The sequence below is a fragment of the Flagellimonas algicola genome (genome assembly GCF_005937185.1).
In the GTDB taxonomy this organism is placed as follows: Bacteria; Bacteroidota; Bacteroidia; order Flavobacteriales; family Flavobacteriaceae; genus Flagellimonas; species Flagellimonas algicola.
Genome location: NZ_VCNI01000001.1, coordinates 230,687 through 288,357, shown reverse-complemented (window position 1 = coordinate 288,357; position 57,671 = coordinate 230,687). Strand labels below are relative to the sequence as shown.

The 57,671-nt window shown below is 42.4% G+C and carries 47 protein-coding genes (2 of these 47 running past the window's edge); 16 read left to right on the top strand and 31 right to left on the bottom strand.

The annotated features are described in order from the left end of the window. The 3 genes in view from FGG15_RS01215 to FGG15_RS01205 are tightly spaced (at most 4 nt apart) and all read left to right on the top strand, a layout consistent with a single transcriptional unit that may run on beyond the window. On the top strand, positions 1–2 hold a 2-nt sliver of the coding sequence (locus FGG15_RS01215) for a GNAT family N-acetyltransferase (protein ID WP_138832380.1). Its footprint begins 1,165 nt before the window's first position; just 2 of its 1,167 coding nucleotides fall inside the window; its start codon lies off the left edge, out of view; the stop codon is cut by the window's left edge — 2 of its three bases fall inside, at positions 1–2. A gap of 3 nt (positions 3–5) precedes the next feature. Continuing rightward, positions 6–1,460 carry an MBOAT family O-acyltransferase gene (locus tag FGG15_RS01210; protein WP_138832378.1) on the top strand — a complete coding sequence of 485 codons (1,455 nt, stop codon included), beginning with the start codon at positions 6–8 and terminating at the stop codon, positions 1,458–1,460. 4 nt (positions 1,461–1,464) lie between these two features. Next, positions 1,465–2,445, top strand: coding sequence for a hypothetical protein (locus FGG15_RS01205; RefSeq protein WP_138832375.1), 981 nt, complete (start codon positions 1,465–1,467; stop codon positions 2,443–2,445). Positions 2,446–2,657: 212 nt separating this feature from the next. Here FGG15_RS01205 and FGG15_RS01200 read toward each other — a convergent pair whose 3' ends face one another. From FGG15_RS01200 to FGG15_RS01145, 12 genes are all read right to left on the bottom strand, one after another. Continuing rightward, positions 2,658–3,593, bottom strand: a complete 936-nt coding sequence (locus FGG15_RS01200) for a PorP/SprF family type IX secretion system membrane protein (RefSeq protein WP_138832373.1) — start codon at positions 3,591–3,593, stop codon at positions 2,658–2,660. Positions 3,594–3,614: 21 nt separating this feature from the next. Continuing rightward, the gene (locus FGG15_RS01195) at positions 3,615–6,980 is read right to left on the bottom strand and encodes a gliding motility-associated C-terminal domain-containing protein (protein WP_138832371.1); all 3,366 of its coding nucleotides are present in this window, start codon (positions 6,978–6,980) and stop codon (positions 3,615–3,617) included. 48 nt (positions 6,981–7,028) lie between these two features. Further along, positions 7,029–9,974: a T9SS type A sorting domain-containing protein gene (locus FGG15_RS01190; RefSeq protein WP_138832369.1), complete on the bottom strand. Its 2,946-nt coding sequence runs from the start codon at positions 9,972–9,974 to the stop codon at positions 7,029–7,031. Positions 9,975–10,181: 207 nt separating this feature from the next. Then, entirely contained in the window at positions 10,182–11,366 is a 1,185-nt protein-coding gene (locus FGG15_RS01185) for an OmpA family protein (RefSeq protein ID WP_138832367.1), read from the bottom strand. Between the two features lie 119 nt (positions 11,367–11,485). Beyond that, entirely contained in the window at positions 11,486–11,935 is a 450-nt protein-coding gene (locus FGG15_RS01180) for a hypothetical protein (RefSeq protein WP_138832364.1), read from the bottom strand. Positions 11,936–11,938: 3 nt separating this feature from the next. Further along, positions 11,939–13,081, bottom strand: coding sequence for an N-acetyl-alpha-D-glucosaminyl L-malate synthase BshA (gene bshA, locus FGG15_RS01175; RefSeq protein WP_138832362.1), 1,143 nt, complete (start codon positions 13,079–13,081; stop codon positions 11,939–11,941). Positions 13,082–13,110: 29 nt separating this feature from the next. Further along, positions 13,111–16,026, bottom strand: coding sequence for a glycoside hydrolase family 3 N-terminal domain-containing protein (locus tag FGG15_RS01170; RefSeq protein ID WP_138832360.1), 2,916 nt, complete (start codon positions 16,024–16,026; stop codon positions 13,111–13,113). Positions 16,027–16,118: 92 nt separating this feature from the next. Then, on the bottom strand, positions 16,119–16,601 hold the full coding sequence (locus tag FGG15_RS01165; protein ID WP_138832358.1) for an ABC transporter ATPase: 483 nt from the start codon (positions 16,599–16,601) through the stop codon (positions 16,119–16,121). A 1-nt stretch (position 16,602) separates the two neighbouring features. Beyond that, positions 16,603–17,388 carry a (Fe-S)-binding protein gene (locus FGG15_RS01160; protein ID WP_138832356.1) on the bottom strand — a complete coding sequence of 262 codons (786 nt, stop codon included), beginning with the start codon at positions 17,386–17,388 and terminating at the stop codon, positions 16,603–16,605. A 10-nt stretch (positions 17,389–17,398) separates the two neighbouring features. Continuing rightward, the gene (locus FGG15_RS01155; protein WP_138832354.1) at positions 17,399–18,721 is read right to left on the bottom strand and encodes a 4Fe-4S dicluster domain-containing protein; all 1,323 of its coding nucleotides are present in this window, start codon (positions 18,719–18,721) and stop codon (positions 17,399–17,401) included. Between the two features lie 3 nt (positions 18,722–18,724). After that, entirely contained in the window at positions 18,725–19,690 is a 966-nt protein-coding gene (locus FGG15_RS01150; protein WP_138832352.1) for an MlaD family protein, read from the bottom strand. Between the two features lie 71 nt (positions 19,691–19,761). Then, positions 19,762–20,967: an N-acetylmuramoyl-L-alanine amidase family protein gene (locus tag FGG15_RS01145; protein WP_138832350.1), complete on the bottom strand. Its 1,206-nt coding sequence runs from the start codon at positions 20,965–20,967 to the stop codon at positions 19,762–19,764. 130 nt (positions 20,968–21,097) lie between these two features. On the opposite strand from FGG15_RS01145, the gene FGG15_RS01140 reads away from it, so the two are divergent. Together FGG15_RS01140 and FGG15_RS01135 are read left to right on the top strand one after the other, a co-directional pair. Continuing rightward, positions 21,098–23,794 (top strand): putative LPS assembly protein LptD, encoded by a 2,697-nt coding sequence (locus tag FGG15_RS01140; protein ID WP_138832348.1) that lies wholly within the window; start codon positions 21,098–21,100, stop codon positions 23,792–23,794. 44 nt (positions 23,795–23,838) lie between these two features. Beyond that, entirely contained in the window at positions 23,839–24,219 is a 381-nt protein-coding gene (locus tag FGG15_RS01135) for a RidA family protein (RefSeq protein ID WP_138832346.1), read from the top strand. On the opposite strand, the gene FGG15_RS01130 is transcribed toward FGG15_RS01135, so the two are convergent. From FGG15_RS01130 to FGG15_RS01115, 4 genes are all read right to left on the bottom strand, one after another. Then, positions 24,212–25,063: an N-acetylglucosamine kinase gene (locus FGG15_RS01130; protein WP_138832343.1), complete on the bottom strand. Its 852-nt coding sequence runs from the start codon at positions 25,061–25,063 to the stop codon at positions 24,212–24,214. The genes FGG15_RS01135 and FGG15_RS01130 overlap by 8 nt on opposite strands. 69 nt (positions 25,064–25,132) lie before the next feature. After that, entirely contained in the window at positions 25,133–26,134 is a 1,002-nt protein-coding gene (gene gap / locus FGG15_RS01125) for a type I glyceraldehyde-3-phosphate dehydrogenase (RefSeq protein WP_138832341.1), read from the bottom strand. Between the two features lie 21 nt (positions 26,135–26,155). Then, complete coding sequence (gene pfkA, locus FGG15_RS01120) at positions 26,156–27,142, bottom strand: 6-phosphofructokinase (protein WP_138832339.1); 987 nt, start codon at positions 27,140–27,142, stop codon at positions 26,156–26,158. 129 nt (positions 27,143–27,271) lie between these two features. Next, positions 27,272–31,699, bottom strand: a complete 4,428-nt coding sequence (locus FGG15_RS01115) for a translocation/assembly module TamB domain-containing protein (protein WP_138832337.1) — start codon at positions 31,697–31,699, stop codon at positions 27,272–27,274. A 102-nt stretch (positions 31,700–31,801) separates the two neighbouring features. Between FGG15_RS01115 and tsaD the strand changes: the two genes are divergently transcribed. The 3 genes from tsaD to FGG15_RS01100 all read left to right on the top strand — a co-directional run bounded on the left by tsaD (position 31,802) and on the right by FGG15_RS01100 (position 34,120). Then, a complete protein-coding gene (tsaD, locus tag FGG15_RS01110) occupies positions 31,802–32,830 on the top strand; it encodes a tRNA (adenosine(37)-N6)-threonylcarbamoyltransferase complex transferase subunit TsaD (RefSeq protein ID WP_138832335.1) in 1,029 nt (342 codons plus the stop codon). 255 nt (positions 32,831–33,085) lie between these two features. Continuing rightward, a complete protein-coding gene (locus tag FGG15_RS01105) occupies positions 33,086–33,412 on the top strand; it encodes a TfoX/Sxy family protein (RefSeq protein ID WP_138832333.1) in 327 nt (108 codons plus the stop codon). Positions 33,413–33,415: 3 nt separating this feature from the next. Further along, on the top strand, positions 33,416–34,120 hold the full coding sequence (locus tag FGG15_RS01100) for a 16S rRNA (uracil(1498)-N(3))-methyltransferase (RefSeq protein ID WP_138832331.1): 705 nt from the start codon (positions 33,416–33,418) through the stop codon (positions 34,118–34,120). Here the strand turns inward: FGG15_RS01100 and FGG15_RS01095 are convergent. Further along, positions 34,117–34,899, bottom strand: coding sequence for a DUF1223 domain-containing protein (locus tag FGG15_RS01095; protein WP_138832329.1), 783 nt, complete (start codon positions 34,897–34,899; stop codon positions 34,117–34,119). The genes FGG15_RS01100 and FGG15_RS01095 overlap by 4 nt on opposite strands. A 39-nt stretch (positions 34,900–34,938) precedes the next feature. On the opposite strand from FGG15_RS01095, the gene FGG15_RS01090 reads away from it, so the two are divergent. From FGG15_RS01090 to FGG15_RS01080, 3 genes are all read left to right on the top strand, one after another. Next, positions 34,939–35,589: a DUF4159 domain-containing protein gene (locus tag FGG15_RS01090; RefSeq protein ID WP_138832327.1), complete on the top strand. Its 651-nt coding sequence runs from the start codon at positions 34,939–34,941 to the stop codon at positions 35,587–35,589. Positions 35,590–35,592: 3 nt separating this feature from the next. Beyond that, the gene (locus FGG15_RS01085) at positions 35,593–36,693 is read left to right on the top strand and encodes an AI-2E family transporter (RefSeq protein ID WP_138832325.1); all 1,101 of its coding nucleotides are present in this window, start codon (positions 35,593–35,595) and stop codon (positions 36,691–36,693) included. A gap of 73 nt (positions 36,694–36,766) precedes the next feature. Further along, complete coding sequence (locus FGG15_RS01080; protein ID WP_313790974.1) at positions 36,767–37,882, top strand: class I SAM-dependent methyltransferase; 1,116 nt, start codon at positions 36,767–36,769, stop codon at positions 37,880–37,882. Between the two features lie 34 nt (positions 37,883–37,916). Here FGG15_RS01080 and FGG15_RS01075 read toward each other — a convergent pair whose 3' ends face one another. The 11 genes from FGG15_RS01075 to kduI form a co-directional block, all read right to left on the bottom strand. After that, positions 37,917–38,837, bottom strand: coding sequence for an alpha/beta hydrolase (locus tag FGG15_RS01075; protein ID WP_138832321.1), 921 nt, complete (start codon positions 38,835–38,837; stop codon positions 37,917–37,919). 2 nt (positions 38,838–38,839) lie between these two features. Beyond that, complete coding sequence (locus FGG15_RS01070) at positions 38,840–39,562, bottom strand: M15 family metallopeptidase (RefSeq protein ID WP_138832319.1); 723 nt, start codon at positions 39,560–39,562, stop codon at positions 38,840–38,842. Continuing rightward, on the bottom strand, positions 39,559–40,287 hold the full coding sequence (locus tag FGG15_RS01065) for a carboxylesterase family protein (protein ID WP_138832317.1): 729 nt from the start codon (positions 40,285–40,287) through the stop codon (positions 39,559–39,561). Before FGG15_RS01065 ends, FGG15_RS01070 begins: the two co-directional genes overlap by 4 nt. Before the next feature lie 8 nt (positions 40,288–40,295). Beyond that, positions 40,296–40,817, bottom strand: a complete 522-nt coding sequence (locus FGG15_RS01060; RefSeq protein WP_138832315.1) for a 5' nucleotidase, NT5C type — start codon at positions 40,815–40,817, stop codon at positions 40,296–40,298. Positions 40,818–40,946: 129 nt separating this feature from the next. Further along, a complete protein-coding gene (locus FGG15_RS01055; RefSeq protein WP_138832312.1) occupies positions 40,947–41,990 on the bottom strand; it encodes a LacI family DNA-binding transcriptional regulator in 1,044 nt (347 codons plus the stop codon). A 74-nt stretch (positions 41,991–42,064) separates the two neighbouring features. Further along, the gene (locus tag FGG15_RS01050; protein ID WP_138832310.1) at positions 42,065–43,681 is read right to left on the bottom strand and encodes a sodium:solute symporter; all 1,617 of its coding nucleotides are present in this window, start codon (positions 43,679–43,681) and stop codon (positions 42,065–42,067) included. 10 nt (positions 43,682–43,691) lie between these two features. Next, a complete protein-coding gene (gene xylA, locus FGG15_RS01045) occupies positions 43,692–45,017 on the bottom strand; it encodes a xylose isomerase (protein ID WP_138832308.1) in 1,326 nt (441 codons plus the stop codon). Between the two features lie 6 nt (positions 45,018–45,023). After that, complete coding sequence (locus FGG15_RS01040; RefSeq protein WP_138832306.1) at positions 45,024–46,505, bottom strand: xylulokinase; 1,482 nt, start codon at positions 46,503–46,505, stop codon at positions 45,024–45,026. Between the two features lie 302 nt (positions 46,506–46,807). After that, on the bottom strand, positions 46,808–48,367 hold the full coding sequence (locus FGG15_RS01035; RefSeq protein ID WP_138832304.1) for a sulfatase family protein: 1,560 nt from the start codon (positions 48,365–48,367) through the stop codon (positions 46,808–46,810). A gap of 124 nt (positions 48,368–48,491) precedes the next feature. After that, on the bottom strand, positions 48,492–49,652 hold the full coding sequence (locus FGG15_RS01030) for a DUF4861 family protein (protein ID WP_138832302.1): 1,161 nt from the start codon (positions 49,650–49,652) through the stop codon (positions 48,492–48,494). A gap of 15 nt (positions 49,653–49,667) precedes the next feature. Beyond that, positions 49,668–50,507 carry a 5-dehydro-4-deoxy-D-glucuronate isomerase gene (gene kduI / locus FGG15_RS01025; RefSeq protein WP_138832300.1) on the bottom strand — a complete coding sequence of 280 codons (840 nt, stop codon included), beginning with the start codon at positions 50,505–50,507 and terminating at the stop codon, positions 49,668–49,670. A gap of 111 nt (positions 50,508–50,618) precedes the next feature. Between kduI and FGG15_RS01020 the strand changes: the two genes are divergently transcribed. From FGG15_RS01020 to FGG15_RS01000, 5 genes are read left to right on the top strand one after another with little or no spacing between them, the layout of a single operon-like run. Beyond that, complete coding sequence (locus FGG15_RS01020) at positions 50,619–51,662, top strand: LacI family DNA-binding transcriptional regulator (RefSeq protein ID WP_138832298.1); 1,044 nt, start codon at positions 50,619–50,621, stop codon at positions 51,660–51,662. Further along, entirely contained in the window at positions 51,659–52,840 is a 1,182-nt protein-coding gene (locus FGG15_RS01015; protein WP_138832296.1) for a glycoside hydrolase family 88 protein, read from the top strand. Before FGG15_RS01020 ends, FGG15_RS01015 begins: the two co-directional genes overlap by 4 nt. Positions 52,841–52,850: 10 nt before the next feature. Further along, complete coding sequence (locus tag FGG15_RS01010) at positions 52,851–53,852, top strand: TRAP transporter substrate-binding protein (RefSeq protein WP_417935954.1); 1,002 nt, start codon at positions 52,851–52,853, stop codon at positions 53,850–53,852. A gap of 2 nt (positions 53,853–53,854) precedes the next feature. After that, a complete protein-coding gene (locus tag FGG15_RS01005) occupies positions 53,855–54,313 on the top strand; it encodes a TRAP transporter small permease (RefSeq protein WP_138832294.1) in 459 nt (152 codons plus the stop codon). Positions 54,314–54,315: 2 nt separating this feature from the next. Beyond that, on the top strand, positions 54,316–55,614 hold the full coding sequence (locus FGG15_RS01000; protein ID WP_138832292.1) for a TRAP transporter large permease: 1,299 nt from the start codon (positions 54,316–54,318) through the stop codon (positions 55,612–55,614). 11 nt (positions 55,615–55,625) lie between these two features. Here the strand turns inward: FGG15_RS01000 and FGG15_RS00995 are convergent, their stop codons facing one another. The 3 genes in view from FGG15_RS00995 to FGG15_RS00985 are tightly spaced (at most 36 nt apart) and all read right to left on the bottom strand, a layout consistent with a single transcriptional unit that may run on beyond the window. Beyond that, positions 55,626–55,988 carry a DUF7009 family protein gene (locus FGG15_RS00995; RefSeq protein WP_138832290.1) on the bottom strand — a complete coding sequence of 121 codons (363 nt, stop codon included), beginning with the start codon at positions 55,986–55,988 and terminating at the stop codon, positions 55,626–55,628. Between the two features lie 36 nt (positions 55,989–56,024). Further along, positions 56,025–57,254, bottom strand: a complete 1,230-nt coding sequence (gene dsrP / locus FGG15_RS00990) for a sulfate reduction electron transfer complex DsrMKJOP subunit DsrP (protein ID WP_138832287.1) — start codon at positions 57,252–57,254, stop codon at positions 56,025–56,027. A 19-nt stretch (positions 57,255–57,273) separates the two neighbouring features. After that, on the bottom strand, positions 57,274–57,671 hold the final stretch of the coding sequence (locus FGG15_RS00985) for a 4Fe-4S dicluster domain-containing protein (RefSeq protein WP_138832285.1). Its footprint extends 700 nt past the window's final position; 398 of the gene's 1,098 nt are visible here — the last part of the coding sequence; its start codon lies off the right edge, out of view; its stop codon occupies positions 57,274–57,276.

Below are 57,671 nucleotides of genomic sequence, written 5' to 3'. Positions count from 1 at the left end.
AGTACATGTTGTTTAATTCCATTGAGTATCTGCTATTTCTCCCTGCAGTCTTTTCCCTGTATTGGTTTGTATTCAAAAAAAATGTAGTTGTACAGAATATTTTCCTCATTGGCGCCAGTTACCTCTTTTATGGTTGGTGGGATTGGCGGTTTCTGTTGCTGATTTTTCTGAGTACCGTCGTGGATTTTTTTGTTGGACAAAAGATTTACCAGAATATCGATGTCAAAAAGAAAGCCAGGTATTGGTTATGGGTCAGTATGGCCTTCAACATTGGAATGCTAGGTTTTTTTAAGTACAGTAATTTCTTTGTGGATTCCTTTATTGACCTGTTCCACACCTTGGGTTATGACATTAAAAGCACGTGGACGCTCAAGGTTATTCTACCGGTGGGTATCTCATTCTATACCTTCCAAACCATGTCCTACTCTTTTGACATTTATTATAAAAAACTAAAGCCAACCAGGAACTTTATCGCGTTTACGGCCTTTGTATCTTTCTTTCCACAATTGGTCGCCGGCCCAATTGAAAGGGCTTCCAATCTGTTGTCTCAAATAACGAATAGTCGGGTTTTTAATTATGCGCAAGCCAGTAGCGGTTTAAAACTCATTTTGTGGGGTCTTTTCAAGAAAATGGTCATAGCCGACTCTTTAGCTCCGCTCGTGGATGATATTTTTGCCAATTATGGCACCTACTCTGCCTCTACCTTGATCATGGGGGTGTGTTTTTTTAGTTTCCAGGTTTATGGGGATTTTAGCGGGTATTCGGATATCGCAATCGGAACCGCTAAGCTCTTCGGGATTGAGCTCATGTCCAATTTTAAGTTTCCCAATTTCTCAAGAAATGTGGCGGAATATTGGCAGCGATGGCACGTTTCACTATCCACTTGGTTCAGGCACTATCTATATATACCGATGGGTGGGTCCCGTGTAAGTAAGCTTAAGTCCGTAAGGAATATCATCGTCATCTTTGTAATCAGTGGATTCTGGCACGGTGCCAATTGGACCTTTATCTTTTGGGGAGCGCTACATGCCGTATTCTATATTCCTGTTTTCTTAATGGGAAGAAACCGAATGTATGCACATAATGTGGTTGGTGAAAACAGGCTCTTCCCTACTCCATTTGAAATTTTCCAGGTGCTTTTGACCTTTGCATTGGTCACTTTTTCCCGGATTTTCTTTAGATCGCCCACCTTGACGGATTCCTTTCAATATATCGACCAAATTATCAACAACTTTACCTATGAATCCTACGTCAACCCTATGGGGTATAGGATGATGGACTATTATGTGTTGTTGGCATTTTTTGTAATTTATGAATATCTGATTCGAAAAGACGAACGCAGTCCGTTCAAATTTAAATCCAAAACGGTGCGGTTTTTATTATATACTATAATTGTATTGGCTATGCTCCTTTTCTATGATGATGGGGTGAACCGTTCATTTATCTATTTCCAATTCTAGCGGTATGAAGAAGTTGGTGCTAAAATTATTGTTATACATATTTCTGATTCTTCTGCTATTGGAAATCATGGTAAGAGCCTTTCATTTATATGCCGAAGATCCACCGCGATTTATTGATGATTTGGGTGTGGAAAAGCGTGTACCTGGCTATCGGGGCTATTCGGTTACCGGAAATCGCAATCAAAATTTCTCTGAGTTCAACATCAACAAAGCTGGGTTTAACTCCCACAGGGAATTTACCCCCTCCAAGGAAAAATATGAAATTGCATTGATTGGGGATTCGTTCATTGAAGGGTTCCATCAGGATTTTGACAACTCAATAGCAGTTAAGATAGAAGCACAACTGGATGATACCGAAGTTTATCAATACGGCTATGCAGGTTATGATCTGGCCAACCAAATGCATCTCATCTATGCTTACAAAGAACAATTTGCCCTTACTGATGAAATTATCCTATATCTAAACTATCAAAGTGATCTTTACCGCGGTTCGTATGAACCCAATGTGGGGCGAATCAAAAAGTTGTCGTCAACCATTTTTAAGGTAAGGGATAACATTAAGCTGCTTTCCTATGGTTCCAAAATTGGAGTCATTGAGCCCATCAAAAACTTGTTGACCGGACGATCTCTGGATGACAACCCCGACCAACGATTCCAGGAGCATTTGGAGAAACTGGAGCATCAAGAAACCCCGGAAACCCAAAAGGAGTTTTTGGACAACTTTAAAAGCCTTGTACACCTCTATGGTTATGATAAATGCAAGACTACCCTTTTGCTGGACTCCAGAAAAACCAGCGATTCATTTTTAAAGTTTTGTAGGGAAAACAATTTTAAGTACATCGATTTTGCGCCTACTTTTGAGCATTCGGAAGAACCGGAAACGCTCATTTATGATCGGCATTGGAACAATCACGGGAGGGACTTGATTGCCAAGGTTATTTCAGATTATTTTAAAACATTGGACAAAACCCAGGATTGCGAGTAGAGCTGTAATAGAATCCTTAAACGCTTGGCTTTGAACCGCTCGAAGGTTTATTTTACCCTTAAAAGTTATGGGAACAAAAAATGGACTAATACCAAGGCTTATCCAGCCTTAAATTTAGATTTTCTCCAATACTTGATTAGCAAGTAATATCAAGTAGGAAAAGAAAAAGCCTTGTTGGGAGAGGTTTTCCCAACAAAGCAAGGGGCCGTTTTTTAATAAAAACGGCCGCTTACGTTTCTTCTATTAATCCTGTTGATGAAGTCATATCTCAGAAAAACTTCGAATGACCCATCATTAAATTGTGTACTTCCCAAGGTAGATGTTTCCACATCATATGCTAGTCCCACGAGAAACTTTTCGGCAAACTTAACACCGAAAAGGGCGCTTACTGCGGAGTCCAAGCGATATGCTGCTCCAAACGAGAATTTATCGTTAAAGGTCATATTGGCTGTCAAATCCACTTGAACAGGCCCTCCACTTACAGCTCTAACCAAAAATCCTGGCTGTAACACAAGGTTTTGGTTAATTTCATATCTGTATCCTGAAATCAAGTAATACGTCATTCTATCCTTGGCCAAGAAGGAAGTCCCATCGGAGGAATTATCAAAATGCTCAGTTTCTAACAAACTTGGCACTGACACGCCCGCAAAGAACTTCTCTTGGTAGTAATACACCCCAAGTCCCACATTTGGTGAGAACTTGCTATCAATGTTGGGTAAATTGGGTTCTACACCATAGTTTACGAGTTGGGTGAAATCCACGTTCATCAAGTCTCCGCCAACATTCAAACCAAATGCCAAACTGCCTTCCCGGGAAGCTGGAATGGTATATGAAAATGCGAAATCAAAACTGGTTTGCTGTACGGTTCCTTCTCCTATGTCGTCATTGACTACGGACAGCCCAGCCCCGAGTCGTTCAGTCAGGGGACTCTCTATACTCACTGTTTGTGTTTTTGGAGCTCCATCCAGGCCAATCCATTGTGACCTGTGCAATGCCGAAACACTTAAGACGTTTCCAGCACCAGCAAAGGCTGGATTAACCACAATAGTGTTTAGCATATAGTGCGTATACTGTGGATCTTGCTGGGCATTGGCCATATTGACAATCCCCAAGGCTGCGATTAACGTAATTATTATGGACTTTTTCATTGTAAGTTTTTCTTAAGTTTTTTATTGGTTAATGTACAAGTATCCAGAAGCGTTTCTAGATCGACCTTCATCTATATAATTTATTACATAGAAGTATACTCCTGCCGGTAGTACATTTCCTTTGTTAAGCGAAGCTCCAGTATTCGCAATTCCTGCAAAAGCGTTGGAATTGTTGTCATAGTTATCCGTTCTGAAAACCGTGGCTCCCCATCGGTTAACGATTTCCACACTGTTATTGGCAAACAATTCAATGTTCTCAATTCTGAATACATCGTTGATGCCATCTCCATCTGGAGTCAAAATGGAATTCCCGATTTCAACACCGCAAATAGTTCCTTGTGGAGGTGTTCCACCCTCGGAATCGCATGGATCCAATGGATCAGTACCATCTGCCACTTCCTGGCCATCCTCAATGGTATCCCCATCGGTATCAGGATTGTCTGGGTCTGTTCCCATATCGGCTTCATCTTGGTCACTAAGACCGTCATTATCTCTATCACAGAACGTTTCTGGAAGTGGTGTACCTCCAATAGAATCGCAATCATCAAAAGGATTGGTCCCATCCGTAACTTCCTGACCGTCATTGATCGTATCACCATCCGTATCGGCGTTGTAAATCTCTGTTCCAAGGGTAACCTCTTCACTATTGGTTAGACCATCGCTATCACAATCAGCGGCTGCCCAAATAGGGTTGGCAGCATCATATCCCGTATAACCAGGAGATTGTACTGGGTCACAGGAATCGTTAGGGTCTGATCCATTATTTACTTCTGCATCGTCAAGAATTCCATCACCATCAGTATCGGGGGAAGCCTCATAGGGGTCGGTTCCATTGGTAACCTCATCTCCATTTGTTACTCCATCACTGTCGCAATCCGCGGCTGCCCAAGTCGCGTTGGCAGCATCATATCCGGTATAACCCGGAGCTTGAACTGGATCGCACGGATCCGCAGCATCTGTTCCGTTGTTAACCTCGTTATCGTCATCAATTCCATCACCATCTGTATCAACCATTGAATAAGGATCTGTTCCATTTGTAACCTCCAAGCCATTTGTAAGGCCATCGCTGTCACAGTCTGCAGCTGCCCATATCGCATTGGTGGCATCATAACCTGTGTAGCCTGCGGCTTGCACCGGAAGGCATGGGTCTATTGCTTCTGCTGGAGTGGCCTCCACATCGTCTGTAGTGCCATCACCATCGGTATCGCCATTGTACGGGTCCGTACCGTTGGTATCCTCATCGCCATTCAATACGGTATCGCCGTCACAGTCAGCAGCAGCCCATACGGCATTGGTGGCATCATATCCGGTATAACCGGCAGCCTGGGCCGGTAAACAAGGGTCAATCGCTTCTGCCGGGGTGGTTTCTGCATCATCGGTAACGCCGTCACCATCGGTATCTCCATTATACGGATCTGTTCCATTTGTATCCTCATCGCCATTCAATACGGTATCTCCGTCACAGTCAGCAGCTGCCCAAATAGCATTGGTGCCATCGTAACCGGCATACCCAGCTGCTCGGACAGGTAAACAGGGATCCAGAGCCTCGGCTGGTGTTGCCTCAGCACCATCTCCAGTGCCGTCACCATCTGTATCAGCAACATAAGGGTCGGTTCCGTTGGTGTCCTCTTCACCATTCAACACCGTATCGCTGTCACAATCCCCAGCTGCCCATATGGCATTAGTAGCGTCGTAACCGGTGTAACCCGCTGGTTGAACTGGAAGGCATGGATCTATGGCTTCGGCCGGAGTGGCCTCCACATCATCATTGGTGCCATCACCATCGGTATCTACATTATAAGGATCGGTGCCGTTAGTATCTTCATCCCCATTCAGAATTGTATCAGCGTCACAGTCAGCGGCTGCCCAAATGGCATTTGTTGCATCATATCCCGTATAACCTGCCGCTTGCACCGGAAGGCAGGGGTCTAATGCTTCGGCCGGAGTAGTCTCTGCACCATCAGATGTGCCATCACCATCAGTGTCTGCATTATAGGGATCCGTTCCGTTGGTATCCTCATCACCGTTTAACACGGTGTCACCATCACAGTCTCCAGCAGCCCAAAGTGCATTGGTGGCATCATAACCCGTATAACCAGCTGGTTGAACTGGAAGACATGGGTCTATGGCCTCCGCCGGAGTGGCCTCTGCATCGTCACTGGTACCATCACCATCGGTATCTACATTATAAGGATCGGTACCATTAGTGTCTTCGTCCCCGTTCAATATGGTATCAGCATCACAATCAGCAGCAGCCCATATGGCATTACTGGCATCGTAACCTGTATAACCCGCGACTTGTACAGGTAAGCATGGGTTCAATGAATTTACTCCGTCTGTTACGTTTATTACACCATCTCCATCATCATCGCATTCATCTGAGGTGACAGCAGCATTGGTACTGCTCACATCAGCCTGACCAGCACCAGCAACGGTTGGAATACCATTTAAATCTACAGTATCACCCAAGCTATCATCTGCATCCACATCGGCCAAGGTGAATCCACCATCTCCTTCCAAGGCGTCAACACAAGTATCTCCATCACTATCCGTATCAAAATGATCAGCCAACGTATCAACATCAAAATCCCTATAGGCGCAATCCCACGTCATGTCTGAAATCAGGAATGCCATAGCTTGGGCACTGGTACTCACTTCTGTGGTCAAAAATGAGAAAACCACCCGGTCAACCGCCTTGCCCAATGTGAAATTAACGTCACCAATATCGGTGTTCCCAGCAACAAGTGAGTTACCTTCAAAAACCCCACCGCCAAGATCGTCAACGGCACTACCAAAAGTATAGTCAGTGGGATCCAACGTAAGTGCAGTCCCCTCCTTGAAAATGCTGACCGTCAATCGTTCTGTGTAAGGATTACCAGCTGGGGCCTCTAAAGTTGTACGTTTGTCGATGTCCACAGCACTAAAGGAAAGTCCCGTGACTGGACGATCAAACCTTATCTCATAAACTATCGGACTATCGTCTAACTCTCCAATCAGAGACTGGAGCAACAGGCCGTCGGTACCATTGAAAGTCTGAGTGTTGGCATTGTAGTTTACCACTGTAACAAAATCTGTATTCGAATTGTCGGCTGTGACTACAGTGCCATCAATGGTCGTGCTGGCAACGGAGGAAAAGTCATCTTCAGGGTCGCCACCCGTCCATACAGGAGGAGTGCCCCATACCAAAGCCGAACCCCCAACAGGGCAATCGTACTCATCAACATCCAGAATCCCGTCATTGTCATCATCAAAATCCGCACCGTTCAGGACCCCATCCCCGTCAAAATCCTCATTGTCTGCCGTTTGAGCAAAAGCACTTGAGCTTATCAAAAACATTAGAAAGGTCAATAAAGTAATCCCTTTCCCTTTTAAAATTGAATGAATCATCTGGTTATCTATTTATCATTTTTTCGTTAGTTCTTTAAATTTGTTCTATCACCTTTTAACGACCTTATAGTGGGTCAGTGAATTTATGGTGGTCACCGTCAAAAAGTAAATTCCTTGAGACAGTGATGAGATATTCGTTTTCACAAAACCATTTGCATCTGTTTCCAGATTATGGTTCGCAACCAGCGCTCCATGTATGTCGAAAACGCTTAGTTGTACTTTTTCAAAACTTTCACCCCCCACATACACGTTCAAATCGGTTTCATCTACAGGATTTGGATATACATAGCCCTTTAATCCAAGAATGATCAACTTTTCATAAATACCTTGACAGTCTTCCTCTGTACTGATCCTAACTTCGTTCTCATTCCTGTTAAGATTCAATGTGATATCACTCTCCGTCGTTTTAAAGATTTCTCCATTAAGTTCCACTGTATATAGGTCCGACCCTGATAATTTTAATTCAACCTGATTCTCGGCAGTGACTGCACTTAAATTAACACTTAAGGGTTCATTGCCCGGAACTTGAAGGGTATAACACTGTTCAAAATTGAAGGCACCTACTATGGTAAGGCACAATCCATAAGTTCCTGAAGGTAAATTCCCAAACTCCAAGTTTTGGGTAAATTGCTCGCTTTCAAGCTCGGTTCCCGCATCATTCGTTAGGACAGCATTATAATTCAAAGTAGCTTTCGCGCTTATTTCAATACTACCATTTTCGCTCCCTATGCAGGACTCCCCGGTAATTTTAACCTCGAAATTATCGGCATCCAAGGGAATGGTACATCCGTCTTCATCCACTATAGCACCTAGTGCCGTGTCATTACATTGGTCATCCTGATTGGATACTCCATCGTTATCCATATCATCATCACAGCTATCCCCAATTCCATCCTGATCAAAATCTTCTTGTTCCGGATTAGCCGTTGTAGGACAATTGTCGTCTCCATCCGCAATTCCATCATTGTCCATATCATCATTGGAGGTGAACTCATAAGGGTCGGTCCCGTTGGTGACCTCTTCATCATTGCTCATCCCGTCGCCATCGCAATCTGCTGCTTGCCATATCATATTGGAAGCAACGTATCCGGTATATCCAGCACTCTGTAATGGGTCACAAGGATCGTTCAAATCCGTTCCGTTGTTGGTCTCATTGTCATCGTCAATACCGTCACCATCCGTATCTCCGGAAACTTGATAAGGGTCGGTTCCGTTGGAGTCCTCAACCCCGTTACTCACCCCATCTCCGTCACAGTCAGCGGCACTCCAGATGCCGTTGGCGGCGTTGTATCCGGTATATCCAGCACTCTGTACCGGATCACAGGGATTGTTCAAATCCGTTCCATTGTTGGTCTCGTTGTCATCCTCTATGCCATCGCCATCGGTATCACCAGAAACTTGGTAGGGATCCGTCCCGTTTGTGTCCTCATTACCGTTGCTCACGCCATCTCCGTCACAGTCAGCGGCACTCCAGATGCCATTGGTGACATTGTATCCGGTGTATCCAGCACTCTGTACTGGATCACAAGGGTTGTTCAAATCCGTCCCATTGTTGGTCTCGTTGTCATCGTCTATGCCATCGCCATCGGTATCACCAGAAACTTGGTAGGGGTCTGTTCCGTTTGTGTCCTCATTCCCATTGCTCACCCCATCTCCGTCACAGTCTGCGGCACCCCAGACGCCGTTGGTGGCATCATATCCAGAATATCCAGCACTCTGTATCGGGGCACAAGGGTTGTTCAAATCCGTTCCATCATTGGTCTCGTTATCATTGTCAATGCCATCCCCATCGGTATCGTCTGAAACTTGGTAGGGGTCGGTTCCGTTTGTGTCCTCATCCCCATTGCTAACTCCATCTCCATCGCAATCCGCGGTACTCCAAGTACCATTGGAAACATCATAACCAGTATAACCAGCTGCCTGTACAGGGAGGCAAGGGTCAAGCGCCTCCGCCGGACTTGCTTCTAGATTGTCAGTAACACCATCACCATCGGTATCATCATTAACCGTTATGATAGCCGTATCTGTATAGCCACCGTCATCCGTGGTAACGGTAATTGTTGCCGTACCTGACGAAAGGGTGTTTACTAGCCCATTGGTTACCGTTGCCACCGCTAAATTATCACTGCTCCATGTTACCGTTTGATTGGTAGCATTATTTGGAATCAGGGTTGCGATTAATGTAACAGAATCCCCTGTGGTTAAGCTTTCTGCATTTGAAGACAAGCTTACCCCCGTAACGGCAATGTTTGAGGTCAAAGGGGCAGGAACAGCTCCACCATTCACCCAATATGCAGCTCTTCCACTCATGAAATCAGATAGTAGTGTGCGTCCTGGCACTGAAGGATGAACACCATCGAAACCTGGCCCACCTATATCAAAATAAGTAGTATAATTTTGATGGGTGAAATTGTATAAGTCTACTATGGGATTGCCGTCTATATTAATCTGTGAAGGCGTATTCGCCAGTATTTTCGGAATCAAAATTTCTTGATTGTACGGCAAACTACCCAACTCCTGATTATTGGCGATGTCCTCAGCAATGGAATAGGTTCTAAAAGTAATGGGCATCAGGATGACATCCTCTTTTCGTGTTTGTCCAATCGCGGTAATCAGTGCATCGTAGTCATCACTGATACTTTGAAGCTCCGCAGGGGTGGCCGTACTGTGAGGCCTAGTAGCGCTAACATTGTTACCCCCAATGTGAATCATAAACAAGGTATTGGCAGTATAAGTGCTCATGGCCGTTTGCACCTCAGTAATTATCCCATTTATATCTGAACCACTAAAACCGTAGCCATATACATCGACATTCACACCATTTGCCTGCCATTCAGCAGTTCTGGTGGCATTAGGATTGTTTAAATCCTGCCCAAAAGTCTGTTCAACAATAGAGGCACCAATGATAACGACCTTGTCATATTGGCCAAAGACCGATGATGAGATAATAAAGGTAAGTAGCAGTAAGAATTTACCAATTACTTGCTTTTTCATGTCTTGTTTAGTGTTCTTGTCGGCCAACCATCCGGAGTAAAAATACCAATTGCATTCATTCCATCGGCAACCTTCTAATTTAGCTTCTTTTTTTTAAAGATTTTTCACATATTTTAAGTTGCAATCTTCTTTAACTTTTAGCTTATATATTGCAGGTCTGAACAAAATTCAAAAACCTCCTTGCTTCAAACCATACCAGGGTTTCCATTAATCCAATGCCTGAATAACAAACTCTGACCTTCTATTTTTTGAATGCTTTTCCTCTGAACAAGGTGTGTTGTCATCGCATTCATTTTTCAACTTACTTTCTCCAAACCCTTCATTCAGTACTTTATCTTCAGATATACTCTTACTTATTATATAATCCCATGTGCGTTTGGCCCTTCGTTCCGATAACCATTGATTGTAATGGTCACTTCCCCTGGAATCCGTATGTCCTTCAATTTTTATTATCAAAGATGGGTTATCCTTCAAAATCTGCGCAAGCTGGTCCAGTACTTGCTTATCTTTTCGGGTCAAGTAGGAAGAGTTCAAGCTAAAGAACACATTGCCCAGACTCTCAATATCACTTCTTATCTTAGCTCTACGAGCTTCTTGTGCATCTCTTTTAGCTTTCTCTGCCGCTGCCAATTCAGCTGCTTCTTTTTCTCTTTGTAATCGTTCTGCCAAAAGGCGTGCTTCTTCATCCGCTCTTTGCTGTGCTGCTATGGAATCTTGGATTCGCTGTTGCTCTTTTTCTATTTCGTCTAACAATGCCTTCTTTTCTTCGCCTTTTCTGGAAAGTCCTTTTTCGGTTGCAAAGCGATAAGCTACTCCAACAGCATGCTGAATGTGATTGGACGAGTTTTCTGTATTCATGGTCCATTTACCTGTGGAGCTAAAATCCAGCCCCCAATGCTCCGAAAACCAGGTTCTAAAACCCAAGATAGCATTGTAAGTTCCCCTGCCCTGATTATTGGCATCGGTATAACCTGCTCCAACTCCAACATACGGGTCAAAGAAACCTGTTTCTCCCAAGATCATATTTAAATCATAGCTGAGCTTAAAATCCAGCCCGAGGTAATCTATATCTTCTGTTACAACCTGATTATCCACAACCTTACCTTCCTTGTACTTGTTGTAGGTGGCAATTGCTTCCAAACCAATTCCATTTTTAAGATACCTCCCAATGCTAATTCGAGATGGGTAAGGAACAGAATTCCAGCTGTCCTCAATATCAAAAAGGCTTCCAAATTCGTCACCGGAGTCGTCAACGAAATTGGTTCCCACTGTAAAAATCCAAGAACTTTTTACGATACTGTCCTTTACAGTCAATTCTGGCTGCTCTTGTGCGTTCAAATGAAGAGAAATCAAGCACATAGCTAAAATGAGCAGCGTTCCCAAAGTTTTCATAGCTGTGATTTGAGGTTATCTATGACAAAACTAAATTAAAGGGGGCAATTTACCAGTTTTGTACTTTCAAGTACCTCAATTTTTCGATAATAAGATGAAAGGCAAAAAGTATCGGTAAGCTACCTTGCTACTTTCTGAATATCCACCTTTTTGGTGGTCAGAGGCATCTTAAATACGTAGAAGGGATTTGAGATTACGGTGGTTTGAATTTCTTCTTTGGAAGCGTTGCCCAAGTCCAAAGCCAATGACATGTCCGTATCTGTTTCGGTTACTCTGGCAAGTGACGGTTTTGGCTGACCTTTAGAATCGCCCAAACAAATCACGACAACCATCTCCTGCGAAAAATCTACCACAGGTACGGGAAGGCCAGGTTTTCTAGTTCTGTTGATTCGGGAATAGAACTTGTTTAAGGATTTGGTATCCTTAATGGCCGCAGCCTCATATTCCTGTATGCCACTAAATCCATCCTGGGCTATCAGCACAATGTCTGGGTCGCCTTGGGACTGACCTTCCTTCTGTGCCTTACAGGAAGCCATGCAAACAAGTATAATCAACAGGGTGTACTTCATACATCAATAGGTATTCTTGAATCTGTATTTAAAGGCTTTTTCGTAAACTTCTTCATACAAGGGCAAAATATTCAAAATATCGAACTTGGAGGCCACTTTAAACGCATTTTCCTTAAATCTGTCCAAAACTTCATCATTACAAAGTATCTCCAATGCTTTTACTGCCATGGTATCCACATCCCCAACCTCAGCCAAATAGCCTGATATTCCTTCTTTGTTCACCTCGGGAATACCTCCGGTATTACTGGATACTACCGCTACTCTATTAATCATCGCTTCCAAAGCAGCCAATCCGAAACTCTCTGATTCCGAAGGCAATAAAAACAAATCAGTAAAGCAGAGAATCCTATCAATTTCTGTACTATTCCCCAAGAAAACCACTTTTTCCTTGATTCCCAGGTCTTCACACTGCTGCTCCGCGTATTCTTTTTCCGGTCCTTCACCTACCATGATCAATTTGGCGGGAATTTCCTTTTGGACTTTATAAAAGATATTGATCACATCCGGTATACGTTTTACCTTTCTAAAATTACTGATGTGTGTGATAATCCGCTCATCATCATTGGCCATCAACGACCTTTGGCAATCTGTATAATCCTGACTGTATTTAGAGCTATCTATGAAATTAGGGATAACCTCAATTTCCTTTTCAATTGCAAAGGTCTCCAGAGTGCTCTGCTTCAATGCTTCAGAAACGGAAGTGACAACATCTGATTTATTGATACTAAAAGTAACTGCCGGTTTGTAAAAAGGATGTTTGCCTACCAAGGTAATGTCCGTGCCGTGAAGGGTGGTGATCATAGGTATAAATATGCCTTCTTCCTGTAACATTTTTTTAGCCATAAATCCGGCATAGGCGTGAGGAATTGCATAATGTACATGCAAGAGTTCTATCCCATAGAATTTAATCGTATCAACCAATTTGCTGGATAAAGCCAATTCATACGGTTGATAATGGAACAGAGGGTATTCTGGTACATGCACCTCATGAAAATGGATGTTGTTGCCCAAAAGTTCCAGACGTACTGGTTGTTTGTAGGTTATAAAATGAATCTCGTGTCCACGTTCGGCCAGGGCAATTCCCAATTCGGTAGCTACAACACCACTACCTCCAAAAGTGGGATAACAAACTATTGCAATTTTCATAGGAACAAATCTAAAGCAATATTTACATTCTAATTTATAATGGAATCATAAATAGCTTGCTGAATTCGGGTGCGCAGTCCTGATTTTACCAAAAGCGTGTTTGATGCCGAAGGGTATGTTCTATTGGATAAAAACACATAAACCAACTCCTCATCCGGGTCCGCCCAGGTATAGGTTCCTGTAAACCCGCTATGTCCAAAGCTCTTTCTGGACACACAACCACAGGTTGGCCCCTTTTCCTTCAGTTGCGGTTTATCAAACCCTACTCCCCTTCTAACATCCTTATGACAGAAGTAGCAGGTGTTGAATTTTCTTATAGTACGCTCATTCAAGAACCGAACCCCTCCATACACCCCACCTTGAAGGTACATTTGCATAATCTTGGCCACATCATTGGCATTGCTGAACAAACCTGCATGGCCCCCAACACCTCCCTGCATGGCCGCTCCCATATCATGCACATAACCTTGAATGGTCTGGTGTCGGTAGTAATTGTCCTCTTCTGAGGGGACTATTTCCTCTTTGGAAAACCTATCCAAAGGGTTAAACGTGGTCCTTTTTAGTCCCATGGGGATATACAAAAAGTCATTGACCAACTTATCTATGGATTCTCCGTATGTCTCTTCTATGTACTTTTTAAACACATAATAGGCAACATCGCTATAGCGGTATCTGTTGGATTTTAATTCTTGCCTTCCAATCCGATTATATATGGAATCTTTGTAGGCATCGGTTAAATAAAGGTTGTTTGCTACCTTATACGAATACCCCTCCGTTGGCGTGCTTCTATAAAAATCAGGGGAAGGTCTTCTGTTCTTGGTCAAAGTCTGGATATAAAATGCAATCCAAGCTGGAAGTCGACCGTAGTGGGACAAGGCTTTTAATACGGTTACATCCTTCAATTCAGATTCCTCATACTCTGGAACCAATTCTTTAAATGTGTTGTTCAAGGCTATTTTTCCTTCCTCTTCCATCTTCATGATCATGGGCAAAGTAGACAGAATTTTAGTCAAGGAAGCCAAATCATAGATATGGGATTCGTCAATAATCTCTTCTGAGGTGTAGGTTGGTTTTCCAAAGTTCTTATGATAAACCACCTTTCCTTTTTTTGCAATCAGTACTTGGGCACCAGGGTACATCAAAGAATCCAATCCCTGTCTTACCAAACTGTCCACAGCGGCCAATTTTCCAGAACTCATTCCTACCCTTTCGGGGATGGTATATCCCAATCGTTGCAGCGGTTTGAGTCGAATCCCAGTATGTACCGGAAAATCTGGATGTGCCGATACCGGTAGCTTTCCATTGGCCCCAATAGCCCCAAAGATGGCCTCCGCGACACTTTCCTGCGCAATTTCGCTATTTTGATACCCTACCACCAAGGCATCGATGGTATCAAATTTGGCAACATCCAATAGCGCATAAGGTTTTGCAAAAAGTGCCAGAATGGTGTTGCTTGTTCGCAATCTTGAAATTTCCTGAAGCCAGAACAATTCGTTTTTGGAAAACTTATAGGATTTCCAGGGGCTCGAATTGTTTTTATGAAAACCTATGATCACCAAATTAAATGGAGTCAACTGATTTCGGTAGCCCGCTGCATCCTTGGCCTTTATCTCAGTCACTTCAGCATATTGGTTCAAGGTTTGGAAAAAAGTTTCGCCAGAATCATCACCAAAGTGGACATAGGCAATTTTTTTGTTCTCCAATTTCTTGATTGGCAGCAAGGAAAAATTGTTTTTGGCCACGGTAATCGCATTTTCCATGGCTTCTTCATGAAGGGCATCGTTATCTACCGTATTCAAATCTTCATGAAGCCCATCAAGCTCAACTGGCCTATACTCATGTAGCCCCACCTTGTACTTTGCCATCAAAATCTTTTTGACGGATGTTGATAATCGCAATTCGGTAACAATCCCCCTATTATAAGCTTCTACAAGCTTTTCCTTGGCCTGAAGTACATCCTTGGGCATCAAAAGCATATCATTCCCAGCGAGAAAGGCATTGAGTTCCACTTCTCCCTCTGGCGCAAATTCAGAAACGGCATTCATATTAAGTGCATCCGTTACCACCAAGCCTTTAAATCCCAATTCATTTTGTAAAAGCTCTGTAATCACCTGATCCGAAAGTGAAGAAGGTAGTCCTGCCCTCAAAAATTCCACTTGAGGCACCTCCAAATGAGCCACCATAACGGAACTAAGCCCATTTTCTATCAGAGATTTAAAGGGAAGCAGTTCCACAGTATCCAACCGCTGCTTAGTGGACTCAATTATAGGAAGTGATTTGTGGGAGTCCGTTGCCGTATCTCCATGACCGGGAAAGTGTTTCCCACAGGATAAAACCCCAGCCCTTTCCATACCATCCATAAATGCAATACCTTTCTGGGCAACACTTTTGGGGTCTTCCCCAAAGGAACGATTCCCAATAATTGGATTCTGTGGATTGTTATTTACGTCGATATCCGGCGCAAAATTGATGTGGACTCCAAGTCTTTTGGCGTGTTTTCCAATTTGAAACCCTATTTTTTCAATAATACAACTGTCCTTGATAGCTCCCAAGGTCATATTCCAAGGGAATGCATGGGTGGAGTCCAAACGCATGGCGAGCCCCCATTCGGCATCCAAACCAACCAAAAGAGGTGTTTTGGAAGCTTCCTGAAATTCATTGGTCAATTTGGCTTGTCGCACCGGGCCTCCTCTGGAAAATACCACTCCGCCAATATGATGCTTCTCAACCAATTTCTTTATTTTATCGCTGGCCTCCCTGTTCTGGTTGGAAGTTGCCATGACCATAAACAATTGACCTATCCGCTCTTCCAACGTCATGGCATTGTACTGGGCATCCACCCAGTTCTGTTGTGCCAAAGTATCGTTGGCCACCAACGGATTGTGCTGGGCCTGCATACTAACTAGAACAAATAAAAAGAGGGGAAAGTAAAAGTTTATCCGCATAAGTAACTTTCTAGGGCATATACTTATTGCTGATAAAAATATTGTATTTCATCGAACAATGCACTGAAATTGGGATAATTTACAGATATCCTCTATAAAAAACGGGAATGCCAGCTTTCTCCGGCAGGAACTTCCCAATGTTCCAGATACTCCAATTTATTGGCCACAAGGTTGTTAAAAACAGTGGTGTTTTTGGAAATGGACTTTGCTTTTGCCATTTTTTTGAAGTCTTTCAAAGACTTATAAGCAACGTACTCGCCTTGCTTGAAAGAGACGTTCATCCTATCCATAAGCTCCACACCATATTTTTGCTCCAAACGCTGTATAAAATGGACGGAAGCATCAATGGAACAGCCCGATGCGCTTGACTGGGACTGATCCAAACCAATGATGATAAAACGTTTATATCGTATCTCGAAGCCTGCTTGTAGATCGCTTCCATGAGCAGTCCATTCCTGCAAGAAACTGGATAGTCCAGCTTCAATTTCTTCCAATTCGTCCTCCGTAAAGCTTCGGTTGGACTGATAAATCCATATTCTCGAATTATCCGCAAGGGATTCAAAGTCAATTAGCATCTTAAATAGAATTTGCAATAAGTTCGGCTACATCCAAAACAGAAACACTATCCTCTTTTTCATGTGCCTTAATTCCGTCAGTCATCATGGTATTGCAATACGGGCAGCCGGTGGCAATGATATTGGGCTTGGTTTCCAAGGCGTCCTTGGTTCGCAATACATTTACATCCATATCCCCTTTCTCAGGCTCCTTGAACATCTGTGCCCCGCCAGCACCACAGCACAATGCCGTTTTTTTATGGCGCTTCATTTCCACTATATCCGCATTGGTTTTCCTGAGCACCTCCCTTGGTGCTTCATAAACCGAGTTGGCTCTTCCCAAGTAACAAGGGTCGTGAAAGGTGATGCGTTTTTCTTTATAGACTTGGCCTTCCAAGGACAGACGTCCATCATCCAATAATTCCTTGATGTATTGTGTATGGTGAACAACTTCGTAATTCCCTCCCAGACCAGGGTATTCATTTTTAAGGGTATTGAAAGAATGGGGATCGCAAGTAACAATTCGCTTTATTTCGTAGCCATTTAGAATTTCAATGTTCATCATGGCCTGCATTTGGAACAGAAATTCGTTGCCAGCACGCTTGGCCACATCCCCAGTACAACTTTCCTCGGGACCCAAAACTGCAAAGTCCACATTGGCTTTGTTCAAAATTTTCACGAAAGCCCTAGAAATTTTTTTGGCCCTATCATCATAACTACCGGCTGAACCCACCCAAAACAATATTTCGGGCTGTTTGCCTTCAGCCATAAACTCTTCCATGGTCTTCACTGTAAGTGCTTCACTCATAGGACTTCATTTATTCGTTTACCCAGTTCAATCGGTCCATTTGGTTGTAAGGCCAAGGAGCCCCATTGTTTTCAATATTGGACATCATATTGTTCAATTCGGTTGGCGCAGCGGACTGCTCCATGACCAAATACCTTCTCATCTCTACAATTATCGAAAGTGGATCTATGCTAACAGGACATGCTTGTACACAGGCATTGCATGTGGTACATGCCCAGAGTTCCTCTCTTGTAATGTAGTCATCCAATAGTTGTTTTCCATCCGAAACAAACTCTCCTTTGTTGGCGTCCAAAATCTTGCCCACTTCCTCCAATCGGTCACGAGTGTCCATCATAATCTTTCTGGGGGAAAGTTTTTTTCCTGTTTGGTTGGCCGGACATTCCGAGGTACATCTACCACATTCCGTACAGGTGTATGCATTCATCAACTGTACCCAACTCAAATCCGTAACATCTGAAGCACCAAATTTCTCAGGTTCCGGGGCATCATCGGCAGGAGCAGCATAGGGATCAGCAGATGGGTCCATCATCAACTTAACCTCGTTGGTTACCGCTTCCAAATTATTAAATTCCCCTTGCGGCTTCAACTTTCCGTAGAACGTATTGGGAAAGGCCAAAATTATATGGAGATGCTTGGAGTAATAGAGGTAATTCAAAAAAGCAAGAATGCCCAGAATATGAACCCACCAAGCGCTCCGTTCAATCAAAATCAAATTGGAAATGGAAAAATCCTGAAACAGGGTGGCTATATACTGACTAACAGGAAAGGCTCCAGCCTTTACATAATGTGGAGCATCCAGCTGCTGCAATTGAAAATCAGCCGCATTCATGGTAAGAAACAGACACATGAGCACCATTTCTATATACAGAATCATATTTCCATCCTTTTTGGGCCAACCTTCCATTTCAGGCTTCACAAAGCGCTGTAGTTTAATTGTATTTCTTCTAATCCAAAAAAGGACTACCGCCACAATGACCAAAACAGCCAAAATCTCAAAAGATCCGATCAGGAAGTCATAAACAGCTCCCAATGGCGCAAATATGCGATGGGTTCCCAAGATGCCATCCAAGATAATTTCCAGCACTTCTATATTGATAATCAAGAAGCCAGCGTACACAATTATATGCAAGAGTCCGGCAATTGGTCTTACTACCATTTTGGTCTGTCCCAATGCAATACGAAGCATGTTTTTCCACCGTTGGGGCTTGTGGTCGCTTACATCCACATCCTTGCCCAACTTGATGTTCCTAGTTAGTTTTTTTACATTTTTGATAAAAAATCCGATTCCAAAAATCAGGGCTAGGGTGAATAAAATATTGGGTATGTATTCCATCTATTATTCCTGTTTTTGAGCTGCGGGATCGTTTTCCGGAAGTTCGTAATCCTTCTGTTTTTTACCAAATACCGAAACATTGACATAGCGCTTCGGATTCAATCGGAAATCCTGTAGCAATAAATCGAGTTCCCTGGAAGCTGCAGTAAGGTTGTCATATAATTTTTCGTCTTGGGTCAGTTTTCCTAAGGATCCCTCCCCTTTTTCTATCTTTTCCAAAACAGTGTTCAATTTTTCCACGGTGGTCTTAAAATTGGAAACTGTTCCAGCCAAACCTGCGTTGGCCAAAGAATCTGATAGTTTGGAGAAGTTGGTGGTGATTTTATCCACATTCTTCAGGGAATTGTCCAGTTGCTCCTTGTTGTTCTCCAACAAGGTACTGAACTTGTCCGCGCTTACTTTAAACGATGCTATAAGCTCATTGAGGCCTGCAATGCTCTGTCGTAATTGCTTTCGGGTTTGATCGTCAAGCACCTTGTTCACGTTCATCAACAAGGTGTCTGCGTGAGATACCGCACCCTCCACCTTCATTTGTAAAGGAGTCAATTTTTGCTGAACCAACTCGGTTAAACCAGGTTTCGTATTGGTAATCAAGGTATCTCCGGACCTGGCACTGGGTGCACCATCAAATACTGGATTTATTTGAATACCTTTTCCCCCTATGATTCCAGTATCATATAGCTCAGCTTTGCTGTTTTTGGAAAACTCAAAATCATTGTTAATTGAAAAAGTGACCAATAATTTTCCTGATCCGTCTTTAAATTTGATGCTATTTACATTGCCAACAGCCAGGCCGTTTATGGTTACTTGGGTGCCGGGCTGCAACCCTCCAACATGATCATAAACCGCATATAGGGTTTTACTGTCTTCAAATAAGGAGGAGGATTTAAGGTAACTAAGGCCAAAAATGAATGCCAGGATTCCAGTAAGTACAATAATCCCAGTTTTAATTTCCCTGGATAGTTTCACAAGGTTCGGTTTACGGTTCTAAACAAAATTAGGAATAATTTTGACAAAGCTACCACGGTTTTGGTAACCTCTTACAGCACGGTCTTTAAGGGCACCCTCACCCCATTTTTGTAGGCTACAATGTAAGATGTGGTATAGCCTTTGGCGTCCGCCTGGGTTTTAAGTCTTTTGGCCTGATCAAATGTGGTGGCCTCGCCATACATATAGCGATATAAGTTCTTGAAAGGTTCTTTGGAGAGCATTCCCAATCCTCTAAAGTTCTCTCCTCTCAAGGGAATGTTTTTACCACTCGCCATTAACTGTACTTTAAAAACAACGTCACTTTTGGGCGCTGTCTTTATTTCCTCTTTTTTAATTGTGACCGTTTCTTTTTCCGGTGAAGTATTTGTATTTGAACCAGCAACCTCTTGTTTGGGCTGTCCTTCGTCTTGTGTTGTCATATGCACAGCACCTGACGAATCTTCTATGACCACTGGAGAGGATGAAGTTTCCACTACGGTTGACAAGTCATTTTTATAGGCTAATATGGCATCTGCGATGGCCTTTCCCATTTCTGTTTGACCTTTGGAAGAATTAAGGTAGCCCCCTTCATTTTTATTGGTCAGGAATCCTGCTTCTACCAATACACTTGGCATAAAGGTTTGGTGCAATACAATGAATCCCGCTTGTTTTACCTTGCGATCTTTCCGCCTTAATTTTTTGGTGAAGTTATCCTGCAATTTCTTGCCCAACATAATACTTTGCTCCAAAAACTCCTCTTGCATGATGGTCAATCCAATAACGGATTCAGGAGAATTGATGTCATATTCGGCATAGCGCTGCTCATAGTTGTCCTCCAAGTAAATCACGGAGTTTTCCTTTTTGGCAACTTCAAAATTTTGACGATTGGCGTGGAGACCAAGAACAAAAGTACCAGCTCCATAGGCATCCGAATTATGGGAATCGCAGTGTATGGAAACAAATAGATCAGCATTGGCCTGATTGGCTACTTCCCCCCGGACAAATAAATCCACAAAACTGTCATCCTTACGGGTATACACCACTTTAATATCTGGGTGCTTTTCCAACTCGGCCCCCGCTTTTAGCACAATCCCCAACGCAATGTTTTTTTCGAGGTACCCGTTGCCTAAGTTTCCTGGATCATGCCCGCCGTGACCAGCATCCAATACAACCACAAACTTATCTTTAGGAGGCACTTCGGTATCATTATTGGTGAACGAAGTCAGGGGGGGAACAATTAAAAGGACTATAAGAAAAGATAACCAACTTTTATTCATAAGAACTATACAATAAAGGTGTTCCGCTAAGGTTAAAAATATTGTAATCCCCAATCAACGGAACAAAAAATATATGTAAGTTTGATCCCAAAAACTGAGCCAAACTAGCACAAAAATAGGATTTATAGCGTTGCAATCAAATAAACATTTTCTAGTTCTCCTATTTATTCTTCTCGGTAACTTACTAATCCTAAGAGCTCAGGAAGATCCTATTATCCCTTTGCCCATAAAGCCATTGCAGGATAGTATTACGGCTCCATTAATACCCGCCAACATTCTGAATGACTCCATTGCTGTTGATTCCGTGGCCGCGGATACGGTCCGAGGTAAAAAACCATTATTGCTGGACAAAATCAAATATAAGGCCAAGGACTACGTGAAGTTGAGCCAGAAAGATAATAAAATTTACCTGTATGACGAGGCAGAAATTTATTATCAGGATACAGAATTAAAGGCTGGGGTCATTGTAATGGACTACGTAAAAAACGAAGTGTATGCCGGAAGGTTAAGGGACTCAACCGGGACCTATACCCAGTTGCCCTTTTTTAAACAAGGGTCCAATGAAGTGAGACCAGATTCCATTCGCTTTAATTTTGATACACAAAAGGCCCTAATATGGAATTCCCGATCGGAGCAGCAAGCTGGTTTGGGAAAACTGGGGAGTGATGCCATGAAAGTGTATGCTGAAATGACCAAAAAGGAAAACGATTCCGTTTACTTTTTAAGCGAAGGGAAACTAACAACTTCCAAAGATACCGTTGACCCTGACTACTACATTAGAATTCGAAAAGCCAAGTTCGTACCCAAACAGAAAATCATAGCCGGATATAGCAACCTTTACATTGTTGACGTTCCGACGCCCATAGCACTACCTTTTGCATATTTCCCCTTAAGTCAAGGCCGGGAAGGAGGACTTATTTTTCCAACATTCGGGAATGACCCACAGCGGGGATACTTTATTCAAAACGGAGGGTATTACATCCCCATTGGTGATATTGCGGACATTGCCCTTACCGGGGATTATTACACCAACGGAAGTTACGGATTCCGAGCAGCAACACGGTATCGTAAAAGGTATAAGTTTAACGGAGGTATCAATATAAGTTATGAAAACCTAATCAGAAGCCAGAAAGGATTTGATGATTTTAGCCGTACCAGCAACTACAACATCCGAATACAACATACCCAGGATCCCAAGGCAAGTCCGTACTCGAGGTTCTCGGCATCGGTGAACTTAGGTAGTAGCCAGTTCTTTACCAACTCGCTGAATCAGGTAAATAGATCCAATACGCAGACCAACACTTTTGCATCGTCCATTAGTTATTCCAAGACATTTCCGGCCTATCCCTCCGTAAATACCAGTTTAACCTTGACGCACTCGCAAAACTCAAGAACTCAAGCCATAAGCATGTCCTTACCAACATTCCAGGCTAGTATGGAACGTATTTTTCCGTTAGCCAAACGTGATGGAATCAAAAAAGGAATCCTTCAAAATATCAACTTTCAGTATGACGTTAATGCGCAAAACAGCATAACGACCACGGAGGAGGACTTTTTTACCAGTAAAATGTTTGAGGACGCCCGTGTTGGAGCCAGACATCGAATCCCAATCGGGACCAATTTTAAAGTGGCTAAATACCTCAGTGTAAGCTTGAATGGAAATTATGAGGATGTGTGGACCTTGGAAACCATCAACAGGAGGTTTGATCAAGATGAACAAACTGTAGTAACCGATACCATTGCTGGTTTTGACCGTTTTAATCGCTACAGCATGGGGGCCAGTATTGGAACTGTACTGTACGGAACCTTTAACCGTGGGGAGGACAAGAAAATCCAGGCCATAAGACATACGATAAGGCCATCCATAAGCTATAACTATTCGCCATCATTTGAAAAATTCTATGAGACCTATACGGATGGTGAGGATAACGAAGTGCAATACACTCCCTTTGAAACCAGCATTTATGGTAGACCTTCCTTAAGTCGAGGAAACTCCATTGGCTTTGCCATTCAGAATACGTTAGAGGCTAAGGTAAGAGACAAGGATTCCACGGTTCTGGAACCACGGAAGGTGCAAATATTGAGCAACCTTAGCTTCTCCACCAATTATAATTTTGAAGCGGATTCGCTTAAGTTAAGTCCGGTGAACGTAAGTGGGGCCACCCAAATTATAAAAAATGTACCGATCAACTTCTCGGCAACCTTGGATCCTTATGCCATAGATAATAATGGACGGCGAATCAATACCTTCAATATAAAAAATGGGGGTGGTCTCTTTAGATTAACCTCAGCTAGATTGAACACTGGTTTCAGACTGGACAGTGAAATGTTCAAAAAAGGGGGAAAGAAAGACAAGGAAGATTCTAAGGATAGAGACCCTGATTACAGTGCCAACCCCTTTGAGCTGAAGGGAGCGAGGGATGGTGAATTCCAGTTTGACCGGGAAGAACGGGAAACCGACGATGAAGTAAATAATCCATTGTACGCCAATGAAATTCCCTGGGACATGCGGATTACCTACGTAGCTACCTATAATAACAGCAACCGGCAAAACGAAATTACCAACCATTCCATCATGTTCAATGGAAATGTGAAGCTAACCCCAAAATGGGAGGTTGGTGTGACTTCTGGCTACGATATTAAAAACAAGGGATTTGCCGATACGCGGTTTGCATTTAAAAGGGATTTGGACAGTTTTAGGTTGAGCTTTGATTGGACTCCATTTGGACGTTTTGAGCGTTGGTACTTTTTCATTGGTATAAAGGCCAATATTTTGAGTGACTTGAAATGGGAAAACCGAAGTCAACCCTTTAGAAGCGTTAGGTAAATTCGCTAACTTGTCAACATTAGCTGTAACAAAATCATATCCCCATGAAAAAAATAATCAACACTCCAAATGCCCCGGCCCCTATTGGCCCGTACAATCAGGCTGTATTGATCAAGGACACCCTTTATGTTTCAGGTCAAATCCCTATCGACCCCAAAACGGGTAATTTGGTAGAAGGAGATATTCAGGAAGAGACCCGGCAATCCATGGAGAATTTAAAAGCTATTCTACAAGAGGCGGGAATGACTTTTGAGCACGTTATTAAAACCTCCATCTTTATCAAGGATATGCACCAATTTGCACAAATAAATGAGGTGTATGGTTCTTATTTTGATGCAGATACGGCACCGGCAAGAGAGACCGTGGAAGTAGCTAACCTTCCAAAGTTTGTGAATGTGGAAATTTCTATGATTGCGGTTAAATAGTTTCCTTGTGGAACTCCATTAGCCCTTCTATGGGTCTACGCCTAATTACCCCTAAAATCAAATCGTTGCGCTCCAAAACAGTGGCCAATTCATCCCTTAGGAAATGGGCAATGCTACCCACAAAGTTGATGGGTACCTTGGTGGCCAGTTCGAACTGCATGATGTAGTTGTTCACAAACTGTTGCAATCCTTTATCGATAACGCCACGACAGTAGGGGTGTTCTTTATTTTCTATAATAAAACGGGCAAACGTTGCCAAATAGGTATTTGGATTGGGTTGCTTGTATAGGTTTTCCTTAATGGCATCGGCTTCCAAATTATACTCCTTGCTAAATTTCATGCCCAAATCTTGTGGCATTTTATGGAAATAGTAATCCCGAAGTAATTTTCTGCCGAAAAAATTCCCACTACCATCATCCATAAGAATATATCCCAAGGAAGTCACTTTTTGAAAGAGTTGGTGGCCGTCGTAGTAACTACAATTAGACCCTGTACCCAAAATACAAACTATGCCTTGATGCCCAATCTTGGTTGTGGAATAAATGGCTGCATAGGTGTCTTCCCGAACTTCTGCCTTGGCATTGGGGAAAAAATCTTTAAAGATTTCCTTAAGGAAATTCTTCATTCTATCGGTTCCGCAACCTGCACCGTAGAAATATAGCTGACTTACGATATCCTTGTTTTTGGACAATTCAAAATTGTTGGCCAATCGATCCTCGATTACCTCCCGGGTGAGTACCTCTGGACTAAGTCCCAAGGTTTGGGTCATAAATAATTGCTCCCCTTTCTCATCCAAGGCAATCCAATCCGATTTGGTTGCTCCACTGTCAACAATCAATATCATAGGTCGGTTTTTAGTTAGGTTTCGGGAAGCAGATAACCACTTCCCGAAATTCTATATTAAGATAGTAAATTATAGGCTTGCTACGTGCTCGGCCAAATCCACCAATTTGTTGGAATATCCAGTTTCGTTATCGTACCAAGAAACTACTTTAAAGAAAGAGGAGTTCAGTTCCATACCTGCTCCCGCATCAAAAATGCTGGTTCTCGCGTCAGCAACAAAATCTTGTGATACCACAGCTTCATCGGTATAACCTAAAATTCCTGCTAAATCACCTTCAGAAGCTTCTTTGAAAGCCTCTTTTATCTCCTCGTATGAGGTCTCTTTCCCCAACTTAACGGTCAAATCCACAACAGAAACATCTGCGGTGGGAACCCTAAAGGCCATCCCGGTTAGCTTACCCACCAATTCAGGTATTACCTTGGTCACAGCTTTAGCAGCTCCGGTAGACGCAGGGATAATGTTCAACAATGCACTTCTTCCTCCTCTATAATCTTTTCTGGAAGGACCATCAACTGTCATTTGGGTAGCAGTTGTAGCATGAACGGTTGTCATCAAACCTTCAACAATGCCAAACTTATCGTTCAAAACTTTGGCCATAGGTGCCAAACAGTTGGTAGTACAGGAAGCATTGGATACAATGTTATCAGAAGCTTTCACATCTTGATGGTTCACTCCCATTACAAACATGGGCGCGTCCTTGGAAGGAGCAGAAATAACCACCTTTTTGGCACCACCATCAATATGGTACTGGGCAGTTTCCAAACTGGTAAAGATACCCGTACATTCCGCAACGATATCGGCACCAACTTCATCCCACTTCAAGTTCTTCGGATCTCTTTCAGCAGTAATCCTAATCGTTTTTCCATTCACAACCAAGTTTCCATCCTTAACTTCCACAGTTCCATCGAACCTTCCATGTACAGAATCGTACTCCAACAAATATGCAAGATGCTCTACATCCAACAAATCATTAATGGCCACAACGTCAACGTTGTCCCTTTTCACAGTAGCCCTAAAGACCAATCTTCCTATTCTCCCGAATCCGTTGATTCCTATTTTTAAATTTGACATTTTTACTTTATTTGGTTTTAATTATGTAGTCATTATATCAGAGACACGGATGAGTTCTTCATCAATGTCCGTATGTGCTTTGATTGCCTCCGCAATCGGAGTCAAAATCAGGTTGTTGTCCCGTATGCCAACCATATAGTTGGATTTCCCTTCCAAGAGGCTTTCCACTGCCTTTACTCCCATTCTACTGGCAAGTACCCTATCAAAACAAGTAGGATTTCCGCCCCGTTGCATGTGTCCCAGTACCGAAACCCTTACATCGTAGATGGGAAGATGTTCTTCCACATATTCCTTAAGTTCAAAAACATTCTTACCAATCTTGTCCCCTTCGGCAACAATGACAATACTGGAAGATTTTCCGGATTTTTTACTTCGTTTCAAGGAATCCACCAGGCGTTCCAATCCCAAGTTTTGTTCTGGAATCAGAATTTCCTCCGCTCCTGCGCCAACACCTGCGTTTAAGGCAATATGTCCCACATCGCGGCCCATTACTTCCACAAAGAACAGACGGTTATGTGAACTAGCTGTATCCCTAATCTTATCAATGGCATCCACTACCGTATTAATGGCGGTATCAAAACCAATAGTATATGTAGAACCTAAAATATCGTTGTCTATGGTACCTGGAATTCCCATAACGGGAAAGTTGAACTCCTCATTGAAAAGTACAGCCCCGCTAAAACTTCCGTTACCTCCAATAACCACAAAGGCATCAATGCCTTCCTTGACCAATTGGTCGTGGGCTTTCTTACGCCCCTCCGGGGTACGGAACTCCTCGCAACGGGCAGATTTTAGTATAGTTCCCCCCTTGTTGATTATGTTATTGACACTACGGGCGTCCAAAGTTTTAAAATCACCTTCAATCATTCCCTGATATCCCCGGTAAATCCCAACACATTCAATTTCCAAATATGCACAAGTTCGCACAACGGAACGAATGGCGGCATTCATTCCTGGAGAATCACCTCCCGACGTGAATACGCCTATTTTCTTAATTTCTAAAGCCATTAAATGATTTAAAAAGCCAAAACTAGGAAACTTTATTTAAATTACGAATGACATACTAACTAATTTGATTTCAGTAAAATTCTCAAACGTTTTCGTGAAAATTTTATTGAATAATCAAAAAAAATAGCGCTATTTAAATGACTTTTTGGTAACACGATTTTTTTGGCCGAAGCGAATCAAGCTATCCTTGCCCATAATTTCTGTGGATTGCTCCGGTTGTGTCCTTGGGGCAGGTTGTTCTTCCTGTTTTTTGAAGATCCTTTGCATCAACTCTTTGAAACTGTTGAAATCTACCTTATACGACAACCCCACACCTTGCGTATACCCTTGACGTTCAGCCCACTGCTGAATTTGATTTTCCCTATTGAAAATTTTGGCACTCAAGGTGCCTTCCTCATTCAACAGCACTTGAACCTCCACATCACCAGCAACAACAGATTCCGATACTCCGGCTCCACCCACAGGAACCCCTACCCTTCCATTGACCAAGATTCTGTCCGATATCTGTGTAGAAACGGTTACCCCTATTCTATTTTCTGTCCTAATATCTGCCTCCCTGTTGATTTGCCCTTGCTCATAGGACAGTCCCAAATTGAATTTGTCATTTTCTCCACCCAAAATCTGGTTGAGTAATCCTGATGCCGTTTGGATAAGATTGCCGGTAACCGCTTGTTGGCTGATTCCGGCTTCCTCATCAACGAAGGTGCCTTGAGCCAAAAGGAAAAATGCATTTCGTTCTTTTACCGTAGGATCTTGGAGTCTGTACTCCAGCTCGGACTGTACCACAGAATTAGTGCCTGGAAAATCAATGTCAAAAGCTATGTTTGGGCTTTCCAATTCCCCATCCAGTCGCACCACCACTTCCGTAGGGATTCTGGACTGGTATGCCTGCCCATCCAACAAAGGAGCAGGGTTTGCATTGAGCCTGTATACCGCTTCCAAATCCAGCTGTGCTTCCAAGGGATCTCGCTCCCATAAAATAGTTCCACCTGGTCGTACCTGGAATTTTTTATCAATAACCCCTCCGTACTTAAAATTATACTCTCCGGTAACGGCCACAAATTCCCCGTACATATTAAATTTCCCATTGGTATTGATCTCAATCAACAGAATTCCTTCCCCGGTTCCCTTAAGGGAACTTCCCGTGTCCTGGTCCACCACAATTTCTACCTCTGCATCTGGGGTAACGGCCAAGTCAAAGGCCATTTCCAAACCTTGGTAATCTTCAAGAACTCTTTCTTCCTTAAACGCTTCGGCACTGCTTTTTTCCACAAAGTTGATAAAGGAGTAATCCCCAACAGTGGTTACATCGCTCAAGGGTATTTTTAATGAAGTACCTCTGGCTGTTGTGGCATCCACGGCAATGGTCAAAGCATCCGTGGGGCCGTAAATACTTCCCGTTCCATTTATAAATCCGGTTCCATAGTATAGGGCTTCTTCATCAAAATCCGTATTCAAGATCATAAACCGATCATTGTTGGTGTCCACATCCAAATCCAAGGACCAATCCCCAAAAGCTGTATGGTTTATAGTGCCGTCCAAAGTAGCTTCGGTACCTTCCACCACGTCTGAAACTCCTACTTGTTCAAAGTAAAAGGTTTGGTCAAAAAGGCGAACCCGTGAATAGGGTGCAAAATTGTAATCCACATTCAAATAGGGAATCCCCAAGCCGGCATCATTCAAACTCAGTATCCCATTGATGGATGGATTGTCCAAATTCCCTACAATTCTGGTATTGCCATCCAATCTTCCGCGAATGTTGGAAATAACCCCATCTCCCAACGGACTAAATGGTTCCAGTTGGAAGCCCGTGAAATTGGCAAAGAGGTTAAGCTCTTGTTCGTTGTTGCGATTGAACACCTTACCGTTGACACTCATCACTTCCTTTCCGTTGTCAATCAACCAGGAATTCACCCCAAACTGGGTAAGGTCGTTGTTGCCAAAAATGCCTATTTCCAAATCCCCCATGCGCATATTATTCACACTAAAATCCCTAACATTAAGACTGGAAGTGGGCAAATAATTGCCATCTTTCTGAAGTATATTCAGGAATCCGTCAACCGACCCATCCAACTTCAAACTATCAATTTCTGGGGTAATCTTGTTCAGGGAAACAATTTTAAACTGAAGGTCCAGGTCCTTATAGGTAGAATCTGCCAGCTCACCCCTTAATCTAATTTGTTCCCTATTGTTATTGTCCATCACCACATCCTCAATCCGGATACTATCCAAGGTTTTATTAAGGATTACCTTATTCTTATCATCCCCGTCCTTATTTAAGACCCATGTATTGCCTTTAAAGTTGATGTCCGAAGTCTTCAACCCGATAACAGATTTATTCTGTTCATTAAAGGTGTGATAAAAGTTGAGTTTGTAACTGTCGTCATAACCTCGTCCACCCTTAAACTCTGTTCTAAAGAACAAGGTATCCTTCAGGGTGGTATTGATCAGATTAAAATCCTTTACGTCATAGTAAATGGTGGACATGTCGGCAACAGAAACAAACGTATTGAACAGCGGGTTCTTATTGTCTATCTTCAGCTCAATATCATCCAGTTCATTTCCGTAGGCTTTTATACTGGGAGATTTAAAAGTGAGCTTAAAATCCCCTTCATCAGAAACTATGTTTCCGCGAATAAATGTATTGGGGTCAAAGGCCACCTCAGGGAAAAAGACGTCCACAATCTTATTGTAAATCTTGAAATTGAAACTGAGATGTTGTCCTCCTGAGATTTCAAAGGGTTTATAGTTGGTATAAATACTTCCGATGGAATTCTGCACCAACCTACCCAGTTCCTCAACCTTAAATTTGCCTTTCACATAGCCTGTAATAATGTCTGGGGAATTAATTTCTACTGTTCGTATAGTATCTGTATCAAAAGACGAGGTGACGGCAAAATCGTCAAAATAGTAGGTTTCATTCTTGTTCTGATATACGGTATTGGAGAAACGTACTTGCCCCACAATATTGTCCAAAGTACTTCCGGCAACGTTCATATTAAGGTTTCCCTTAAACACAGACACACTGTCTTGAATAAAATTCATTTTCTTAAGATCTGCGTGATCTACAGAGGCAATAAAATTGAACTGGTTTTCTTCTTCCGCAAAGTCGGCCAATCCCTCAAAAGTAAATTTTACATTTTGGTCGTTACTGACCAGGGATCCATCAAAAAGCTGTTCCTTCAATATTCCTGAAACCCTTATGTTGGTATACATATAATCGTTGTAATCCAACTTGTATACCTGCCCAATAATTTCTGTGTTCAAGTATTCGGAAATCAAGCCCTTGCCCTCCACATTTACGTCCATGGAAGTCAAGCCCAATTGTTCTTCTTCCACAAAATTGCCCAGGTCAAAATCAAGCAAGGAAATAAACCCAATATAGGATGCATCTTCATTGGTTTGTATGTTGGTCATCTGAAGATCGGCATAACTGCTTCCTATAGCGGTGTTCAGATTCACCTGGACGTCCAGGGAGGTTTCGGTGACCTCTGCATCTCCCCGAATGGTAAATTGACCCAATTTTTGCAGGGGTGGTGGTATGGTTTTTCCCAAAATATTGGGCAAGATTGCTCTTAATTGATAGTAGCTGGAGGTCAAATTTTTCATCTCAGCCTGCATCACAAAAGGCGCATCCTTGCTGAACATATTGTTGAATTGGAAATCGCCCCGGATTCCCGTTCGCCCAGATTCCAGGTAAAGATTGTTCACCTCTATGGCATTCAAGACCCCGCCAAAGTCGCCAGAAAAAGTAACTGTTCTATCCTTTCCAAATTCATTATAAAAACTATTGACATCATTCAACGCCACGGTAGATTCTGTAAACTGTGCCTTTATATTGACTTTGTCCAAGAATTCCTTAAAATCTTCACGGTCGTATTCAAAAACCAGCTGCCCTTTCAATTCTGATTCTTTGGTGCGAATGTTCAGGGACTCAAACCGCATGTATTCCTTGGTATAGGTAAATTGTGTTGCCAAATTTTCCAAACGCACCCCTCTTTTACTAAGCAAAGACAGCTCTTCAATATCCAAGGTCACATCAGGTCCCAGAATTTGAAAGTCCTTGGCTTTGACTTCTAAATCCACAAAATCCAAGACTACCTGTTTTTCCACATTTTCATCGGTCAATCTGAATCTCCCTTCGGCAATTTCTATTTCATCCGAAGCCATAAAGAATGGTGGTGTACCTGGAGCTCTTGGCTGTCCATCATCCAGTTTTGCCACAAAAACATCCAGATTAGTGTCTCTTTCTCCTTCATACGTCTTTAGATTGAAAAACAAACCGTCAATGGCAATGTCGCCAAATTCCATTTTACCATCGGCCATATTCTTGAGGTTCAAAATGGAGGTAGTAAGTTTTTCAATGTAGGCCAAAGTGTCCTTCTTGTAATCTTCTACATAAATTCCCTTGATACCCGTGTTCAAACTAAAAAGCGAAAGACTTACCCGATCAATGTTGATGTTGGTGCCAAACTCAGCATTAAGGGATTCAGTTGCATATTTGGCCATCCGGGTCTGCACTGCTGGAATGGACAAAATTAAGGAGCCTAAGACCATGATCAGCAGAATTGCCAATACCAAGCGCAACAGTATTTTCCTTAATTTTTTGATAGGGCTTTATGTTTTACCTTTGCTCGACCAATTTTTGTTCCAAAATCCGTGACTACAGAAAAAAAATACATCCTTGCCATAGAATCCTCTTGTGACGATACTTCGGCGGCCGTACTTTGCAATACCGAGGTGCTCAGTAATGTGGTGGCAACGCAAGAAATTCACAGGCAATACGGAGGTGTTGTCCCAGAATTGGCTTCCAGGGCACACCAGCAAAATATTGTTCCTGTGGTCCATCAGGCCTTGGCCAAAGCAAATATCGACAAAAAACAACTATCCGCCATAGCATTTACGCGTGGACCAGGACTTATGGGATCATTGTTGGTGGGCACTTCCTTTGCCAAATCATTGGCTTTGGGATTGGATATACCCTTGATCGAGGTCAACCACATGGAAGCCCATATTTTAGCCCATTTTATTAAGGATCAGGACACCCAAAGACCGGAATTTCCTTTTTTGGGAATGACCATTAGCGGTGGACATACCCAAATTGTTCAGGTGAACAACTATTTTGAAATGAAAGTTTTGGGTGAAACCCTGGATGATGCCGTTGGGGAAGCCTTTGACAAAAGTGCCAAACTCATGGGACTTCCCTACCCAGGCGGGCCTTTGGTGGATAAATACGCACGGGAAGGAAATCCTAAGGCATATCCCTTCCCAAAACCCAAGGTGGAGGGTCTCAACTTTAGTTTTAGTGGATTAAAAACGAGCATTCTCTACTTTTTGCAACGGGAAACACAGAAAAATGCAGATTTTGTCCAAGAAAACATCAAGGATATTTGTGCATCCGTTCAGCATACCATCTTGGAAATTTTGATGGACAAACTAAAGCTGGCTGTAAAACAAACCGGAATAAAGCGGGTTGCTATTGGAGGTGGGGTTGCTGCTAATTCGGGCATTAGGTCCAGGCTTAAGGAAGCCGAAGAAACCATGGGGTGGAAAACCTATATCCCAAAATTTGCTTATTGTACGGACAATGCAGCCATGGTCGGGATTGTGGGCTATCTTAAATTCTTGGAAGAGGACTTTACCGACCAAAGTGCAGCCGCCAAGGCTCGTTATGCAATCGGTAGTTGATTTTCAATTAGCAATAAACAATGTTCAATTTTGAATTTTGGATGCCAGGTGTCGGATGCCAGGTGCCTGTGGTGGATTTCAGAAGTTAGAAATCAGAATTCTTGTGTTTGAGCTTGAACTTGAACTTGGGATTGAACAATGTTCAATTTTAAGTGTTAAATGTTGAATTAGAAATCCATTAAGCATTTAAAATTTAAAACTCAACATTAAACCGTTGACTTTCGACTTTCAACTCATAACCATTAACTTTAACCCATGGCTTATAATGAAGAACTTGCGGAACGGATTAGAGCAGCGGTAAAACTGTTTCCAGAACCCTTTACCGAAAAGAAAATGTTTGGCGGCATCGCTTTTTTGTATGGAGGAAAAATGACCGTGGGACCGGTTAAGGATGATTTGATGGTTCGGATTGTTTCAGACAAAATGGGGGCAGCATTACAGCAAGATTTTGTAAGACCCATGGACTTTACTGGCAAACCGATGAAGGAATTCATCTTTGTGTCCGCTGAGGGTTTCAAAACTGAGGAACAGCTACAAGGTTGGATAGAATTGGGTCTGGAACACGCAAAAAGTAAATTGTAATTTATGCAACTTTTCTACAACCCTTCGTTGGACAATAGTTTTAAACAGTTCTTTTTTAACTCGGAAGAAAGTAAGCATATCGCCAAAGTACTTCGAAAGAAAGAGGGAGACATTCTTTATATCACCAATGGGATGGGCTATCTGTTCGAGGCGGAAATCTTGATTGCAGACCCCAGAAAGTGTAAAGCTCAAATTGTAACGGAAAAGAAGAGCATTCCCAAACGCTACCATTTGCATTTGGCTGTTGCTCCCACCAAAATGAATGACCGCTATGAATGGTTTCTAGAAAAAGCTACGGAAATTGGTGTGGATGAGATTACCCCTATCATTTGCGAACGGTCAGAACGCAAGGTTATTAAACTAGAACGTATGGAGCGGGTGCTGCAATCGGCGATGAAACAGTCTTTGCAGACTTTTTTACCAAAATTAAATCCAGCTATTTCATATAAGCAGTTTATGGAACAGCAAATGGAAGGTCTCAAATTTATTGCCCATTGCGAGGAGGGTGAAAAAATGGAGTTGAAAAGAAGAGCCGCCGCTGATAAAGATGTGACTATTCTAGTTGGCCCTGAAGGGGATTTTTCAACAACCGAGATTCAATTGGCCCAAGAAAAAGGTTTTGTTCCAGTTTCTTTAGGGAACAATAGACTGCGTACTGAGACGGCAGCTATAGTTGCCTGCACCACTGTTGCTATAATCAATAGCTAGCGTAAGGCCTTTTTGGTAGCCCCAACAATATCCAAATTCTCGGTTTCAACCAGGGCCATCAGCATAATCTTATCATTTGCTGAAACTATGCTTGGGATGGGTATATGAGCGCTCCCATTTTTTTCAGGGAACATAAGATACTTTTCTGCCACGACAATGTTGCTGTTCTTGAGTGATCTATTACGGTTTTCTCCCCTTTTGACTTGGGTTGTTCGCTCATCCAAGACCAAAATGATCCTTATTTTTCTCCCTTCCAAATTCCCGGTTAATGTGTAATCAAATTTTATTTCTGAAGATGCTTTCTGCACATTGTTAAGTTGAATTTTATTTGCTGGATTTTCTTGGCTATAGGTATTGATACTGGCATATAATTTAGAGGAATTGGATCCCACAAAGTGCTCCATTCCATTAACCACAAGTTGAGGGGTATAGTTGCTGCGGTTTTTAAATTTTATATTGTATTCTCCTTGCTTTTTGCTATAACCTGATTTACTAAAAGGATCATTCCAACCAATGTAATTCCAATAGTCCACATGATACGAAAGCGCAAAAACCTTGTCCGGAAATTGGCTTTTCACCTTGTCCAAAAGCCGGTCGGCGGGAGGACAACTAGAACATCCCTGGGAAGTAAAAAGTTCCAAAACCACTATGGGCGCGTTCACCGTATTTTCAACCTCCTTGGATGCGCTGGGTAGAACCTCCATGCTATCTACCTTGTACAAAGTGGCCAAGGACATCCCAAAAAGGGCCATGGAAGAAATTATGATTTTTTTAATCATGAATACTGTACATTTGATTCATTGGTTAATCGGAGGTCCATGAAACTACTTACGAAACGCTTGCTCTTTTTAACTTTTTTTATGATGACCCTGGGTCATGCTCAGGACATTGCAGTACTCAAATACGGAGGTGGAGGAGATTGGTATTCCAACCCCACCGCACTGCCTAACCTTATTGCATTTTGTAATGCCAATATCGGAACCAAAATCAATCCAAAACCACAAACTGTGGAGGCCGGTAGCATATCCATTTTTAGATACCCATATCTGCACATGACCGGTCATGGTAATGTATTTTTCACGGAAGAAGAAGCATTGAATTTAAGAACGTATCTACTTTCCGGCGGTTTCCTTCATGTGGATGACAATTATGGTATGGAACCGTATTTAGTGAGTCAATTGGAAAAGGTTTTTCCAGAAAAGCAATTGGAAGAATTGGGGGCGGACCATCCCATATTCGACCAACAGTACAAGTTTCCCAATGGCTTGCCCAAGATTCATGAGCACGATGGTAAAAGACCTCAAGCGTTGGGAATTTTTGACCAGGGTCGCTTACTCCTACTATTTACTTTTGAGAGTGATCTGGGAGACGGTTGGGAAGACCCCTCCGTTCATAATGACCCAGAACAAGTACGCTTGAAAGCCCTGCAAATGGGTGCCAATATTGTGGAATATGCATTTAAAAGTTAAACCATGAGATCCAAAACCATTGCCAACGGAATATTAAGGGCGGTAGCTATCATTGTAGGTATTGTGCTTATTGCTTATCTACTGTTTAAGATTCAGTCTGTCCTGGCGTATTTGGCTATAGCTGCCGTTATTGCCTTGCTGGGAAGACCCATTGTTCTGTTTCTTAGAAGAAAACTTAAATTCCCGAATACCTTGGCTGTAATTGCAACCATGGTTTTTATGTTGGCCATTTTTTTGGGCATACTGGCTTTGTTCATCCCATTGATCAACGAGCAAAGTAGAAACCTCTCCCTGTTGGATATTGAATCGTTAAAAGCAGATGTCAATACCCTATACCTTCAGATTTTGGAATATTTTGGGGCAACAACGGACAGTGTAAGTCATTTAATCGAGGACTCTCATTTAGAGAAGAATGTTTTGGAAGGGTTGGATCTTGGATTTATTCCCAACGTTCTTAACTCCTTCATGAATGCCCTTAGCAGTTTCAGTATTGGTCTTTTCTCGGTGCTTTTCATCTCTTTTTTCTTTTTGAAGGACAGCAAACTTTTTCAAAATGGGATGCTCACTTTTGTTCCCGATGATAAGGAAAACAACTTGGTGAAGTCTGTTGACAAAATCAATAATTTATTGTCCAGATACTTTGCTGGAATCCTGTTACAACTGTTCATCCTCTTTGTAATTTACACCATTGCACTTTTAATTGTGGGTGTTGAAAATGCTATTGTGATTGCATTCCTTTGCGCCCTTTTCAACATCATTCCATACATCGGTCCGATCATTGGCGGAGCCATCATGCTTACCCTAACCATGACGAGTTTTTTGGGTGCAGACTTCAGCACCGTAATTCTTCCCAAAGCCATGTATGTTTTGATTGGTTTGGTGATCGGCCAATTAATCGATAATTTCTTTTCCCAGCCCTTCATTTTTTCCACAAGTGTGAAATCACATCCCTTGGAAATCTTCTTGGTGATCATCATTGCCGGTTTGCTATTTGGAGTTGTTGGTATGGTGGTTGCCGTACCCGGATATACCGCGATTAAGGTGATTTTGAAGGAGTTTTTGGCGGAAAACGAAGTAGTGAAAAAGCTTACAAAAAACTTATAGTGTCAGTTTGAATGAATTGATATTAAATACTGGTGTTCAAGATTTTATAGAAAAAAATTGGAGTACTGACATCGTGTCAGTTTTGCTTAACAAACCACTTTTTGATGGTATTTCACAAAAAGAGCTTGTAATCCAGCTTGAAGCCAAAAAAAAGTGCAGGGAAAAACTACCTATCTGGTTCCAGACACCAAACATTTACTACCCTCCCAAGCTTCACATTGAGCAAACCAGTTCGGAGCAAACAGCAATGTATAAAGCTGACTTGATTCAAGGAAAAAAGCTGTTGGATTTGACAGGGGGACTTGGCGTGGACAGCTTCTATTTTTCATCCCATTTTGAGTCGGTTTTTCATTGCGAAATGGATTCAAATTTGAGTGAAATTTCGGAGCATAATTTTAAAGCTTTGGACAGAAATAATATCACTTGTATTCCAGGTGATGGGTTGGAATTTTTGAAAACCACAGGGAACACTTTTGATTGGATTTTTGTAGACCCCTCCAGAAGAAATGATAAAAAAGGAAAAGTGTTTTTACTTGAGGATTGTTTGCCTAACCTACCTAAGTATCTTCCTCTACTTTTTGAAAAAGCATCCCGAATTTTGATCAAGACCTCTCCCCTTCTGGATTTAAAGCAGGGCATCCAAGAACTAAAATTTGTAAAGGAAATTCATGTGGTTGCCGCCCAAAATGAGGTAAAGGAACTTTTATACGTTTTGGAACAGGGCTATGCAAGTGAAGTTGAGATAAAAACCGTCAACCTATTTCAAGACCAACAAATTTGCTTCGATTTCAATTTACAAGACGAACAACAGATCACTGTTCAATTCGGAAAACCCCAAAACTATCTCTATGAACCCAATGCGGCCATCTTAAAATCAGGCGGGTTCAAATCCATTGGCAAATCCACTGGGGTTCAGAAGCTGCATCAGCATTCCCATTTGTACACTTCAGAAAAACGCTTGAATTTTCCTGGCAGAGCCTTTAAAATTGGGGAAGTCCTACCCTATTCCAAGAGCGGTATGAAGTCCTTTTCAAATACCAAGGCCAATGTAAGCACCCGAAACTTTCCACTATCCGTAGCGGAACTAAGGAGAAAACACAAAATCAAGGATGGTGGGGAAACTTATCTGTTCTTTACCACGGATAAGGAAAATAAGCGAACCGTTATCGTATCACAAAAATGTAATTGACCAGGGTTTTAAGAGCAAGATGAAATGTCCTCACCTAGTCCATGGACGACAACCATTCAATAAATCCATTGAGCCATCCTTTCAACAATGTATGATTCAGCCCCAGCGCAAAACCATGCCCCCCTGAAGGATAAATGTGCATCGTTACAGGTACCTCATGACTCTTAAGCGAGCTATAAAACCTAAGGCTGTTTTCAACGATTACGGCCTCATCGTCCGTGGCATGCAATAAAAATGTCGGCGGAGTATTGGCATTCACGTGCAGCTCATTGGAAAAATGCTTCATAAGCTCATCTGAGCTTTGCTTCCCCAACAGGGCTTCTCTAGACCCTCCATGTGTTATCTCATTGTCCATCGTGATTACGGGGTAAACCAATGCCATAAAATCGGGTCGAGCGCTAAGTTGGTCTGCATCATCTTGATTATCATAGACTTTGTCATCATAATGAACGCCTAAGGTTGAAGCCAAATGGCCCCCTGCTGAAAAGCCCATGATTCCAATTTCGTCTGGGTCAATGTTCCATTTTGGTGCCATCTTCCGTACCAATCGAATGGCACGTTGGGCATCTTGTAAGGGCACTTCGTGTCTGTTTTTAACTATGGATTTGGAATTGGGCAAACGATATCTTACCACAATGCCCACAATCCCTTGGGAATTGAAAGCCTTTGCAAAATCCACTCCCTCCCAATTGTAGGCCAATCCTTGATAACCTCCACCTGGAAACAACAAAATAGCTTTGCCCGTATTATTTGGAAGACTTGGCAGATACACCTCTATGGATGGCTGTTGCACATTGCGCACCCAGCGAATGTTTTCCAAAGTGTCCACCTCCTTTTCTCCTATATCGATTTGATTGGGAACCCCTTTGGGCCAAAGTTGGATGATGGTATCCTGGGCAACCAATCCATTTAAAAAAAATAGGGAAACTAGTACAGTGATGGGTAGTCTTTTCATAATTAGTTTTCAGTTTGATCGCAATTCCATTTAAAATTAGCCACTTTATCGTTTGATCCGGCAGACAGGTTGTAATGCCACCATTCGGTTCGGATAGACCAAAAGCCATAGGCTTCCATAGTCTCCTTTAACAACTTCCTGTTGTCCAAGATGTTTTGGGGCAAATCCATATTATCGTGATAAGCGCGTTTTCCAAAAAAATCGAAATCTGTTCCCATATCCAGTTCTTTCCCCTCCATATCCACCAAAGTAATATCTACAGCACCTCCTTTGTTATGGATAGATCCTTTCACTGGGTCAGCAACATATTGGGGATTGGACACTATTTCCCACATCTTATACTGAACGCTATTGGGCCGGTAACAATCAAAAAACTTAATCTTCACTCCATTAGCCAAGAAATCGGTGTTGGCCGCAATGAGAGCTTTGGCAGTCTTTACACGTGTATAACATTCAGGGCAATCGTACACCTTGGCTTTCAAAAAATTGTTTTCAGTGGCATACCTCATGTCATAAGCGAAATCATCACTAAAATCGGCCAACCGCACAAAGGTAGTATCCGCTAAACCTTCAAATGATTTAAAGACCTGTTTTGGAGCTTGATTTATGGTCTCTATTACTTCCTGTTGGGTGGTTTGTTCATAAGAGGTAGCTTCCCGTGTTTTTTCTTTGACCTCTTTGCATCCGGCGAACAAAACCAAGGTTATAAGCAAAAGTTTTTTCATCTTATTCGTTTTTGATTGGCAAACCAAGTATATAAGGAATCCGTGGTATAGGCCCGTTCCCATGAGTTATGTCCAACATTCCCATATCGGGTATATCTCACCTTGTAATTCATCTTCCGCAGCTTTTCTACCATTTTATCCGATTCTTCCACAGCAATTACGTTGTCATCTTCACCATGAAACACCCAAATAGGCATATTTTTATCTATCCAATGTGCATAGGGCAATGGGGTCATTCCACAGACCACGGCCATGGCGGCAAAGGTGTTGGGATATTGGGTAGCTAATTCCCAAGCGGCACTTCCACCCCGGCTTAAACCGGTAAGGTAGATTCTGCTCACATCTACATTGTTGGTGGTCACCACAGAATCCAAAAGTTGTTTGACAGCTTCAGCATTCCACCACTTCTTTTTATGTGGATTTTGGGGAGCCAAGACCAAAAAAGGAAATTGTTTGCCCTCAACCAGCAGTTTGGGTGGGCCGTTTTGTTTGATTTCCTCCAAATCACCTCCTGCTTCTCCTCCTCCATGCAAAAACAGCAATAAACCGAAACTTTTATCGCCATCGGCTTCATAGTCTTGGGGATAGTACAGATAATATCTAAGGTTCTCCCGCGTGACGGTTTCCACATTATCTTCAATGATCTGCGTCTGCGCAGCACAGGCGTGAAGCAGAAAGAAACTGCATAAGAAAAGAAGCTTGCACCAAGGTCTAGGGATTTCCATACCTCAAGTTACAAAAGTTTGGCTGCGATTTCTTCCCAATTGTTCGCTCTTTCAAAGCCATTGGTATTTATATTATGGGGAGAGCTAAACATAATGGAGCGTCCCTCAAAGTTCTCCAAATTGTAGGCCCTGTCATCAATGAGAATATCTCCTTTTAATATGTATTTATTTCCGCATAATATTCTCCGTTGCCATGGGATAAAGGGAAAGAACTCGTCTAACCAATCCGACTTCTCTTTTAGAGATTCGGGAAATTGCATGGCTGCAGAAGCTATATAAAGCTCGTACTTTTTATCCAGTTCGGACATGACTTCTTGGCTTCCTTCGATAAGCTTCAAATCCCTGAAAAAACCCTTTTCCCATGCATGGCCTTTCATGTATGCAGCATGTTCCTCTGGAACACTCTCCCATGCCTCCTTACCTTGATAAGCTTCGGGGGTTAGTTTAATACCATAATCCTGTTCGTATAATTCCAAATGGGCCAAATAGGTGTCGGCCAACACCTCATCCATGTCAACAAAAAGTGTCATTGCAATAAAATTAGTCCCGAAGGAAGTAAAAAATGGGCAGCTTACAAATTGATTTGGGCTATATAATGATTATTTAACCCAAACAAATCCTAATGTCACAGCTTAGACCATTTTATGCTCAAGGATTGTCTAACTTAACTGTTTACTGGACTTGGTTCCCAATTTCCTAGTAGATTCCCGCTCAATAAGCGTGGTCTTCACAAGCTTTGTAGTAAAGGGCATTTCCCCCTCGTATTCAATTCTGTCAATCAGGATGTTTGCTGCCAATTCACCAATGTATTTTCCATGCTGACTCACCATACTAAGGGCTGGGGAAACGTATTTGGACAAACGTCCATTGGTAAACCCAACAATGGATATTTGATCAGGGACGTCTACGCCTTTCATTTTAAGAATATTCAAAGTATCTACCGCGGTCATTTCATCCAAAGCTATGATCCCATCAATTTCCTTATCCGCAATAAGCAGTGAAATGAGAAGCTCCAAATCATCGCTTCTTCCCACTTTTACTATGCGTTTTTCATCGAAATCCTTTCCATTTTCCTGAAGCGCTTTTTTATAGCCTTCCACTCGTAACTTCCCAACGCTGGAATTATAGATGGAAGTGATGATGGCAATTTTTTGGCACCCAGTTCGCAATAAATGTTGGGTTGTCTTGTACCCCGCTTCAAAATCGTCAACCACAATTTTATCACAATCCAAGTCATCTGAAACCCTATCGAACATGACCATGGGTATTTGATTTTCAATGAGGTCTTGAAGATGTTCCACATTGCCTTTCGCCTGTGTATCCTCGGAAAGTGACATAATAATGCCGTCAGCGGTTCCCGAACTTAGCAAATCCACTGTCTGGCATTCTTTTAGATAAGATTCATCCGAAATACAACTGATGATACCATACCCACGGGCATTGGCGGTTTGCTCAATCCCGTAAAAGACCTGCGTGAAAAAATAATTCAAAATATTGGGAACAATGACCCCAATGGTCTTGGTGCTCTTTTTCAAAAGGCTTAATGCTACATGGTTGGGTCTGTAATGGTGTTCCTTGGCAAATTCCTGGATTCTCTGTTTAAGGTCGGTACTTATTTCATGACTATCATTAATGGCCTTGGATACCGTTGAAACGGAAACCCCAAAATGAGCTGCTATATCTTTTAAGGTTATTTTTTTCATAGGCTCAATCCAAATTGATAAACCACCGTATCCGCTAGAAGCAATTTATCCCCAACAACCGGGGGTTATATCATCTAACCCACAAAATAGGACAAAACGCTTATCACAACAACGAGCAAAAGTACCGAAAGTACGATGTCAACGGTAGAAATACTTTCTTTGTTCAGTTTTCTGTCTTCCTCTGTTAAAGTCCCCAAGGATAGTCCACTAATGGTTGCGTAATTAGGCGGATTGGTCCCAAGGCTAACAGCAATGCAGACCACCACGGAAAAAATGAACATAAAAATGGCCATGTGGGCAAAGTTTATGGTGGCAAAGGTGAGCAAAGCACCTGATAGATCAGCTTGATAAATTTCTGCCATTATGCGCAGGGCTGCTATGACCAACCCACTGAACAGGGTAACAATGGCCGCCTGTGAATTCACCCTTTTCCAAATAATTCCCAATAGAAAAACCGCTGTTATGGGTGGCGCTATATACGACTGAACACTCTGGAGGTACTGATATAGAACACCTCCACCTATTTTGTCCATGATGGGAATCCAAATGATCCCCAATATCACCACAATGGATGTGGCTATTTTACCAATACGAAGGAGTTTTTTCTCCTCGGTCAGAGGTTTCAATTTTTTATAGATATCTATAGTGAAAATGGTTGAACAAGAGTTAAAGACGGATGCAAGCGAACTCATCAAAGCAGCCATGAGACCTCCAGCTACCAAACCTTTTAAACCAACAGGCAATAAGGTTTTGACCAGTACAGGAAACACCTCATCACTTTTTTCATAGGTCAATACGCCCTGCTGTGCCAATGCAAAGGCTATAATACCCGGAATCAAGAAAATGAAAATGGGAAGTAGCTTCAAATAAGCGCCAAATATGGCTCCTCTTCGGCCAATTTTAATATTGTTGGCGGCTAGGGTTCGTTGTACAATGTATTGATCTGTACACCAATACCATACCCCTACAATAGTTCCTCCTATCAGCATCCCTGTCCAGGGAAAATCAGGATCGGAAATTGGTCGCCACATATTGAAATGTTGACTTCCCGCAACTTCGCGCAATTGTTCCCAACCCCCTACTTCTTGCAAACCCAAATAAGTAATGATCAATGATCCTGCGATTAAAATAACCGTTTGGAGCGTTTCCGTATAGATTACCGCCTTCATTCCGCCAATAATGGTATAAGCTCCTGTAAAAATCACAATACCAATAGCCCCGTACCAAAAAGGGATTCCCAATAGTTCAGAAACCACGATTCCTCCCGCATAAATAGTCACGGACACCTTGGTAATTACGTATCCCACCAAGGAAAAAACAGATAAAAACCAACGGGAACGACTATCAAATCGCTTTTCCAGAAATTCAGGCATAGTAAAGGCCCTGCTTCTAAAATAGAAGGGAAGGAAAAGCCAACCCAGCAGCAAAACAATCCATGCATGCAATTCGTAATGAGCCATGGGCATTCCGGATTCTGCCCCGGTTCCCGCCAGGCCCACTACGTGTTCAGAACCAATATTAGAAGCAAATATGGAGGCCCCAATTACAAACCAGCCTACATTTCTACCGGCCAAAAAGTAATCCTCAGTATTTTTATTCTTCTGAAGGACGACCCAAACGGCCACTGCAATTAAGGCTGCCAGGTATCCTCCAAGGACCCACCAGTCCGCTGTTTCCAATATTGATTCCATAGTTGGTTTTTTAGCTGTATTGGTTCAAAATGTTTTCATACAATTCCTGCTTGCCGCTGATTTGCTCAGGTTCACCATGGGTACCGGCATAATCATATAGATCGCTCAAGGATAGTTTTCCAGCCACATAATCAGCGCCCTTACCCGATTGGAAAGAACTGTACCGCTTATCCAGCAAGGATTGGTACGGAGATTTTTGCAGTACTTCGTCAGCTAGAATTAACGCTCTAGCAAAGGTATCCGCACCACCAATATGTGCTAGGAAGATGTCCTCCAGATCTGTGGAGTTTCTTCGGGTTTTGGCATCAAAATTGATCCCTCCTCCTTGCAGTCCATCAGATTTTAGGAAGACCAACATGGCCTCCGTAGTTTCCAATACATTATTTGGAAATTGGTCGGTGTCCCATCCATTTTGATAATCTCCACGATTGGCATCTATGCTTCCCAGCATACCGGCATTGGCTGCTACCTGCAATTCATGTTGGAAGGTATGTTGCGCCAAGGTAGCATGGTTCACCTCAATATTCAATTTAAAATCGTTCTCCAGCCCATATTCCCGTATGGTGTTAATGGATGTAGCCGCGTCAAAGTCATATTGATGTTTGGTTGGCTCCATAGGTTTTGGTTCAATGAAAAATGTTCCTTTGAACCCTTGGCTTCGTGCATAATCTTTGGCCATATTCAAGAACCGCCCAATGTTGTCCTGTTCCAACTTCATGTTGGTGTTCAATAAGGACATATAACCTTCCCTGCCTCCCCAGAACACATAGTTTTCACCATCCAACGCCATGGTAGCATCCAAGGCAATCTTTACTTGGGCACCTGCTCTGGCCACCACATCAAAATTGGGATTGGAGGCTGCCCCGTTCATATATCTTGGATTGGAAAAACAGTTGGAGGTTCCCCACAAGAGCTTGGCACCCGAGGCGTCCTGCTTTTGCTTTAAGTACTCCACAATTTCTTGGATCCTTTTTTCAGATTCGGCCAACGTAGAAGCCTCATCCACCAAATCAAAATCATGAAAGCAGTAGTAATCAAAACCCATTTTGGTTATAAACTCAAATGCGGCATCGGCTTTTTCCTTTGCAGCCTGCACTGCGTCGGAACTTGTAGCCCATGGAAATTGTTTGGTACCTGGACCAAATGGGTCTCCACCCGTTCCACAGAGGGTATGCCAATACGCCATGGCGAACTTAAAATGTTCCCGCATAGTTTTACCGGCTACTAGTTGCTCCGGATTATAGAATTTGAAGGCCAACGGATTGTCCGATTCCCTTCCCTCATACTTAATCTCTCCAATTCCTTTGAAGTATTCTTTGTCTCCTATAAGTGCCATTTTATCCTATTTTTTAATGATTAGTTCCAATTCTTTTTTCCAGTTATGGTATGCGGTTTGATACGATTCTCTATCCTCGAAGGGCATGTAGGTCATAACGTGATCGTTTCGCATAAAGGCCGAAAAGCCATCATAACCTTGTTCTGCAATCGCACAGGCCCTTGCTGCTCCAATGGCCCCTGTGGTATTGTATATTTCTATTTCTTGTTGAATTAATGTTGCAATGGTGTTTGAAAAGATATCCGATCGGAAGAGATTATCGTTCCCTGCTTTGATAACCTTGGGGTCAATACCATCAGATTTCATGATTTCCATTCCATACACAAAGGAAAAGGCAATCCCTTCCAAGGCGGCCCGGCACATATGTGCTTTGGTGTGACGGTTGAGATCCAAGTTTAGGATGCGGGTTCCCACATCTTGGTTCATCAGCATGCGTTCAGCTCCATTGCCAAAGGGAACAATACAAAGTCCATCCGAACCTACTTCCACTCCAGCTGCCAAATTGTTCATTTCCTCATAGGACGAAACCGCCAAGTTATTGAGCAACCAACGGTATTGGATTCCGGCTCCGTTGATGCAAAGAAGTTTGCCTATGTTTTTGGTTTTGCCCTTACTGTAATTCACATGAGCAAAGTTGTTGACCCTTGAGCTTTCCTTTACAGAAAGATTGTCAGTTACCGCATAGACCACACCAGAGGTTCCCCCTGTTGCCGCCACCTCCCCTGGGTGAAACACATTTAATGACAAGGCATTGTTGGGCTGATCACCAGCTCTGTACATGATAGGGGTTCCCTCCAATAACCCGCTTTCCTCAGCTCCTTTTGCAGATACTTTGCTTTGAACGCCAAATGTTTCAACAATTTCAGGGACAAGGGCTTGGGAGAAGTTGTGGTAATCCAAAATGTCCTTTGAAATTTCATCTAGTTTGAAGTCCCAAAAAATACCTTCGGACAATCCAGAAATAGTTGTGTTTATCTCGTTGGAAAACCGATAGGCCAAATAGTCTCCAGGCAACATAAATTTAGCTATGCGATCATAGATTTCTCTCTCGTTATCTTGGACCCATCGTAGTTTGGAGGCAGTAAAATTGGCCGGGGAATTCAATAGATGTGTATCACATTTTTCCGTTCCGATGGCTTCATAGGTTTGGTTGCCAATTTCAACGGCTCTACTATCGCACCATATAATGGATTTACGAAGTGGTTTACCTTTTTTATCCAACACTACCAGACCATGCATCTGGTACGATATGCCAATGCCTATTATATCCTTTTTAGAAACATTATGGTTTTTCTTTATCCGTCTAATGCCTTCACACACATGAAACCACCAGTCCTCTGGTTTTTGTTCGGCCCATCCCTTTTGGGCGGCATGCATGGACATCTCTTCTTCGGGTTGCTGAACCACGCCAACGCTCTTTCCTTTGGAGCTATCCACTAAAGCAACTTTGATGGAAGAACTTCCTAAATCAATTCCTAAGTAATACATGTAACAAGTGGCTTGGGTTTAACCAAATGTAAAAATTGCAATGGGTAAATGGAGGTGTTTTGTGGAAAATGGTTCCAATTGAATACAAGACATGCTTTCTGCTAAATGAGATTATGAGTACATATCATTGATTATGAGGTAATTACATTTTTAATAGTTTTACGAAACTTTTTCGAAAACCTTTTCGTAAATTTTCGTGAATCCCAAGAATCTTTGGACATGAATTCCTCGTTTTCAAGAAAATAGGAATAGTTCGCTTCCAGATTTGGTCAAAACTACCGGAGTCTGGAAAATAAACAATCCTATTTGAGTTCTAGCGGTTCAATATTTAGGTTCTCTCCCCTAATCCTTTCGAATATCGTAATCAATTCTTCAAGTTTTTCTGGATTGGATTCCGCCAGATTTTGGGTTTCCCCAATATCATCTTTTAGGTTATAGAGCTGGAATTCATCCGAGTTGCCCAACTCTATTTGAACATTGGGGCTCACTTTTTGTCCCCCATAAGGTGGAATCATGACCCAATCTCCTTTCCGGAGGGCGGTTCTGGTTGAAGCTTCAATGACAAGCTCCTCCCTTCCTTGGGTACTCTCTCCCAAAAATGCAGACAATAAATCCTCACTATCCTCCACTTTAACCTCACTACCAACAAGGGTGGCCAAAGAAGTGAGCAAATCCATTTGACAAACCAAGGCGCTTGATGATCCCGGTTCAATGGTTCCTTTCCAATAGGTAAAAAATGGCACGTGTGTACCCGCCTCGAACAAGCTATACTTCCCTCCTCTAAAGGGTCCCCAAGGCGTATGGTTCCCATTTTTTTCAACCGCATCATCATAGTAGCCGTCGTTCAGTACAGGTCCGTTATCGCTGGTAAAAACAATCATGGTGTTTTCCAATATTCCTTCTGATTCCAAAATCTTTACCAATTCCCCAATACACCAATCCGCCTCAAAAATGACATCACCTCTAGGACCCAATCCCGTTTTCCCAACAAAGCGTTCATGTGGGGTTCTTGGCACATGGGGCTGCTGTAGCGCATAATACAGGAAAAAGGGAGCGTCTTTCTGTGCTTTAATATAATCTTGGGCCTCTTTTAAAAATACATCGGCCATATCCTCATCACGCCACTGTGCTTTTTTACCCCCTTTCATAAACCCAATTCTAGGGATTCCATTCACCACACTATTGTTGTGTCCGTGATGCCATCTCATTTTTAGTTCTTCCGGATTATCCAATCCAGTGGGTTCTCCTTCAAAATTTTCCGCATAGTTAATCTCGATGGGGTCATTTGGATCAAGGCCTTCCACGGTTCCATTTTCAATATAAACGGTTGGAACCCGATCTTGGGTTGCTGCCATTATATAGGAATGGTCAAAACCAACTTCATTGGGTCCGGGTGACACCGTGGTGTTCCAGTCAACCTGTCCGCTTCCTAAACCTAAGTGCCATTTCCCAACAATTCCGGTGTGATATCCAGCACCCTTAAGCATTTTAGGCAAGGTCATTTGTTCAGTCCCTATGATCAAGGGAGCGGTGCCGGGCAAAATTTTTGCATTCTTCTCACGCCATGGGTAGACTCCGGTTAGTAGCGCGTACCTACTTGGCGTACAAGTAGCTGATGAGGCATATCCATTGGTAAATACCAAACCTTCAGAAGCCAACTTGTCCATATTAGGTGTTTGCAGTTCCGTAGACCCATTGAATCCCACGTCTCCATATCCTAAATCATCCAGATAGATAACAATAATATTAGGCTTTTGTGAAGTTTGCTCCTTTGGGGCTTGCTTTTCCTCTTTACAGCTACCTAAAAATAGGAGCACTATTGTGCATAAGGTGAATAATGAGATTGGTTTGATAGAATTCATGGATGGGTGTTTAAAAGAACAATATACTTGACAAAGGCATAGGAATCAATCACCTTAAATAATTTATTTGTTATATATATCCTGTAGTGGTATTCCGTATTCAAGTAATACAGCTATCAAGTGATTATTCAACTTTCAATGGCTTGGAAAGTTTTAAGGCAAATTCGGACAAATAGTCTTCCCATTCTTTTTGAGATTTAAACTGACCACTTTTTTTCCATCCAAAACCAGCATAGTAAATCACTTTTCCATCCTTCACTTGGAGATGCGCATAGGCGTTGCTCAAATCTACTTGGTCTGTTTCATAGGTTTCAATATCCTTGAAAACAGAAGGGGGTGCTACAATTGCTGAACCCAGTTCAGAATCACCATGGGGTTGCCAATAACTAAGCCATCCCTGGGCTTCGTTGTCCATCACCACGCCATCTTTTTCATGCAAGGTAATCCCAGCAGCAATGTGCTCCGTTCCTTCCAAGCTTACCTCGAATCTTGAAAGGTTGCTACCTTTATCCAAGCTAATAAGCTTAGTTTCCTTGATCAAAGCACCCTTGGCATCCCAATCGTCGTACTCCAAATAAAAACTGGTTCTAATAGGTCCAGAGGCAATATGCTGCCAGTTGCTGAAATTTTTGGAAAAATAATATGTACTGTCCTTTTTTATGGCCAATCCGCCTACCCCTCTGCTTGGCCCTACGTGAAAATTGTCCAATCCCTCACCATCATCCTCATGATAACTTCCTTCGGTTTTCAATTCCTTGCGGTACCATTTGTTAATGATAGGATATTCCACCCTCTTTAACCAGGCATCCACTCCGCTGGATAGTGTCCCTCCCTCCTGATTCTCTTCAGCCATTTTCTGTGCCTTGGGTCCAAAAACCCGAAAGGCCACCTTGTCGTTTTCCCAAGCATAATCATCCATCCGTTCGGGAACAAAGCGAGAAAAACATACGGATTTCGACTTAGGCCTTTTCGAATGATGGATTTCAATCAATTCAAATTTTCTCTTGGAATTTGCCTTCATCCTAGGTTGGAACAAAAGTACATCAGCATACTGATTTTTATCTGTATCTACCCCTTGGGAAACTAAAACTTCTTTCGTTTCAAAATCTTGGATACCATAGTTGTTCAGATTGTCAACCCCTAAAAATGCGCTTGTAAGTTCAACGGTTTCAAAAGCCCTATCCATACCCAATTCATTTTCAACAATAAAGGTGAAACCAGAATCTTCGGGAGTACAGGAATTTATAAAAGCAAAACTTAAAAGGGAAATGAGAATTTTATTCATGGTCATCGGATTGATTTAACGAAGTTCGGTAATAGCAGCGACATCCATATCTGAATAGTCCAGATTTTCCCCAGCCATACCCCAAATAAAAGAGTAGTTGGAAGTCCCCGATCCACAATGTATGGACCAAGGTGGAGATATCACTGCTTGATGATTGTGCACCCAGATATGCCGTGTTTCTTCCGGTTGGCCCATAAAATGGCATACGGCCTGATTCGTTGGAACGTCCAAGTAAAAATAGATTTCCATACGCCTATCATGCACATGAGCGGGCATTGTATTCCAAACGCTTCCAGATTTTAAGGTGGTCATACCCATTTGCAATTGACATGTATCCACCACCCCTCCAATGATCATCTGATGTACTATTCTGTGGTTGGCGGTTTCCATGCTTCCCAGTTCTAATGTATTGGCCTCTTGCAAGCTTACCTTTTTAATTGGATAAGTGGTATGCGCTGGCGCCGAATTAAAATAAAACATAGCTGGTTGCTCAGAGTCATCGCTCTTAAACACAATTTGCTTGTTTCCCTGCCCTATATAGAGTGCATCTTTGTGTCCTAAATGGTAAGGGGCACCATCCACCTCAACTGTTCCTGCCTCTCCAACATTAATGATTCCCATTTCCCTACGCTCCAAAAAATATTCCGCTTTTAATGGTGCAATGGATTCCAAGTTCAGGCTATTTCCCGGAACTGCAGAACCTACAATGTAACGATCATAATGGGAATAGGTCATGACAATCTTATCTTTTTGCATCAGGTTGTCTACAAGAAATTCTGCTCTCAGTTTGGCAGTATCATAACCCTTTACTGTTTCTGGATTAGAGGCAAATCGGCTTTCATATTGAGTATTCATGCTGTTATATTTTCGTCGAAATCAATGAAACAAAGTTAGGTAAAAAAATAAAATACAATCGATTGTATTATTTTCATATATTTAGACCCAAGTGTTAATTGCACTACCCTTATGCAAACCAATAATGTTACCATACATGATATAGCTGCTGCGCTCAAAATTGATAGCTCAACGGTATCCCGTGCGCTGAACAATAGCCCCAGGGTCACCCAAAAAACCAAGCAACGTATCTGGGCCAAGGCGCAGGAAATGGGTTATCAACGTAATGTTTTGGCTTCCAATCTTCGCAAGAACAAAACCAACACCATAGGGGTTATCATTCCCAGAATTTCCAGGTTTTTCTTCTCCTCAGCCATCGAAGGTATTGAGGAAACGGCATTTGAAAATGGCTACAATGTAATTATGTGCCAATCTTTGGAAAAATTGGAACGGGAAACCAATCTGGTACAAACCTTGGTCGCCAATAGGGTTGATGGCATCATATTATCCATTTCTATGGAAACGCTGGATTATGAGCACATGGAATTGGCTCGAAAGAACGGTATCCCGACGGTCTTTTTTGATAGGCATTGCGATATCCCTGGAAACAACAATGTGCTATTAAACGATTATCAGGGCAGTTTTGATGCCACAGACCACCTTGTTTCACAAGGATGCAGAAACATTGCGCATCTTGCCGGGCCCAGGGACTTGAAACTCTATCAAAACCGATTCAATGGATACAAGGAAGCTTTGGAAAAAAATGGTCTTCCATTTCAACCTGATTTGGTCATCGATTCCAATTTGATGGAAGAAGATGGGGCAAATGCAGCCCAGAAAATATTGGAGACTCTACCTCAAGTTGATGGTATTTTTTCTGCCAATGATGTAGCTGCCGTGGGAGCCATGCAATTTCTAAAGGGAAAAAACATCAAAATACCAGATGAAATAGCTATTGTAGGTTTCAGCAATGGCCCAACTTCCTCGGTAATTGATCCAGCTTTAACCACGGTGGACCAATCCGGCAAAAAAATGGGGAGATTGGCCACGGAGCTGTTGATCAAGCAAATCAATGCAAAACCCATACCCCTTGCCCCGGAGACCATAATCCTAGAACCTACTTTGATCCAACGGGATTCTACCCAAAAAAAACCAACCATACACCCAAACACATGAAGTATTTCAAACTTATATCATTATCCCTGCTATGTCTCATACTGTCTTTTTGCACCAAAAAAGAGACAAGCCTAAATGCCGAACAATTGTTGGCTAAGGCCAAAACCCAATTAAACTATTTGCTTCAAGAGGCCGAAAAAGCCAATGATATTCCCAGAACCTTAAATGCCAACAGGGAAGTACATTGGATCAATAAGGGGTTCGATTGGACAGAAGGATTTTTTCCCGGAAGCTGCTGGTACTTATATGAGCATACAGGTGATGAAAAATGGAAAAAGGCCGCAGAAAAGTTTCAAGCCCCTTATGAATCCCATAAATACAACATTGATAATCACGATCTTGGCTTTATCTTCAACTGTTCCTACGGAAATGGGTACAGAGTGACCCAAAATCCAGCTTTCAGGGAGGTGATGGCAACAGCTGCAGATTCCCTGATTACACGCTTTAACCCCAAAGTTGGCTGTATTCAGAGTTGGAATGTGGATAAAGGATGGCAAGCGGAAAGAGGATGGAAATTCCCCGTGATTGTAGATAATATGATGAACCTGGAACTGCTATTTGAGGTTTCAAAACTCACCAACAATCCGAAATATGCCAATATCGCCATTACCCACGCCAATACAACGCTCCAAAACCATTTTCGGCCAGACTATAGTTCCTATCATGTTGTGGATTATGATCCAGAAACCGGAGAAGTCCGTAGCAAGGAAACCGCCCAGGGATATGCCCATGAAAGTTCTTGGGCCCGAGGACAGGCTTGGGGGTTGTACGGATTTACCTTGTGCTACCGCTATACCCAGAACCCGGAATATTTAAAACTTGCCGAAAATATTGCGAGCTTTTACCTCCAGCATGAGAACCTTCCTAGGGATCTAATTCCTTATTGGGATTTTAACGCTCCCAGCATTCCAGAAGCACCTCGGGATGTTTCAGCTGCCGCCATAGTAGTATCGGCCTTGATAGAATTGGACGCTTTCAGTAGCACCTCCTACCGTCCCGTTATTGACAAGATACTTTCATCTTTAGCCTCTGAAGCCTACACGGCCGCGATTGGAGAAAACAAAGGATTTGTGCTAGACCATTCCGTGGGTAGCATTCCTCATGGGGCAGAAATAGATGTGCCCTTAAACTATGCGGATTATTATTATATAGAAGCTCTGACCCGTTATAAAAAATAATTTTAACCACATGACACAGTTCATTCCATACCATAAAAAAATCACACAGCATATCTTCATGATATTGGCAGTAACCGCTCTCCTGGGTTGTAATACCACAGGAGGTATTCGAACTTTAAAATTAGCGCATGGACTGGATGTAAAGCACTCAGTTCATTTGGCCATGGTACAAATGAGTAAGGATTTGGACAGTATTTCCAATGGTCAAATGCGATTGGAAATCTATCCGAATCAACAACTGGGTACAGAACGACAATGTCTGGAACTTTTGCAACTGGGTGCCTTGGACATGACCAAAGTATCTGTTGGGGTGTTGGAGAACTTTGCTCCAAAAATGAAGGTGTTGGGTCTTCCCTTTGTCTTTAGGGACCGGGAACATTCCTTTCAAGTTTTGGATGGGCCTATTGGCCAACATTTATTGGATGAGGGAGAGAAATACTGGTTAAAAGGGTTGGGGTACTATGATGCGGGATCCCGCAGCTTTTATACCAAAGACCGACCTGTTCACAAACCCGAAGACCTGGATGGACTTAAAATTAGGGTTATGGAAAGTGTCACGGCCATGGATATGGTCAACGGGCTTGGTGGCGCGGCCACGCCCATTTCTTGGGGCGAATTGTATACTTCATTACAACAAGGTGTGGTGGATGGTGCGGAAAACAACCCTCCCAGCTTTTATCTATCCCGACACTACGAAGTTTGCAAATATTATTCCCTGGATGAACATACGGTTTTGCCCGATGTGGTTCTGTCCAGTACACATACCTGGAATAAACTTAACGAACAGGAGCGGCAATGGTTGAAACAAGCCGTTGACCTTTCGGTGGTACATCAAAGGAAGCTTTGGGCGATATCAGAACAAGAGGCTTTGGACGCAGTTCAGGAAGCAGGGGTTGAGATCGTTAGACCGGATAAAACACTTTTTGCGGAGAAACTCAAATCCAATTTGGATAAATACAAAGAGGATAAAGCATTTTACGATTTAATTAAAGCAATTCAGGAAACCAAATAATTATGGGATTACGAAACAAAATAGACCTTATAGTAGGTAAGGCTTTGATTGTTATTATGGCAATCATGGTCATTAACGTTTTATGGCAAGTTTTTAGTCGATATATACTAGGCTCGCCCAGTTCCTTTACGGATGAACTGGCACGGTATTTAATGATTTGGCTTGGTGTTTTGGGTGCGGCTTATGTCTCTGGTAAAAATGGTCATGTGGCTATTGATCTTATTCCTTCCAAATTGAGCGGTCAAGGGCAAAAGCGCTTAAAGAGGATCGTAGGCACCATGATTATTCTGTTCAGCTTGGCAGCTTTCGTTATTGGGGGTTCCAGACTCGTATACATTACCTTTGTTTTGGAACAATATTCCCCTGCCCTTCAACTGCCTTTGGCAGTGGTGTATTTGATTCTGCCCATAAGTGGTATCCTCATAATTTATTACAAACTCCTTGATCTTAAAAAATTATAAACATGGACTACATTCCTATTCTAATCTTGGTATTGAGTTTTATAGTGCTTTTGGGTATGGGCACACCAGTAGCATGGAGTATTGCCATTTCATCATTGTTGACCATGCTAGTGAGCATTCCCGCTTTACCAGCTTTTACCGCCGTATCACAACGCATTGGCGCCGGACTTGACAGTTTTGCCCTTCTTGCCATCCCTTTCTTTGTTTTATCAGGTGAGTTAATGAACAAAGGTGGTATTGCACATCGGCTTATAGCTTTTGCCAAAACACTTGTGGGAGCACTTCCAGGAGGTTTGGCCTTGATCAACATTATTTCCGCCATGCTTATGGGTGCCATAGCCGGTTCTGCCATGGCATCAGCCTCCGCCATGGGGAGTATTTTGGGCCCCGAAATGGAAAAAGATGGGTACTCCAAAGAATTTGGTGCAGCCGTGAACATCACCTCAGCAACTACAGGTTTACTCATTCCTCCCAGCAACATTCTCATTGTGTATTCCTTGGCCAGCGGTGGCGCATCCATTGCAGCACTGTTTCTAGCTGGTTATATTCCAGGAATTTTGACCGGTGCTTTCTTAATGATCGTGGCCTCTATCTGGGCCAAAAGAAAAGGGTATAAGCTAGGAAACAGAAGCTCTCTTAAGGAAGTATTTAAAACTTTCATATCAGCTGTGCCTAGCCTTTTTATGCTTATTGTTGTGATTGGGGGAATTGTAACCGGAATATTTACCGCGACCGAGGCATCTGCTATAGCTGTGCTTTACAGTCTTGTGCTGGGTTTCATTTATAAAGAAATCAACCTTAAAAAACTACCGCAAATTCTGTTGGATTCCTCTGCAACCACAGCCGTGGTGATGCTACTGATTGGAGCTTCCATGAGTATGTCCTGGGCTTTGTCCTATGAAAATATTCCACAGGACATAAGTACTGCCTTATTGGCCTTAAGCGACAATAAAATTATGGTCTTGATCATCATCAACTTGTTATTGTTGTTTGTTGGGATTTTCATGGATATGACACCTGCGGTTCTGATTTTCACCCCCATATTTCTTCCGATAGTAACCAAACTTGGAATTGATCCGGTTCACTTTGGAATTATTATGATTTTAAACCTTTGCATTGGATTATGCACCCCACCAGTGGGATCGGTGCTGTTTGTTGGAGTAGGTATTGCCAAAACCACTATAGAAAAGGTGGTAAAGCCGTTGCTCCCACTCTTTGTGGCCATGATCATTGCTTTGTTTCTAATTACCTATTTCCCGCAATTAAGCCTTTGGTTGCCAAAGTTATTTGAGCTGCTATAAACCTGTTTGGGTTAACAGGCTTTAGGATTGGGATAATTATCGGATTGATCCTCGGTGGTATTGTCCAAACATGCAAAATCCTTTTCCACTAGAAGGAAAAGCTCACTTTTATTGTTCAATATCATCGTATTTTCAAAGCCCACCCTGTTGTTTTCAAACCAGTTTGAACTCCATTTTTTTGGCACCAACAAGGTTACAGTGTCCTCCATAAATTCAGCACCCAAGTTATCCACATCCACCGCTTTTAATGCATACGTAAAAGTTTTGGTATTGAACTCAGTTCGCTCTTCATAATATCCGGTCTTACAAAAGGTTTCTACTTCTGTCTTGGTCAATCTATATCGAACCGAATTACCTTTAATTCTAATTTTCATGCTTTACTCAAAGATTTTACAACACTTCATTCATTCCTATTGGGAATCTTTCTTTTTGTATCGGAGTTTTCCTGTTTCAATTTTGATTGCAGTCTTGGCCAAGATAGTAAATACAAAAGCTCCCAAGGCCCAAATTCCCATGGTTACCCCAATTTCTACACCGGTGGGTGTATATTCAGCAATCTTACCATAAGGCCCTGGAATAAATCCTGGAACAATCAAGCCAAAACCTTTTTCAATCCAAATAGCCACAAACAAGATAAAACAGCAAAAATAGAGTACCTTAAAATTATTCCGAAACTTTCCAAAGGTAAGTAATACAGTAGCCAAGACGTTCAACGGAATAGAGGTCCAAATCCAAGGTAACAATGCATTCTTTCCGTGCAATCCAAAGAATAGATAGTATGCACTTTCACTGTGGTGTGTTGGCGCATAAAATTCCTTGAACAATTCAGAAACCAGCATTATAAGATTAATTTGAGCAGCAACGGTCACAATCATTGCCAATTTTCCAATGGTCTTGTTCTCAACTTTAAAAGCAGTGTAATTCCTGATAATGGCCAATACCAAAATAATCAGGGCCGGGCCTGCAGCAAAAGCGGATGCCAAAAAGCGCGGTCCCAAAAGTGCATTGTTCCAAAAAGGCCTTGCTTGCAATCCTTGGTATAAAAATGCTGTAACCAAATGGATGCTCACCGCCCAAAACACAGAAATCAATGCCCCGGGAACATATATTTTTGGATTGGCATCTTTACCTTGATAATGCCTGAACAGAATGTAGTAAGGAATACTGATATTGAGAAAAAGATATCCGTTTAAGACAATAACATCCCATGTGAGCATGGAATTGGGGAAATTAAAAACGCCAATTCCTGGAATCATATGCCATAATACCGAGGGACCTCCCATGTCCGCAACTACAAAAGCCAAGCACATGATCAGGGCGGCAACCGCAAGCCCTTCTCCTATTAGAACCGCTTGTTTAAAATCGATATCCTTTAGCACATAGGTGGGCATCACCAGCATTACTGCTGCCGCAGCAACACCTACCAAAAAAGTGAAATTGGATATATACAGTCCCCAGCTTACCCTATCAGTCATTCCCGTAACACTCAAACCTTGGTCCAACTGTATGGAATAGCAATACATGCCCACCAACATAACAAAGGTTAGAAAACCCATCCACAGATGATATTTTCGAGACCCATGGGTAATCACATCCAGGCTATCGATCAGTAAACTTTTAAAAACCTTGAGTCTTCTCATTACATCTTTGATTTGACCATCAATCCATGAAGTACCAGAATTTGGGTTCGGTTCCCAAATCCTCTTTTAACCTAAAAACTTTCTTGTTCTCCAATACCCATCTGATCGTACTATTGGGGTCTAAGAGGTTTCCGAATATCCTTGCTCCGGTTGGACACGCATCCACACAGGCAGGATTTTGTCCCTTCCGTGACCGTTGCACACAAAAGGTGCATTTCTCCATAACTCCCTTCTTGCGCATGCGATTTCCCAGATAATGCTGGTTTTTGTTGACCTCATCTTCAGGAACTTCAGGCTTGCTCCAATTAAACCTTCTCCCATCATACGGACAGGCGGCCATGCAATAGCGACAACCTACGCACCAATCATAATCTATTACCACCAGACCGTCTTCTTCCCTCCAAGTTGCCTGTACTG

What these genes read in the sequence shown, in the direction of transcription:
- FGG15_RS01015 (WP_138832296.1), top strand. Translation starts at nt 51,659, where the DNA reads ATGAAGTATTTCAAACTTATATCATTATCCCTGCTATGTCTCATACTG.
- FGG15_RS01105 (WP_138832333.1), top strand. Translation starts at nt 33,086, where the DNA reads ATGGCTTATAATGAAGAACTTGCGGAACGGATTAGAGCAGCGGTAAAA.
- FGG15_RS01205 (WP_138832375.1), top strand. Translation starts at nt 1,465, where the DNA reads ATGAAGAAGTTGGTGCTAAAATTATTGTTATACATATTTCTGATTCTT.
- FGG15_RS01035 (WP_138832304.1), bottom strand. Translation starts at nt 48,367, where the DNA reads ATGAATTCTATCAAACCAATCTCATTATTCACCTTATGCACAATAGTG.
- FGG15_RS01085 (WP_138832325.1), top strand. Translation starts at nt 35,593, where the DNA reads ATGAGATCCAAAACCATTGCCAACGGAATATTAAGGGCGGTAGCTATC.
- FGG15_RS01095 (WP_138832329.1), bottom strand. Translation starts at nt 34,899, where the DNA reads ATGATTAAAAAAATCATAATTTCTTCCATGGCCCTTTTTGGGATGTCC.
- FGG15_RS01180 (WP_138832364.1), bottom strand. Translation starts at nt 11,935, where the DNA reads ATGAAGTACACCCTGTTGATTATACTTGTTTGCATGGCTTCCTGTAAG.
- FGG15_RS01020 (WP_138832298.1), top strand. Translation starts at nt 50,619, where the DNA reads ATGCAAACCAATAATGTTACCATACATGATATAGCTGCTGCGCTCAAA.
- FGG15_RS01100 (WP_138832331.1), top strand. Translation starts at nt 33,416, where the DNA reads ATGCAACTTTTCTACAACCCTTCGTTGGACAATAGTTTTAAACAGTTC.
- FGG15_RS01070 (WP_138832319.1), bottom strand. Translation starts at nt 39,562, where the DNA reads ATGAAAAAACTTTTGCTTATAACCTTGGTTTTGTTCGCCGGATGCAAA.
- FGG15_RS01190 (WP_138832369.1), bottom strand. Translation starts at nt 9,974, where the DNA reads ATGAAAAAGCAAGTAATTGGTAAATTCTTACTGCTACTTACCTTTATT.
- FGG15_RS01010 (WP_417935954.1), top strand. Translation starts at nt 52,851, where the DNA reads ATGACACAGTTCATTCCATACCATAAAAAAATCACACAGCATATCTTC.
- FGG15_RS01130 (WP_138832343.1), bottom strand. Translation starts at nt 25,063, where the DNA reads ATGATATTGATTGTTGACAGTGGAGCAACCAAATCGGATTGGATTGCC.
- FGG15_RS01090 (WP_138832327.1), top strand. Translation starts at nt 34,939, where the DNA reads ATGAAACTACTTACGAAACGCTTGCTCTTTTTAACTTTTTTTATGATG.
- FGG15_RS01165 (WP_138832358.1), bottom strand. Translation starts at nt 16,601, where the DNA reads ATGCTAATTGACTTTGAATCCCTTGCGGATAATTCGAGAATATGGATT.
- FGG15_RS01060 (WP_138832315.1), bottom strand. Translation starts at nt 40,817, where the DNA reads ATGACACTTTTTGTTGACATGGATGAGGTGTTGGCCGACACCTATTTG.
- FGG15_RS01155 (WP_138832354.1), bottom strand. Translation starts at nt 18,721, where the DNA reads ATGGAATACATACCCAATATTTTATTCACCCTAGCCCTGATTTTTGGA.
- FGG15_RS01160 (WP_138832356.1), bottom strand. Translation starts at nt 17,388, where the DNA reads ATGAGTGAAGCACTTACAGTGAAGACCATGGAAGAGTTTATGGCTGAA.
- FGG15_RS01050 (WP_138832310.1), bottom strand. Translation starts at nt 43,681, where the DNA reads ATGGAATCAATATTGGAAACAGCGGACTGGTGGGTCCTTGGAGGATAC.
- FGG15_RS01185 (WP_138832367.1), bottom strand. Translation starts at nt 11,366, where the DNA reads ATGAAAACTTTGGGAACGCTGCTCATTTTAGCTATGTGCTTGATTTCT.
- FGG15_RS01000 (WP_138832292.1), top strand. Translation starts at nt 54,316, where the DNA reads ATGGACTACATTCCTATTCTAATCTTGGTATTGAGTTTTATAGTGCTT.
- FGG15_RS01170 (WP_138832360.1), bottom strand. Translation starts at nt 16,026, where the DNA reads ATGCGGATAAACTTTTACTTTCCCCTCTTTTTATTTGTTCTAGTTAGT.
- FGG15_RS01145 (WP_138832350.1), bottom strand. Translation starts at nt 20,967, where the DNA reads ATGAATAAAAGTTGGTTATCTTTTCTTATAGTCCTTTTAATTGTTCCC.
- gap (WP_138832341.1), bottom strand. Translation starts at nt 26,134, where the DNA reads ATGTCAAATTTAAAAATAGGAATCAACGGATTCGGGAGAATAGGAAGA.
- dsrP (WP_138832287.1), bottom strand. Translation starts at nt 57,254, where the DNA reads ATGAGAAGACTCAAGGTTTTTAAAAGTTTACTGATCGATAGCCTGGAT.
- FGG15_RS01065 (WP_138832317.1), bottom strand. Translation starts at nt 40,287, where the DNA reads ATGGAAATCCCTAGACCTTGGTGCAAGCTTCTTTTCTTATGCAGTTTC.
- FGG15_RS01135 (WP_138832346.1), top strand. Translation starts at nt 23,839, where the DNA reads ATGAAAAAAATAATCAACACTCCAAATGCCCCGGCCCCTATTGGCCCG.
- FGG15_RS01030 (WP_138832302.1), bottom strand. Translation starts at nt 49,652, where the DNA reads ATGAATAAAATTCTCATTTCCCTTTTAAGTTTTGCTTTTATAAATTCC.
- FGG15_RS01115 (WP_138832337.1), bottom strand. Translation starts at nt 31,699, where the DNA reads ATGGTCTTAGGCTCCTTAATTTTGTCCATTCCAGCAGTGCAGACCCGG.
- xylA (WP_138832308.1), bottom strand. Translation starts at nt 45,017, where the DNA reads ATGGCACTTATAGGAGACAAAGAATACTTCAAAGGAATTGGAGAGATT.
- pfkA (WP_138832339.1), bottom strand. Translation starts at nt 27,142, where the DNA reads ATGGCTTTAGAAATTAAGAAAATAGGCGTATTCACGTCGGGAGGTGAT.
- FGG15_RS01195 (WP_138832371.1), bottom strand. Translation starts at nt 6,980, where the DNA reads ATGATTCATTCAATTTTAAAAGGGAAAGGGATTACTTTATTGACCTTT.
- FGG15_RS01075 (WP_138832321.1), bottom strand. Translation starts at nt 38,837, where the DNA reads ATGAAAAGACTACCCATCACTGTACTAGTTTCCCTATTTTTTTTAAAT.
- FGG15_RS01210 (WP_138832378.1), top strand. Translation starts at nt 6, where the DNA reads ATGTTGTTTAATTCCATTGAGTATCTGCTATTTCTCCCTGCAGTCTTT.
- FGG15_RS01200 (WP_138832373.1), bottom strand. Translation starts at nt 3,593, where the DNA reads ATGAAAAAGTCCATAATAATTACGTTAATCGCAGCCTTGGGGATTGTC.
- kduI (WP_138832300.1), bottom strand. Translation starts at nt 50,507, where the DNA reads ATGAATACTCAATATGAAAGCCGATTTGCCTCTAATCCAGAAACAGTA.
- FGG15_RS01005 (WP_138832294.1), top strand. Translation starts at nt 53,855, where the DNA reads ATGGGATTACGAAACAAAATAGACCTTATAGTAGGTAAGGCTTTGATT.
- FGG15_RS01055 (WP_138832312.1), bottom strand. Translation starts at nt 41,990, where the DNA reads ATGAAAAAAATAACCTTAAAAGATATAGCAGCTCATTTTGGGGTTTCC.
- FGG15_RS00995 (WP_138832290.1), bottom strand. Translation starts at nt 55,988, where the DNA reads ATGAAAATTAGAATTAAAGGTAATTCGGTTCGATATAGATTGACCAAG.
- bshA (WP_138832362.1), bottom strand. Translation starts at nt 13,081, where the DNA reads ATGAAAATTGCAATAGTTTGTTATCCCACTTTTGGAGGTAGTGGTGTT.
- FGG15_RS01040 (WP_138832306.1), bottom strand. Translation starts at nt 46,505, where the DNA reads ATGTATTACTTAGGAATTGATTTAGGAAGTTCTTCCATCAAAGTTGCT.